The organism is Pseudomonas paraeruginosa (assembly GCF_003025345.2).
Lineage (GTDB): Bacteria > Pseudomonadota > Gammaproteobacteria > Pseudomonadales > Pseudomonadaceae > Pseudomonas > Pseudomonas paraeruginosa.
The window spans coordinates 2693810-2751480 of the sequence record NZ_CP020560.1 but is presented as its reverse complement, the minus strand read 5'-3'; the positions used below and the strand labels follow the sequence as shown (position 1 = coordinate 2751480).

39 protein-coding genes, 1 pseudogene and 2 CRISPR repeat arrays (2 of these 42 running past the window's edge) are annotated in these 57671 nt (G+C 67.8%); of the genes and pseudogenes, 21 read left to right on the top strand and 19 right to left on the bottom strand.

Annotated features, from left to right (window positions below):
* From B7D75_RS13150 to B7D75_RS13140, 3 genes are all read right to left on the bottom strand, one after another.
* Nucleotides 1–1395, bottom strand: the 5' portion of a protein-coding gene (locus B7D75_RS13150) for an aspartate aminotransferase family protein (protein WP_012075653.1). 15 nt of this gene lie to the left of the window's left edge; 1395 of the gene's 1410 nt are visible here — the first part of the coding sequence; it begins with the start codon at nucleotides 1393–1395; its stop codon lies off the left edge, out of view.
* Nucleotides 1396–1579: 184 nt separating this feature from the next.
* Nucleotides 1580–2899 (bottom strand): PQQ-dependent sugar dehydrogenase, encoded by a 1320-nt coding sequence (locus B7D75_RS13145; RefSeq protein ID WP_107114092.1) that lies wholly within the window; start codon nucleotides 2897–2899, stop codon nucleotides 1580–1582.
* Complete coding sequence (locus B7D75_RS13140) at nucleotides 2892–3317, bottom strand: DUF2231 domain-containing protein (RefSeq protein ID WP_107114091.1); 426 nt, start codon at nucleotides 3315–3317, stop codon at nucleotides 2892–2894. The genes B7D75_RS13145 and B7D75_RS13140 overlap by 8 nt, the downstream gene beginning before the upstream one ends.
* A 351-nt stretch (nucleotides 3318–3668) precedes the next feature.
* Between B7D75_RS13140 and treA the strand changes: the two genes are divergently transcribed.
* Nucleotides 3669–5354, top strand: a complete 1686-nt coding sequence (treA, locus tag B7D75_RS13135) for an alpha,alpha-trehalase TreA (protein ID WP_107114090.1) — start codon at nucleotides 3669–3671, stop codon at nucleotides 5352–5354.
* A gap of 3 nt (nucleotides 5355–5357) precedes the next feature.
* Here treA and B7D75_RS13130 read toward each other — a convergent pair whose 3' ends face one another.
* Nucleotides 5358–6326, bottom strand: coding sequence for a LysR substrate-binding domain-containing protein (locus tag B7D75_RS13130; RefSeq protein WP_034080636.1), 969 nt, complete (start codon nucleotides 6324–6326; stop codon nucleotides 5358–5360).
* Between the two features lie 100 nt (nucleotides 6327–6426).
* On the opposite strand from B7D75_RS13130, the gene B7D75_RS13125 reads away from it, so the two are divergent.
* The 4 genes from B7D75_RS13125 to B7D75_RS13110 all read left to right on the top strand — a co-directional run bounded on the left by B7D75_RS13125 (nucleotide 6427) and on the right by B7D75_RS13110 (nucleotide 10509).
* Nucleotides 6427–7287: a pirin family protein gene (locus B7D75_RS13125; RefSeq protein WP_034080635.1), complete on the top strand. Its 861-nt coding sequence runs from the start codon at nucleotides 6427–6429 to the stop codon at nucleotides 7285–7287.
* 88 nt (nucleotides 7288–7375) lie between these two features.
* Nucleotides 7376–8056, top strand: coding sequence for a hydrolase (locus B7D75_RS13120; protein WP_003089647.1), 681 nt, complete (start codon nucleotides 7376–7378; stop codon nucleotides 8054–8056).
* A 79-nt stretch (nucleotides 8057–8135) separates the two neighbouring features.
* Nucleotides 8136–9554, top strand: coding sequence for an OprD family porin (locus tag B7D75_RS13115; RefSeq protein ID WP_107114089.1), 1419 nt, complete (start codon nucleotides 8136–8138; stop codon nucleotides 9552–9554).
* A gap of 34 nt (nucleotides 9555–9588) precedes the next feature.
* A complete protein-coding gene (locus B7D75_RS13110; RefSeq protein ID WP_012075647.1) occupies nucleotides 9589–10509 on the top strand; it encodes a SphA family protein in 921 nt (306 codons plus the stop codon).
* A gap of 71 nt (nucleotides 10510–10580) precedes the next feature.
* On the opposite strand, the gene B7D75_RS29570 is transcribed toward B7D75_RS13110, so the two are convergent.
* Nucleotides 10581–10748 carry a hypothetical protein gene (locus B7D75_RS29570; protein ID WP_003155273.1) on the bottom strand — a complete coding sequence of 56 codons (168 nt, stop codon included), beginning with the start codon at nucleotides 10746–10748 and terminating at the stop codon, nucleotides 10581–10583.
* Between the two features lie 928 nt (nucleotides 10749–11676).
* Between B7D75_RS29570 and B7D75_RS29930 the strand changes: the two genes are divergently transcribed.
* The 9 genes from B7D75_RS29930 to B7D75_RS29560 all read left to right on the top strand — a co-directional run bounded on the left by B7D75_RS29930 (nucleotide 11677) and on the right by B7D75_RS29560 (nucleotide 23077).
* On the top strand, nucleotides 11677–11805 hold the full coding sequence (locus B7D75_RS29930; RefSeq protein WP_258169378.1) for a hypothetical protein: 129 nt from the start codon (nucleotides 11677–11679) through the stop codon (nucleotides 11803–11805).
* Between the two features lie 269 nt (nucleotides 11806–12074).
* A CRISPR array of direct repeats spans nucleotides 12075–12822; the repeat unit is 28 nt; unit sequence GTGCACTGCCGTATAGGCAGCTAAGAAA.
* 280 nt (nucleotides 12823–13102) lie between these two features.
* On the top strand, nucleotides 13103–14077 hold the full coding sequence (gene cas1f / locus B7D75_RS13105) for a type I-F CRISPR-associated endonuclease Cas1f (RefSeq protein ID WP_034080633.1): 975 nt from the start codon (nucleotides 13103–13105) through the stop codon (nucleotides 14075–14077).
* Nucleotides 14074–17310: a type I-F CRISPR-associated helicase Cas3f gene (gene cas3f, locus B7D75_RS13100; RefSeq protein ID WP_107114088.1), complete on the top strand. Its 3237-nt coding sequence runs from the start codon at nucleotides 14074–14076 to the stop codon at nucleotides 17308–17310. The genes cas1f and cas3f overlap by 4 nt, the downstream gene beginning before the upstream one ends.
* 57 nt (nucleotides 17311–17367) lie before the next feature.
* Nucleotides 17368–18672 carry a type I-F CRISPR-associated protein Csy1 gene (csy1, locus tag B7D75_RS13095; protein ID WP_107114087.1) on the top strand — a complete coding sequence of 435 codons (1305 nt, stop codon included), beginning with the start codon at nucleotides 17368–17370 and terminating at the stop codon, nucleotides 18670–18672.
* Nucleotides 18659–19642: a type I-F CRISPR-associated protein Csy2 gene (csy2, locus tag B7D75_RS13090; RefSeq protein ID WP_107114086.1), complete on the top strand. Its 984-nt coding sequence runs from the start codon at nucleotides 18659–18661 to the stop codon at nucleotides 19640–19642. The genes csy1 and csy2 overlap by 14 nt, the downstream gene beginning before the upstream one ends.
* A 10-nt stretch (nucleotides 19643–19652) precedes the next feature.
* Nucleotides 19653–20681 carry a type I-F CRISPR-associated protein Csy3 gene (gene csy3, locus B7D75_RS13085; RefSeq protein ID WP_034080629.1) on the top strand — a complete coding sequence of 343 codons (1029 nt, stop codon included), beginning with the start codon at nucleotides 19653–19655 and terminating at the stop codon, nucleotides 20679–20681.
* 3 nt (nucleotides 20682–20684) lie between these two features.
* On the top strand, nucleotides 20685–21248 hold the full coding sequence (cas6f, locus tag B7D75_RS13080) for a type I-F CRISPR-associated endoribonuclease Cas6/Csy4 (protein ID WP_107114085.1): 564 nt from the start codon (nucleotides 20685–20687) through the stop codon (nucleotides 21246–21248).
* Nucleotides 21249–21421: 173 nt separating this feature from the next.
* Nucleotides 21422–22169: a CRISPR direct-repeat array (repeat unit 28 nt; unit sequence TTTCTTAGCTGCCTATACGGCAGTGAAC).
* A 396-nt stretch (nucleotides 22170–22565) separates the two neighbouring features.
* On the top strand, nucleotides 22566–22784 hold the full coding sequence (locus B7D75_RS29565) for a hypothetical protein (RefSeq protein WP_204101228.1): 219 nt from the start codon (nucleotides 22566–22568) through the stop codon (nucleotides 22782–22784).
* A 95-nt stretch (nucleotides 22785–22879) separates the two neighbouring features.
* Nucleotides 22880–23077, top strand: a complete 198-nt coding sequence (locus B7D75_RS29560; RefSeq protein WP_204101227.1) for a hypothetical protein — start codon at nucleotides 22880–22882, stop codon at nucleotides 23075–23077.
* 91 nt (nucleotides 23078–23168) lie between these two features.
* Here B7D75_RS29560 and B7D75_RS13070 read toward each other — a convergent pair whose 3' ends face one another.
* Nucleotides 23169–23897: a class I SAM-dependent methyltransferase gene (locus B7D75_RS13070; RefSeq protein WP_043103228.1), complete on the bottom strand. Its 729-nt coding sequence runs from the start codon at nucleotides 23895–23897 to the stop codon at nucleotides 23169–23171.
* Between the two features lie 463 nt (nucleotides 23898–24360).
* Here B7D75_RS13070 and B7D75_RS13065 point away from each other — a divergent pair, with 463 nt between their 5' ends.
* Entirely contained in the window at nucleotides 24361–24942 is a 582-nt protein-coding gene (locus B7D75_RS13065; RefSeq protein ID WP_185269339.1) for a hypothetical protein, read from the top strand.
* A 131-nt stretch (nucleotides 24943–25073) separates the two neighbouring features.
* On the opposite strand, the gene pvdL is transcribed toward B7D75_RS13065, so the two are convergent.
* Nucleotides 25074–38102 (bottom strand): pyoverdine non-ribosomal peptide synthetase/polyketide synthase PvdL, encoded by a 13029-nt coding sequence (gene pvdL, locus B7D75_RS13060; protein ID WP_107114084.1) that lies wholly within the window; start codon nucleotides 38100–38102, stop codon nucleotides 25074–25076.
* Between the two features lie 91 nt (nucleotides 38103–38193).
* Nucleotides 38194–38958: a thioesterase II family protein gene (locus B7D75_RS13055; protein WP_107114083.1), complete on the bottom strand. Its 765-nt coding sequence runs from the start codon at nucleotides 38956–38958 to the stop codon at nucleotides 38194–38196.
* 633 nt (nucleotides 38959–39591) lie between these two features.
* Here B7D75_RS13055 and pvdS point away from each other — a divergent pair.
* Entirely contained in the window at nucleotides 39592–40155 is a 564-nt protein-coding gene (gene pvdS / locus B7D75_RS13050; protein WP_003156700.1) for a pyoverdine signaling pathway sigma factor PvdS, read from the top strand.
* 77 nt (nucleotides 40156–40232) lie between these two features.
* On the opposite strand, the gene B7D75_RS13045 is transcribed toward pvdS, so the two are convergent.
* Nucleotides 40233–41246, bottom strand: a complete 1014-nt coding sequence (locus tag B7D75_RS13045) for a GNAT family N-acetyltransferase (RefSeq protein WP_034080621.1) — start codon at nucleotides 41244–41246, stop codon at nucleotides 40233–40235.
* Between the two features lie 154 nt (nucleotides 41247–41400).
* Nucleotides 41401–42314 (bottom strand): annotated as a pseudogene (ppk2, locus tag B7D75_RS13040) (polyphosphate kinase 2).
* A gap of 260 nt (nucleotides 42315–42574) precedes the next feature.
* Here ppk2 and B7D75_RS13035 point away from each other — a divergent pair.
* Nucleotides 42575–42820, top strand: a complete 246-nt coding sequence (locus B7D75_RS13035) for a hypothetical protein (RefSeq protein WP_034080619.1) — start codon at nucleotides 42575–42577, stop codon at nucleotides 42818–42820.
* A 43-nt stretch (nucleotides 42821–42863) separates the two neighbouring features.
* Here B7D75_RS13035 and B7D75_RS13030 read toward each other — a convergent pair whose 3' ends face one another.
* From B7D75_RS13030 to B7D75_RS13020, 3 genes are read right to left on the bottom strand one after another with little or no spacing between them, the layout of a single operon-like run.
* Entirely contained in the window at nucleotides 42864–43868 is a 1005-nt protein-coding gene (locus B7D75_RS13030) for an HlyD family efflux transporter periplasmic adaptor subunit (RefSeq protein WP_034080618.1), read from the bottom strand.
* Complete coding sequence (locus B7D75_RS13025) at nucleotides 43865–44074, bottom strand: DUF1656 domain-containing protein (protein ID WP_034080617.1); 210 nt, start codon at nucleotides 44072–44074, stop codon at nucleotides 43865–43867. Before B7D75_RS13025 ends, B7D75_RS13030 begins: the two co-directional genes overlap by 4 nt.
* Nucleotides 44064–46238, bottom strand: coding sequence for an FUSC family protein (locus B7D75_RS13020; protein WP_107114082.1), 2175 nt, complete (start codon nucleotides 46236–46238; stop codon nucleotides 44064–44066). Before B7D75_RS13020 ends, B7D75_RS13025 begins: the two co-directional genes overlap by 11 nt.
* Nucleotides 46239–46638: 400 nt before the next feature.
* Between B7D75_RS13020 and B7D75_RS13010 the strand changes: the two genes are divergently transcribed.
* Both B7D75_RS13010 and B7D75_RS13005 read left to right on the top strand, forming a co-directional pair.
* Complete coding sequence (locus tag B7D75_RS13010; protein ID WP_003156892.1) at nucleotides 46639–47553, top strand: LysR family transcriptional regulator; 915 nt, start codon at nucleotides 46639–46641, stop codon at nucleotides 47551–47553.
* A gap of 116 nt (nucleotides 47554–47669) precedes the next feature.
* Nucleotides 47670–47939, top strand: a complete 270-nt coding sequence (locus B7D75_RS13005) for a hypothetical protein (protein ID WP_003156891.1) — start codon at nucleotides 47670–47672, stop codon at nucleotides 47937–47939.
* A gap of 152 nt (nucleotides 47940–48091) precedes the next feature.
* Here B7D75_RS13005 and B7D75_RS13000 read toward each other — a convergent pair whose 3' ends face one another.
* From B7D75_RS13000 to hflK (B7D75_RS12975), 6 genes are all read right to left on the bottom strand, one after another.
* Nucleotides 48092–48637 carry a DUF4946 domain-containing protein gene (locus B7D75_RS13000; RefSeq protein WP_034080614.1) on the bottom strand — a complete coding sequence of 182 codons (546 nt, stop codon included), beginning with the start codon at nucleotides 48635–48637 and terminating at the stop codon, nucleotides 48092–48094.
* Nucleotides 48634–50616 (bottom strand): heavy metal translocating P-type ATPase, encoded by a 1983-nt coding sequence (locus tag B7D75_RS12995; RefSeq protein WP_033999440.1) that lies wholly within the window; start codon nucleotides 50614–50616, stop codon nucleotides 48634–48636. The genes B7D75_RS13000 and B7D75_RS12995 overlap by 4 nt, the downstream gene beginning before the upstream one ends.
* A 28-nt stretch (nucleotides 50617–50644) precedes the next feature.
* Nucleotides 50645–51079: a hypothetical protein gene (locus B7D75_RS12990; RefSeq protein WP_012075630.1), complete on the bottom strand. Its 435-nt coding sequence runs from the start codon at nucleotides 51077–51079 to the stop codon at nucleotides 50645–50647.
* Between the two features lie 147 nt (nucleotides 51080–51226).
* The gene (hflK, locus tag B7D75_RS12985; RefSeq protein WP_043103213.1) at nucleotides 51227–52267 is read right to left on the bottom strand and encodes a protease modulator HflK; all 1041 of its coding nucleotides are present in this window, start codon (nucleotides 52265–52267) and stop codon (nucleotides 51227–51229) included.
* Nucleotides 52264–53289 (bottom strand): protease modulator HflC, encoded by a 1026-nt coding sequence (gene hflC, locus B7D75_RS12980; protein WP_107114081.1) that lies wholly within the window; start codon nucleotides 53287–53289, stop codon nucleotides 52264–52266. Before hflC ends, hflK (B7D75_RS12985) begins: the two co-directional genes overlap by 4 nt.
* Before the next feature lie 11 nt (nucleotides 53290–53300).
* Entirely contained in the window at nucleotides 53301–55298 is a 1998-nt protein-coding gene (gene hflK, locus B7D75_RS12975) for a protease modulator HflK (protein ID WP_107114080.1), read from the bottom strand.
* Nucleotides 55299–55982: 684 nt separating this feature from the next.
* Here hflK (B7D75_RS12975) and B7D75_RS12970 point away from each other — a divergent pair.
* Both B7D75_RS12970 and B7D75_RS12965 read left to right on the top strand, forming a co-directional pair.
* The gene (locus B7D75_RS12970; protein WP_034083054.1) at nucleotides 55983–56957 is read left to right on the top strand and encodes a polysaccharide deacetylase family protein; all 975 of its coding nucleotides are present in this window, start codon (nucleotides 55983–55985) and stop codon (nucleotides 56955–56957) included.
* Nucleotides 56954–57671 carry the 5' portion of a hypothetical protein gene (locus B7D75_RS12965; RefSeq protein WP_034083052.1) on the top strand. 155 nt of this gene lie beyond the right edge of the window, so only the first 718 of its 873 coding nucleotides appear in the window; it begins with the start codon at nucleotides 56954–56956; its stop codon lies off the right edge, out of view. The genes B7D75_RS12970 and B7D75_RS12965 overlap by 4 nt, the downstream gene beginning before the upstream one ends.

The following is a 57671-nucleotide window of genomic DNA, read 5'->3' as shown; positions in this document are numbered from 1 at the left end:
CGCGCCGAGGGCACGGGCGAAGCGCCGGGCCACCTCGTCGATCTGCTCGGCGCTGATGACCAGCGGCGGCAGGAAGCGCACCACGCTGCCGTGGCGGCCGCCCAGCTCGAGAATCAGGCCGCGCCTCAGGCATTCGCGCTGGACCCGCGAGGCCAGCGCGCCGTCACTCGGCGGGTGGCCGAGGGCATCCGCGACACCCTGCGGATCGACGATCTCGGCGCCGAGCATCAGGCCACGACCACGGATGTCGCCCAGTTGCGGATAGTCGCGCTGGAGGATGCGCAGGTGCTCGGCCAGGCGCTCGCCCATGGCCGCCGCGTGGGCCGCCAGGTCGTGCTCCCGGAGATAGCGCATCACCGCCGAGCCGGCGGCCATGGCCATCTGGTTGCCACGGAAGGTGCCGGCGTGGGCGCCGGGCTGCCACTTGTCCAGCCATTCGCGGTAGACCACCACCGCCAGCGGCAGGCTGCCGCCGATGGCCTTGGACAGCACCACCACGTCCGGGACGATGCCGGCGTGCTCGAAGGCGAACATCCTGCCGGTACGGGCGAAGCCGCTCTGGATCTCGTCGACGATCAGCGCCACCCCGGCTTTCTCGGTGATCCGCCGCAGGCCGCGCAGCCAGTCGAGGTCGGCCGGGACCACGCCGCCCTCGCCCTGGACCACCTCGACGATCACCGCCGCCGGCAGTTGCACGCCGCCCTCCGGATCGTTCAGCAGGTTCTCCAAGTAATGCAGGTTGGCCTTGACCCCGGCCTCGCCGCCTAGGCCGAACGGGCAGCGGTAGTCGTAGGGATACGGCAGGAACTGCACGCCCGTGCTGAGCAGCGCGCCCAGGGGTTTCTTCGGCCCGAGGTTGCCCATCAGCCCCAGCGCGCCCTGGCTCATGCCGTGGTAGCCGCCCTGGAACGACAGGATGGTGCTGCGTCCGGTGGCGGTGCGTACCAGCTTCAGCGCGGCTTCCACCGCGTCGGTGCCGGTCGGGCCGCAGAACTGGATCTTCGCCTCGGTGGCCAGCGCCGGCGGCAGCAGACCGAACAGGTCCTGGACGAACTGGTCCTTCACCGGGGTGGTCAGGTCGAGGGTGTGCAGCGGCAACTCGTCGGCCAGGACCTGGCGGATCGCCTCGATCACCACCGGATGGTTGTGCCCCAGCGCCAGGGTCCCGGCGCCCGCCAGGCAATCGATGAAGGTGCGCCCCTCGACGTCCTCCACCAGCAGACCCCTGGCCTTCTTCAGCGCCAGCGGAATCCGTCGCGGATAGCTGCGCGCGTTGGACTCCTGGCGGCTCTGCCGTTGCAGCAGGGGCGACTCGGAAAATTCATAGAGCGTTTCGCCCTCCGCCGGGGTGGCGCGGAGCGGCTGGTCTTCGATGACGCTGGTGGCGACGTGCATGTCTTCAACCCTCGAGGCGTGGTGGTGTTCCACTGGCAACCGGCGATCCGCACGCCTGTGGCGACATTCACGGATCGGATGCAGAGGAGACGCAGGAGGGCCGCACGGATTTACTGCGCCGGGTCGAGGGGGCGGAGACCAGGCCGGAGTGTCGCCACCGGCCCGGTTATGGTCGGCCCGGCCGCTAGTCGGCGCCCGCGGCGCTCACTCGCCAGATGGCGTTGCCGACGTCATCGGCGATCAGCAGCGCCCCATCGTCCGCTTGCGCCAAGCCCACCGGCGCGCCGAACAGCTGCTTCTCGTCGGCGGAGACGAACCCGGTCACCACCGGCTGCGGCGCTCCGGCGGGCTTGCCATCGACGAACGGCACGTGAACCACTTGGAAGCCGCTGACCGGCGAGCGGTTCCAGCTACCGTGCTCGCTGACGAAGGCGCCGTTGCGATAGCGCTCCGGCAACTGGTCGCCGGTATAGAAGAACAGGCCCAGCGCGGCCACGTGGGAACCCAGTGCGTAGTCGGGAACGATGGCCTTCGCCACCAGATCGGGACGCTGCGGCCTCACCCGCGGATCCAGGTGCTGGCCGAAGTAGCTGTAGGGCCAGCCGTAGAAGCCGCCCTCCCGTACCGAGGTCAGGTAGTCCGGGACCAGGTCGTTGCCGATCTCGTCGCGCTCGTTGACGATGGTCCACAGCTTGCCGGAGACCGGTTCCCACTGCAGACCGGTCGGGTTGCGCAGGCCGGAGGCGTAGATGCGGCTGCCGCGACTGGCGACGTCCACCTCGAGAATCGCCGCGCGACGGTATTCGATCGCCGCGCCGTTTTCGGTGATATTGCTGTTCGAACCGACGCCGACGTAGAGCTTGCGTCCGTCCGGGCTGGCGAGCAGGGCCTTGGTCCAGTGGTGGTTGATGGTGTCCGGCAGGTCGGTGAACTCCATCCCGGGGCCGGCGATGCGGGTTTCGCCGGGAACGTAGCGGTAGCGCATGATGTTTCCGGTATTGGCGACATACAGGTAGTTCCCCACCTGTTGCACGCCGAACGGCGAGTCCAGCCCTTCAAGGAACACGTACTTCTGCCAGTGGCCTCCGCCGTCGGCGCGGCGCAGCAGGGTGATGCGGTTGCCGCCCTTGCCGGCCTTGCCGGACTGACCCTTGACCATCCCCGCGATGAGCTGTTTCGGCGTGGTCACCGGCGCGGTGCCGGGCGAGTTGGCCTCCACCACCAGTACATCGCCGTTGGACAGGACCAGCAGTTGGCGAGGGTGCTGCAGGCCATCGGCGATCTTCTCGATCTTCAGGCCCTGCGCCACCGTCGGCCTGGCCTCTCCCGACCAGCCCACGCCTTCCGGCACCTTCATCGGCGGCAGGAGGAAGTGTTTCGGCTCCGGGAGCGACGGGTTGGCGCCGGTCTGCCGCTGCGGATCGTTCGGCGACCCCTGGTTGCAGCCGGTCAGGACCAGGCCGACGGCAAGCGCGACGGGGCGCAGCGAGTGGAGGCTAGCCATGCGCCACCTCCTCTTCGGATACCGCCAGGAGCGCCTCTCCCAGCGCCAGCAGCAACACCGTCGCGATCGACAGCCACAGTCCGACCGGCATCACCCCATAGGCGTCGCGGCTATGCACGAAGGCATTGAAGATGGCCAGGACGATGCCGGCGAACTTCAGCAGCGAGGCAACCCTGGCCGCCGCGACGACCGCCGCGCGCCGCAGCAGCCATACGCGCAACAGATCGACAACGCAGGGCAGGATGGCGAAGAGCAGGCCGAGGGTGATCAACCAGGCTGCGCTCTTGCCCCACATCACCTCCGCCGTGGCGAAGTAGGCGACGTCGAAGACCAGGGCGGCGACGAAGAAACCGAAGGGAACCGGGTTGAGGACGTTGTAGAAGGCGTCCAGGGGTCTGAAGCGTAGTGCGGTGGCCATTGCGAAACACTCCTCTCGGGAAACGCAGGCTTCCCGACGTGAAGGGACGGGCAGGAGATTCGAACCGCCGAGGCCCTGCGCAAGGCGCGGGCAGCGGGGAACGGCACGGCGAAACGGCGACTGGGGGCTCGCGCCCCTTCTGCGACGGACCTGCGCGAAGCGCTGGAGTTCATCCGCAAGGTCCTGTCGAAAGCGATAGGTAGCCTGGCGATCCTTTCGATGGAACTTCGTGCGGCGCGGCTCACCGAAACAGGATAGCGACATCCCCGGCCCTCCCGTCGGGTTGTCGCGCCACCCTGGCCCCCGCCGGCGACCGATCCGCGCCCGGCGTTGCCGAAGAGGAGACAGCCGATGCCCGCTCGAACCACTCTGCCCCGCGCCATGCTCGCGGCCTGGGCCCTGCTTCTGCTGGCGGCCTGCAGCCAGGGCCCGGCGCCAGCGCCACCCGCGTCCTGGGGTTGGCAGGACGCCAGCGGCGAACGCGCGATCGCCCCCGACCAGGCCTATCCCGAGCTGTTCCAGGCCGTGCAGGAAAGCCGGCTGTTCAGCGACCAGAAGCACTTCGTCGATGCGCTCCCCCTGCGCGAGCCCGCGCGGATCCGCGCCGACTACCTGAGCGAGAAGGAACGCCCCGGCTTCGATCTGCGCGCCTTCGTCGCGCGCAACTTCGAAGAGTCCGGCAGCGTCGAGACCGCCCCGCCCGAGGCGGGCGCCGACCTCGCCAGCCACATCAGCGACCTGTGGCCGGCGTTGACCCGCCACTATGAGCAGGTCCCGGCCCACAGCAGCCTGCTGCCCTTGCCGAAACCCTATGTCGTCCCCGGCGGACGTTTCCGCGAGGTCTACTACTGGGACTCCTACTTCACCATGCTCGGCCTTGCGGAAAGCGGGCAACACCAGCGCGTGCGCGACATGGTCGACAACTTCGCCTACCTGATCGACACCTACGGGCACATACCCAACGGCAACCGCAGCTACTACCTGAGCCGTTCGCAGCCGCCTTTCTTCGCCTACATGGTGGACCTGCAGGCACGGCGCGAAGGCGACGCCGCGTATCGCCGCTACCTGCCGCAGCTACAGAAGGAATATGCCTACTGGATGCAAGGCTCCGCCGGACTGCGCCCCAACGAGGCGCGCCTGCGCGTGGTGAGGCTGGGCGATGGCAGCCTGCTCAACCGCTACTGGGACAACCGCGACACACCGCGCCAGGAGTCCTACCTGGAGGACCGGGCGACCGCCGCGCGCGCCCCGCAGCGTCCCGCCAGCGAGGTCTATCGCGACCTGCGGGCCGGCGCGGAAAGCGGCTGGGACTTCTCCTCCCGCTGGCTGGAGGATGGCCGGGAACTGGCCAGCATCCGCACCACCGCCATCGTCCCGGTGGACCTCAACGCCCTGCTCTACCATCTCGAGCGCACCATCGCCAAGGCCTGCGCCAGCAGCGCGCTGGAGGCCTGCGAGCGAGGCTACGGCACCCGAGCGGAGAAGCGTCGCCAGGTCATCGAGGAGCACCTCTGGCACCCGGACGGCTTCTACGCGGATTACGATTGGCAACGCCGGCGTCCCATCGAGCGGATCAATGCCGCCACCCTCTTCCCCCTGTTCACCGGCCTGGCCAGCGCCGAACGCGCCGCACGTACCGCCGACAGCGTCGCCGCCAACCTGCTGCGCCCGGGCGGCTTGGCCACCACCACCCGCGCCAGCGGCCAGCAATGGGACGAGCCGAATGGCTGGGCGCCGTTGCAGTGGGTCGCCGTGCAGGGCCTGCGCGCGTATGGCCGGGACGGGTTGGCGGCGGACATCGGCCGGCGTTTCCTCGCCCAGGTGCGGCAAGTCTACGAACGCGAGGGCAAGCTGGTGGAGAAGTACGACATCAGCGGCGGCCAGGGTGGAGGCGGTGGCGGCGAGTATCCATTGCAGGACGGCTTCGGCTGGTCCAACGGCGTTACCCTTGAACTGCTGAAGCTCTACGGCGCCACGACTCCGGCCGCCGCCCCGACGGTTGGCGGCACAACCGCCGGGGCGGCTCGAGCATGGTGAGCGTCAGCCATGGACCGCCGGCTCCGGCGTCGCCCCCGCGGTGATTTCGACCTGCCGGCGGTGCGCCTCGCCAAACGCCTCACCGAGAAAGTCGATCAGCGCGCGCACCGACGGCAACAGTCCGCGCCGCGAGGGAAACATCGCCACCACCATGCCCTCCACCGGCGTCCAGTGCGGCAGCACCCGCACCAGGCGTCGCTCGGCCAGGTCGCGGCCGACCACGCAGGACGGCAGGCCGCCGATGCCGACGCCTTCGAGCACCGCCTGGCGCAGGCTGCCGAGGTCGTCGCTGAGCAATTGCGGGCGCAGGTTGAGACTGGCGCTGCTACCGTCCGGACCGACCAGGCGCAGGCTGCCGTCCAGGCGCGAACGCTCCCAGCCCACGTAAGGCATCGCCGAGAGATCGGCCGGCAGCTCCGGCGGACGGTAGCGCGCCAGCAGTTCCGGGCTCGCCACCAGCACCTGCGGGCTGCGCGCCAGCACCTTCATCACCAGGTCGCTGTCCTCCAGCGGCGGGAAACGCAGCGACAGGGACAGGTCGTAGCCTTCGGCGATCACGTCGACGCGGCGGTTGAAGGTCTTCACGTACAGCTCGACGCTGGGGTACTGCGCCATGAAGCGCGCCAGCATGGATGCCAGTCCGAAGTGCAGCAACGGCGTCGAGCAGGTCAGCCGCACCATGCCGCAGGGCTCCGAACGGTTCTGCTCGATCACGTCCTCGGCGGCCTCGGCTTCCACCGTCATCGCCACGCAATGCCGGTAGTAGGCCTGGCCGATCTCGGTGACCTGGAACTGCCGGGTCGAGCGTTGCAACAGGCGCACGCCCAGGCGCGCCTCGAGCTGGGCGACCTTGCGGCTGAGCGTCGATTTGGGAATCCCCAGCACCCGTCCGGCAGGCGCGAAACCGCCGTGCTCGACCACCTTGGCGTAGATGAAGAGTTCGTTCAGATCGAACACCGGCTCACCACTCATCGTTCCACCTGCGAGACTCTGAGACTTGATTTACGGACTACCGGTTCCCCATCCCGGGAACTAGCGTATCGCTCCATCGACTCAATCGAGGAGCACCGACGTGAAAAAGGTCCTGGGAATCTACGGTAACGCCAACCGCCACTGGGTGGGCGACGGATTCCCCGTTCGTTCACTTTTTTCCTACAACACGCTGGGCCAGCATATCAGTCCCTTCCTCCTGCTGGACTATGCCGGGCCTGCTGATTTTCCACCCGCGCAGCATCGTCGTGGCGTAGGCCAGCACCCCCATCGCGGCTTCGAGACCGTGACCATCGTCTACCAGGGCGAGGTGGAGCACCACGACTCCACCGGCGCCGGCGGGCATATCGGCCCGGGTGACGTGCAATGGATGACGGCGGCCTCGGGGATCCTCCACGAGGAGTACCACTCGGAACGATTCCGTACCACGGGTGGAACGCTGGAGATGGTCCAGCTCTGGGTCAACCTGCCCTCGCGGGACAAGATGAACCCGCCGCGCTACCAGACCCTGCTCGACGCCGACATCCCGCGCGTCGGCCTGCCCGACAGGGCCGGCGAGCTGCGGGTGATCGCCGGCCGCCACGGGCGCCACCAGGGTCCGGCGCTGACCCACTCACCGCTGGCGGTCTGGGACATCCAGCTGAATGCCGGCAAGCACCTCGGCCTGGACCTGCCCAGGGGCCATACCTGCGCCGTGGTGGTCCTGCGCGGCACCCTGGCGGTCGGCGACGAGATCGTCCGCGAGGCCCAGGTCGCCCTGCTCGACCGCGAGGGCGAGCGGCTGGAACTGGAAGCCAACAACGACGTGCGGTTGCTGGTGCTCAGCGGCGAGCCGCTGGACGAGCCGATCATCGGCTACGGTCCGTTCGTCATGAGCAGCCAGGCGGAAATCGACCAGGCGATCGAGGACTTCGAGAACGGCCGTTTCATCCGCGCCCACTGAGATCGACCGCGACACGCCTGGCGCAGGAGGCGCCGGGCACTACCCCCGTAAGCCAAGGACGCTTCAACCCTGCAAAGAGGAAATGGATATGAGCGCACCCGCCAACTTCAACGGCCAGACCCCGAAGATCGACCCGGCCAACGCGGCCATGCTGCTGATCGACCACCAGAGCGGCCTGTTCCAGACGGTCAAGGACATGCCGATGACCGAACTGCGCGCCAACGCCACCACCCTGGCCAAGGTCGCCACCCTGGCGAAGATCCCGGTGATCACCACCGCCTCGGTGCCGCAGGGCCCCAACGGCCCGCTGATCCCGGAAATCCACGAAGCCGCGCCGCACGCCCAGTACGTGGCGCGCAAGGGTGAGATCAACGCCTGGGACAACCCCGAGTTCGTCGCCGCGGTCAAGGCCACCGGCAAGAAGCAACTGATCATCGCCGGCACCATCACCAGCGTATGCATGGCCTTCCCCAGCATCGCCGCGGTGCATGACGGCTACCAGGTGTTCGCGGTGATCGACGCCTCCGGCACCTACTCCAAGATGGCCCAGGAAATCACCCTGGCGCGCGTGGTCCAGGCCGGCGTGGTGCCGATGGACACCGCCGCGGTCTGCTCGGAGATCCAGCGCACCTGGAACCGCGACGACGCCGTGCAGTTCGCCGAGGCCTACAGCGCGGTGTTCCCGCACTACCAGTTGCTGATCGAAAGCTACGCCAAGGCCCAGGCCGTGGTCACCAACCACGAGCAACTGGACTCGCAGCGCAAGTGACCATGAGAAAGAAGGGGCTGCATGCCCCTTCTTTCCCGAGCGGACGCTTGGCAGACAGCAACGAAGACGGACTGGATCCATGCCTGAATCCTCCATGAAGTGTGGAGTTTCGCTCTGCCTCGCTCTTTCCACCGCTCCGGGCGCCGCTCTGGCCGACGACTCCCTGGGCCATCGCGACAACATCAGCACCGGCCTGAACCAGCGACAGAAAGCCGAGATGAAAGTGCCGCCGGGCTTCGTCGAAGGTTCGACGCTGAACGGCTTCATCCGCAACTACTACTTCGCCCGCGACAACCACGACACGCCCGCCCGCCGCGACCAGCGCGAATGGGCCCAGGGGTTCATGCTGTCGTTCCGCTCCGGCTATACCGACACCCCGGTCGGCGTGGGCCTGGACGTACACGGCTTCTACGGCCTGCGCCTGGATGGCGGCGGTGGAAGCGGCGGTTCCGGCTTGTTGCCGCTGGACGCCCGGGGGCGCCCCGAGGACCGCTTCTCCGCCGCCGGGGCGGCCCTCAAGCTGCGTGGCTTCGACAGTCTGGTGAAGATCGGCGACCAGTTGCTGGAAAACCCGGTGATCGCCAGCGGGGTCAGCCGCATGGTGCCACAGAGCTATCGCGGCGTGACCCTGAAGAACTACCACTTGCAATCGCTCGACTTCGACGCCGGCTTCGTCGAGGCCACCCGCCTGCGCAACCAGAGCGGACACAGCCCTCTCACCACCGGCTACGGCAACGGCACCAAGGGCGGGATCGCCGCCGACCGCGAGAGTCCACACATCGCCTGGCTCGGCGCCAACTACAGCGCGCCCGGCGGCGCCGTCGCGAACCTCTACAGCGGGCGCCTGGCGGATATCTGGAACCAGCACTACCTGGGCCTCAGCCAGCCATTTCGACTCTCCGGCCAGATGACCCTGACGCCCTGGCTGCACTACTACAAGACCCGCGACCAGGGCCGCAGCCAGCTCGGCCGCATCGACAACGACCTCTACAACGCCGGCCTGACCCTGGCCGGCGGCGGCCAGTCGCTGAGCTTCAGCCTGCAAAAAGTGGATGGCGACACGCCATTCGACTTCATCGCGCAGAACGACCGGACCTTCCTCTACGAAAGCAATGCCATGCAGTACGCCGACTTCAACGGCCCCGGCGAGCGCTCGTGGAAGATCCAGTACCAGGCCAGCCTGGCCTTTCTCGCCGCCCCGGACTGGCAGTTCGGCGCCGCCTACGGTCGCGGCGAGGCCGACCTGACCCGGGTCGATCCGCACAGCGCGGGCTATGGCTACCTCTACAACCCCGACGGCAGGAACGCCCGGCACTGGGAACGCGACCTGTCGCTGCGCTACGCCTTCCCCGCCGGCCCGGCCAAGGGCCTCAGCGTGACCCTGCGCTGGGCCACCCATCGCCCCGGCGAAGGCTACACCGCCCCCGGCAACACCCGCGGTAACTCCAGCTCCGACGAGTACCGGGTGGTGGTCGACTACCCGGTCAGGTTGCTTTGACCCCACGGAACCAGGAAAAAAGAGAAATCCCCTCATGCGTGCAGCCCTGCTACCCACCCTCGTCGCCCTCTCCACCGTGCTCTGCCTGGAGGCCCGCGCCGACGCCGTCGCGCTGCCGCCGCTGGCGCTCGGCAACACCAGCTTCATGGACGGCGTCAGCCGTCCCGGCATGCTCTTCGAACTGCCCCTGCAATACGTTCGGGCGAACAACGCCAGCGATGCCGGCGGCCATTCGGTTCCCGGCCGGCAACGGGTTCGTAGCACCACGCTGTTGCCGCACTTCGCCTACCTCAGCCAGAACACCCTGCTCGGCGCCCACTACGGCGCCGAAGTGCTGCTGCCGCTGGTGCGCCTGGACCTCGATATCGACGGTGGCCCGGACGGCCGGCGCACCCGCCAGGGCGACCTGATCGTCAGTCCGCTGATGCTGCAATGGGGCCCCGCTACGCTCTTCGGCCGCCCCTACTGGCAGCGCCTGAACTTCGTCTTCTCCCTGCCCACCGGCGACTACGACAAGGACGCCGCGATCAACACCGGCAGCAACACCTGGATCTTCAACCCGCACTACGCCTTCACCTGGGAACTGGGCGAGCGCCTGGAACTCAGCGGCCGCCTGCACTACGCCTGGATCAGCCGCAACGACGATCCCTCGCCGCGCCTGGCCGCCGACGACATCCAGCCCGGCCAGGCGCTGCACGCCAACTTCTCGGTTTCCTACGCGCTCGATGAACACTGGCGGGTCGGCCTGGCCGGTTACCAGCTGAAGCAGATCAGCGCCGACCGCATCGACGGGCACAGGCAGGCCGACTCGCGCGAGCGGGTATTCGGCATCGGTCCCGGGGTGATGTACAGCCACGGCAAGCAAACGTTGTTCGCCAACCTCTACGCCGAAAGCGGCGCGCGCAACCGCAGCGAAGGCAGCCAGTTGACCCTGCGCTACCTGCTGGCGTTCTGAGTCGAAAGGAAAGGCACTCGGCGGGAAAGACCCGAAGCCACGGAACCGCCTGCGGCTCCGTGGCCCGACCGTCACTTCTCCTGGAAGTGATGGTTGTTCAGCGACGGCGGGAAGGTCTCGCCCTTGTCCACCTGGCGGTCATGCTTCGCGCCGGCGTAGCTGTCGTCCTTGTCGTCATGCTGGCCATAGGTCGCGGTCTTGGGGCAGGCCTGCCCGGACCAGTGCTTGGTTTTCGACATCCTTTGGCTCTCCTTTGGATGGGCGCAACGAAGGTGTTGCCCACTGGGTATGGCCGGCGCACCGCGGGTGGACAAGGAAGCCGATGGTGTCTCGGAAAATTCCCACGCTGCGAACTATCTCTTCCTCCAGGGGAGGACAGCAATGGGGACATACCCAAGTCCACTACAGCGACATCGTTCGCGCCTTCCTGGCCGCCTACGCGGCAGGGTGTAGGTGCCGCTTAAAGCCTGAGAGGGCTTCAGGCTTGGTGGACCGGCTGCTTTCTGTGCCTGCCTCTACTTCTTGCTTCGCCCTCGCGGTCGAGTTCCTTTTGCAAGCGCTGTACGACCGGACACGAGCGTCCAGAAGGAACCGAAAGACTCGCCCAGGCATCCTGTTGCTCGTCCCCCTGCGCAACAACTCCGCTCGGCCTCCTGACGGGGCGGGTTCGCCGCCTCACCACTTGGCGAGTGAGCAACTTCGTGCATGCCCGGCCTCCACCTCCGATGCCGGGTTCGTAGGGCGAATAACCGCTTGCGGTTATCCGCCGCTTAACCGGGGTATCGGTGAATAACGCCCATGGCGTTATTCCCCTACATGCCCTGGAAACGCCGGACAACTCCCCCGGACATTTTCCCAGCCTCTCTCGGACGCCCAGGAATTGGAGAAAAACCCAGTAGGAGGATGATGGAGGGGTCGCAAGACGATCTTCCAAGATGCGTTCCAGCGCCAGAAACGACGCGGGCCGCAGGTGCTTGCAACACCCACGACCCGCTAACCACAACCCAGCTCAATAGGAGCTGCCCCATGGCTAAGCCGAACGATACGTCCATCCCTTCCGTCACAGAACGTCCCCCCGCTTCATCCCGCTGCTGCCCGCCTCGCAGGCCAACCGCTTTCCGCGCAACGCCACGCTGTACCTCGACACCCAGGCGCCGCCCGGCCTAGTTGTTCGAGAGCGCGAAAGCGTGCCTGAAGTCGGCGATCAACGTCCTTGCCCTGACCTGCCTGCTCGACGAGAACGAAGAGCCCGGCGACGCCCTCTCCGAGATCGAAGCGGCACACCCACGCCAGTAGCGCCGTCCCAGACGCGACGCCCCCGGCCAAGCCGGGGGCTTTGATATGTGATCCATACGAGGTCCATTCGCGCGCGAACGGCGAGGTTCATCGCCCGTATCGGCCGTCGCGAAATGGCCTCCAATGCCCGAAGCTTCCGACCCTTTTTTCGGACGGTTTCTGACGCCCTTTAAAATCAACAACTTACAAACCATCGAAAAAAGAGGGTCTCAGACAGAGAAAAGCCTGTATTTCTTTTTCCTTCAATTGGTTATAGGTTTTCGGGGCTAGTGCACTGCCGTATAGGCAGCTAAGAAAAGGGTGCAACCCTGGCCGCCGGAGGCATGCTTGTGCACTGCCGTATAGGCAGCTAAGAAATCCAGCCACTTGGCCGTGCCCAGGTTGTCTGCGTGCACTGCCGTATAGGCAGCTAAGAAAACCGGCGTGACCATGATGACGATGGCCTGGAAGTGCACTGCCGTATAGGCAGCTAAGAAAAATGCGATCAGCGACGACCCGACCCTGAATCGGTGCACTGCCGTATAGGCAGCTAAGAAATGAAAAATAGCCATTAAACGACCATGGACGTTGTGCACTGCCGTATAGGCAGCTAAGAAACGATCGATGACCGCCTCGGCGGCCGCGCACTGGTGCACTGCCGTATAGGCAGCTAAGAAAAACTCCAACGCCGCCTTGGTCTGGGCCTTGAAGTGCACTGCCGTATAGGCAGCTAAGAAAATCCTCCCAAGCTCGCAACCAGCGAACAGCAGGTGCACTGCCGTATAGGCAGCTAAGAAAGGAATGCAGTTGCCCGAGCGGCGGCGCCTCCCGTGCACTGCCGTATAGGCAGCTAAGAAATGGAAATCCTCCGCCTCCGGCGCCACCACAATGTGCACTGCCGTATAGGCAGCTAAGAAAAAGGCGCAGGCGGTCGTCGTTGCGGTGGGGGTGTGCACTGCCGTATAGGCAGCTAAGAAAATAGACTTGCCGATCTCGGCGGCTGCGCGGACGTGCACTGCCGTATAGGCAGCTAAGAAACGTTGATCTAATGCGGATGCGGGTGGAAACAGGTGCACTGCCGCGCAGGCAGCCAAAAGCTTTCCCGCCCTACCCAATACCCAGCCAATATCAGGAAAGTCCTACCTCCTCCACCCTGCCCGCCCTGCTACCCTCACCCGGATGCAGCAATGCGCCACCACCTTGAAGCCCATACCTCTCGTACAGACGAAAGCGGGGGTAGCGGCAATCGGCCATATCCGCTAAACAGGTGCCCTGGTGCAGTATTCGACAGAACCGATAGGGACGGGCCACGGTCAGCATGGACGACATCTCCCCCAGCGCACTGAAGACGATCCTTCATTCCAAGCGTGCCAACCTGTACTACCTGCAACACTGCCGGGTACTGGTCAACGGCGGGCGCGTCGAGTACGTCACCGACGAAGGCCGGCACTCGCACTACTGGAACATCCCCATCGCCAATACCACCAGCCTTCTGCTGGGCACCGGCACCTCCATCACCCAGGCGGCCATGCGCGAACTGGCCAGGGCTGGGGTACTGGTGGGTTTCTGCGGTGGCGGCGGAACGCCGCTGTTCAGTGCCAACGAGGTGGACGTCGAGGTCTCCTGGCTGACGCCGCAGAGCGAATACCGTCCCACCGAATACCTGCAGGGCTGGGTCGGCTTCTGGTTCGACGAGGAAAAACGCCTGGAGGCCGCACGGCATTTCCAGCGGGCCAGGCTGGAGCGGATTCGCCACAGCTGGCTGGAGGACCGCGCCTTGCGCGAGGCCGGCTTCGCCGTCGACGCCGCCACGCTGACGGCAGCCCTGGCAGCCTCCGCCCAGGCGCTGGAGCAGGCGCCCAACCACGAACATCTGCTGACCGAGGAAGCGCGCCTGAGCAAGCGCCTGTTCAGGCTCGCCGCCCAGGCGACCCGCTACGGCGAGTTCGTCCGCGCCAAGCGTGGCAGCGGCGGCGATCCGGCCAACCGCTTCCTCGACCATGGCAACTACCTGGCCTACGGCCTGGCGGCGACCGCCACCTGGGTGCTGGGCATTCCCCATGGCCTGGCGGTGCTGCACGGCAAGACCCGCCGTGGTGGCCTGGTATTCGACGTAGCGGATCTGGTCAAGGACTCGCTGATCCTGCCGCAGGCGTTTCTTTCCGCGATGCGCGGCGACGAGGAACAGGACTTCCGCCAGGCCTGCCTGGACAACCTGAGCCGCGCGCAGGCCCTGGACTTCATGATCGATACCGTGAAGGACGTGGCGCAACAGGGCACGGCGTCCTCATGAATATCCTGCTGGTATCGCAATGCGACAAGCGCGCCCTGGGCGAAACCCGCCGCATCCTCGACCAGTTCGCCGAACGCCGCGGCGAGCGCACCTGGCAAACTCCCATTACCCAGGCCGGATTGGATACCCTGCGACGCCTGCTGAAGAAAAGCGCGCGACGCAACACCGCCGTGGCCTGCCACTGGATCCGCGGCCGCGACCGCAGCGAGCTGCTGTGGATCGTCGGCGATGCCAGCCGTTTCAACGCCCAGGGCGCGGTGCCGACCAACAGGACCCGCCGCGACATCCTGCGCAAGGACGACGAGAACGACTGGCACAGCGCCGAGGATATCCGTCTGCTGGCGGTGATGGCGGCGCTGTTCCACGATATCGGCAAGGCCAGCCAGGCCTTCCAGGCCAAGCTGAAAAGCCATGGCAAGCCCATGGCCGATGCCTACCGTCACGAATGGGTCTCGCTGCGCATATTCGAGGCCTTCGTTGGGCCGGGTAGCAACGACGAAGACTGGTTGCGGCGCCTGGCGGACATCCAGGAGACGGGCGACGCATGGCTTTCGCAGTTGGCCAGGGACGACCGGCACCCCGTCCCGCCCGGCCCCTTCCAGAAGGGCCGCCTGCCACCGCTGGCCCAGGCGGTCGGCTGGTTGATCGTCAGTCATCACCGCCTGCCCAATGCCGCCGCCTATCGCGGCGGCGCGACCCTGGCCCGCCTGCCGCAGCCCATCCACAGCCACTGGTGCGGTGCACGCGAGGAGGCCAGCGAGAACGAGAAAGCCGCCTGCTGGCAGTTTCCCCACGGCCTGCCCTTCGTCAGCGCCGCCTGGCGTGCCAGGGCAGCGCTCTGCGCCCGCAGCATGCTTGAGCGCCCCGGCCTGCTGGCGCGGGGGCCGGCACTGTTGCACGACCCGCATGTGATGCACCTGTCCCGGCTGATTCTGATGCTCGCCGATCACCACTACTCCAGTCTCCCCAGCGACTCCCGGCTGGGCGATCCTGGCTTTCCCCTGTACGCCAACACCGACCGGGACAGCGGACAGCCCAAGCAGCGCCTGGACGAACACCTGCTCGGCGTCGCCCTGCACAGCCGCAAGCTCGCCGGCAGCCTGCCGCGCCTGGAGCGACAAGTGCCGCGCCTCGCCCGGCACAAGGGCTTCACCCGCCGGACCGAAGAACCGCGCTTCCGCTGGCAGGACAGAGCCTACGACTGCGCGATGGCCTGTCGCGAGCAGGCGGCCGAGCACGGCTTCTTCGGTATCGACATGGCCTCGACCGGTTGCGGCAAGACCCTCGCCAACGGCCGCATCCTGTATGCGCTGGCCGATCCCCAGCGCGGCGCGCGCTTCAGTATCGCCCTGGGCCTGCGTAGCCTGACCCTGCAGACCGGCCAGGCCTACCGCGAGCGCCTCGGTCTGGGCGACGACGACCTCGCCATCCTGGTCGGCGGCGCAGCCGCCCGCGAGCTGTTCGAGAAGCAGCAGGAGCGCCTGGAACGCAGCGGTAGCGAGTCGACCCAGGAGCTGTTGGCGGAAAACAGCCATGTACACTTCGAAGGCACGCTCGAGGATGGTCCGCTACGCGAATGGCTAGGCAGGAACAGCGCGGGCAACCGCCTGCTCCAGGCGCCTGTCCTGGCCTGCACCATCGACCATCTGGTGCCCGCCAGCGAAAGCCTGCGCGGCGGCCATCAGATAGCGCCCCTGCTGCGCCTGATGACGTCCGACCTGGTGCTCGACGAAGTCGACGACTTCGATATCGACGACCTCCCCGCCCTGTCGCGGCTGGTGCATTGGGCCGGCCTGTTCGGCAGCCGGGTGCTGCTCTCCTCGGCGACGCTGCCGCCGGCTCTGGTGCAGGGGCTGTTCGAGGCCTATCGCAGCGGCCGGGAAATCTTCCAGCGCCACCGTGGCGCCCCCGGACGCGCCACGGAAATCCGCTGCGCCTGGTTCGACGAGTTCGCCAGCCAATCCAGCGCCCACGGCGCTGCACAGTCCTTCAGTGAGGCGCACGCGGGCTTCGTCGCCCAGCGCCTGGCGAAGCTCGGTCAACTGCCACCGCGCCGCCAGGCGCGACTATGCACGGTGCAGGCCAGCAGCGGGGAACGCCCTGCCCTGTGCCGCGAGCTGGCCGGGCAGATGAGCGCCTGGATGCTTGACCTGCATCGCCGTCACCACACCGAATACCAGGGACGTCGTGTCAGTTTCGGCCTGTTAAGGATGGCCAACATAGAACCGTTGATCGAGCTGGCCCAGGCCATCTTCGCCCAGGGGGCGCCCGAAGGGCTGCGTATCCACCTGTGCGTCTACCATTCGCGGCATCCGCTGCTGGTCCGTTCGGCCATCGAGCGGCAACTCGATGAACTGCTACAACGCTCGGATGGCGACGCTGCCGCGCTGTTCGCCCGGCCAACGGTAGCCAGGGCGTTCCAGGCCTGTCCGGAGCGGGACCACCTGTTCGTCGTGCTCGCCTCGCCGGTAGCGGAGGTCGGCCGCGACCACGATTACGACTGGGCGATCGTCGAGCCCTCTTCCATGCGCTCGCTCATCCAGTTGGCCGGACGCATTCGCCGCCATCGCACCGGCTTCAACGGCGAAGCCAACCTGTACCTGCTGGCGCGCAATATCCGCTCGCTGGAGGGCCTGAGTCCGGCGTTCCAGCGCCCGGGCTTCGAGAGCGCCGACTTCCCGCTGGACAGCCACGACCTGCACGCGTTGCTCGAGCCCGCCCAGCTCGCCCGCATCGACGCCAGCCCGCGGATCGTCGAACCAGCCCCGCTGCTCCCGCGCAGCCGGCTGGTCGACCTGGAACACCGACGCCTGCGCGCGCTGATGCTCGCCGACGATCCACCGGCATCCCTGCTCGGCGTACCGCTCTGGTGGCAAACCCCTGCCTCGCTCAGCGGCGCCCTGCAAACCAGCCAGCCATTTCGCGCAGGCGCCGAGGAACGACGCTACGCCCTGCTGCCGGACGAGGACGATGAGGAGCGTCTGCATTTCAGCCGGAACGACGAGGGACTCTGGACCCACCAGCACAACCTGTTGCGCAACCTCGACCTCGCCCATGGCCCCCGCATCGGCTCATGGGGCACGGTCGACTACCGGGAAGAACTGGTCGCACTGGCCAGCCGCGAAGACCTCGACCTTCGTCGATGCGCCATGCGCTATGGCGAGGTGCGATTGCGGGAAAACACCCAGGGGTGGAGCTATCACCCGCAGTTGGGGTTCAAGAAACACAACTGAGGAGCACAGCTTTCGAATGCGAGTACTCACCAATGGAAAACGACCAGGGAGGCATGGATGACCCCTCACCTTCCAAGCCCTGCGGAGCAGGAACTACGTCAGCTCATCGAATCCTTCATCCAAGAGCGCCTCCAGGGCAAGCTGGACAAGCTCAAGCCCGATGAGGACGACAAGCGCCAGGCGCTGCTGGCCGGCCATCGGCGGGAAGCCTGGCTGGCCGATGCCGCCCGGCGGGTCGGCCAGTTGCAACTGGTGACCCACACGCTCAAGCCGATCCATCCCGACGCCCGCGGCAGCAACCTGCACAGCCTGCCGCAAGCACCCGGGCAACCGGGCCTCGCCGGTTCCCATGAACTCGGTGACAAGCTGGTCAGCGATGTGGTGGGCAATGCCGCGGCGCTGGACGTATTCAAGTTTCTCAGTCTCGAGTATCAGGGCAAAAATCTTCTGAACTGGCTGACAGAGAGCAGTGCCGAGACACTACAGGCGTTGTCCGATAACGCCGAACAGGCTCGCGAATGGCGGCAAGCGTTCATCGGCATCACGGCCGTCAAAGGCGCTCCCGCGTCCCACAGCCTGGCCAAGCAGTTGTACTTTCCCCTGCCCGGCTCCGGCTACCACCTGCTGGCGCCGCTGTTTCCCACCAGTCTGGTGCATCACGTCCACGGTCTGCTCCGCGAAGCGCGCTTCGGCGAGGCGGCCAAGGCCGCGCGTGAAGCGTCCAAGCACAAGCAGCCCTGGCCCCACGGTTTCAGCGAGTACCCCAACCTTGCGATCCAGAAGTTCGGCGGCACCAAGCCGCAGAACATCAGCCAGTTGAATAGCGAACGCTATGGCGAGAACTGGCTGCTGGCCTCGCTTCCTCCGCACTGGGAGCGTCAAGAGGTACGCGCACCGTTGCAGCAGGTTTCGGTCTTCGAACATGACTTCGGACGGAGCCCCGAGGTTGCCAGGCTGACCCGCACCTTGCGACGTTTTCTCGCCACTACCACCCATAACAATCTCGCCATCCGCCAACATCGCGCTCAACTGGTCGGCCAGATCTGTGACGAAGCCCTGCACTACGCCGACCGCCTGCGCGAACTGGAACCAGGCTGGAGCGCCTCGCCCGACTGCCGGCTACATGAAGCCGAACAGATCTGGCTCGACCCGCTGCGCGTGCACACCGACGAAGCCTTCATGCGCCGGCGGCTCTGGGCCGACTGGCCAATGGAGGTGAGCGAGCGCTTCGCCAACTGGCTGAACCGGACGATCACGAGCAAGGGCCTGGTGATGGGCGAGGCCGAAGCCGGCCACTGGCGACAGGACCTGGGCAAGGAACTGAAGATGTTCAAGGAGATACTCGAAGATGAGCGTGACTGACCCCGAGGCGCTGCTCCTGCTGCCGCGCCTGTCCATCCAGAACGCCAATGCCATTTCCAGCCCGTTGACCTGGGGCTTCCCCTCGCCCGGCGCCTTCACCGGCTTCGCCCACGCGTTGCAGCGCCGGATCGGTACGACCCTGGATATCGAACTGGATGGCGTCGGCATCGTCTGCCACCGTTTCGAAGCGCAGGTCTCGCAACCAGCCGGCAAGCGCACCCAGGTCTTCAACCTGACCCGCAATCCACTGAATCGCGACGGCTCCAGCGCCGCCATCGTCGAAGAAGGCCGCGCTCACCTGGAGGTCAGCCTGCTGCTGGGCGTCCGCGGCGATGGCCTGGACGACCACCCCGCGCAGGAAATCGCCCGGCAGGTCGAGGAGCAGGCCAACGCCATGCGCCTCGCCGGTGGCAGCATCCTGCCCCGGTGCGGCGGGTGCTTCCCTGCGCCTAGCGCCGAACTGCTGATGCTAGGAGGCAGCGACGAGCAGCGCCGCAAGGACCAGCGCCGGTTGACCCGCCGCCTGCTGCCCGGCTTCGCCCTGGTGAGTCGCGAGGCGGTGCTGCAGCGACATCTGGAAGATTTGCGCAGCACGACCCCCGAAGCCACCACACTCGACGCCTTGCTCGACCTTTCCCGCCTCAACTTCGAGCCGCCTGCCACTGCGCCTGAAGAGGCGGCGTCGCCGCTCGATGCACTCTGGCAAGTGCGGGACAAGCCTGGCTGGCTGGTGCCGATTCCGGCCGGCTACAACGCGCTCTCTCCGCTATACGCTGCCGGCGAGGTGCGCAACGCCCGCGACCGGGAAACACCGCTGCGCTTCGTCGAGAACCTCTTCAGCCTGGGCCAGTGGATCAGCCCCCATCGCGTCACCGCGCTGCAAGACCTGCTCTGGTACCACCAGGTCGAGCCCGACGAAGGGCTCTACCGCTGGAGCACGCCGCACTTCGCCAAACACGCCATCGCATAAGGAAATCAGCATGTCCAAGCAAACCCTGAATACCGCTTCCGTTCTCGCCTTCGAGCGCAAGCTCGACCCTTCCGACGCCCTGCTCAGCGCCGGCGACTGGGCACAGCGCGACGCCTCGCAACAGTGGCCAGCCGTGACACTGCGTGAAAAGTCCGTACGCGGCACCATCTCCAACCGCCTCAAGAGCAAGGACCGCGACCCGGCCAAGCTGGATGCCTCGATCCAGTCTCCCAACCTGCAGACGGTGGACGTGGCCAACCTGCCCAGCGACGCCGACACCCTCAAGGTCCGCTTCACCCTCCGCGTGCTCGGCGGCGCTGGAACGCCGTCTGCCTGCAACGACGCGGCCTACCGTGACAAGCTGCTGCAAACGGTCGCCGCCTACGTGAACGACCAGGGCTTCGCCGAGCTGGCTCGTCGTTATGCGCACAACCTGGCCAACGCCCGCTTCCTGTGGCGCAACCGGGTGGGTGCGGAAGCGGTGGAAGTCCGTATCAACCATATCCGCCAGGGCGAGGTGGCTCGCGCCTGGCGCTTCGACGCCCTGGCCATCGGCCTGCGCGACTTCAAGGCCGACGCCGAACTGGACGCGCTCGCCGAGCTGATCGCCAGTGGCCTGTCAGGCAGTGGGCATGTCCTGCTCGAAGTGGTCGCCTTCGCCCGTATCGGCGATGGCCAGGAAGTCTTCCCCTCCCAGGAACTGATCCTCGACAAAGGCGACAAGAAGGGCCAGAAGAGCAAGACCCTGTACAGCGTGCGCGATGCTGCGGCCATCCACTCGCAAAAGATCGGCAATGCCCTGCGCACCATCGATACCTGGTATCCCGACGAAGATGGCCTCGGCCCCATCGCCGTGGAGCCCTACGGTTCCGTCACGTCCCAGGGCAAGGCTTATCGCCAGCCCAAGCAGAAGCTGGACTTCTATACGCTGCTCGACAACTGGGTACTGCGCGACGAGGCGCCCGCCGTGGAGCAACAGCACTATGTGATCGCCAACCTGATCCGCGGCGGCGTGTTCGGTGAAGCCGAAGAGAAGTAAGCCATGGACCACTACCTCGACATTCGCTTGCGACCAGACCCGGAGTTTCCCCCGGCGCACCTCATGAGCGTGCTCTTCGGCAAGCTCCACCAGGCCCTGGTGGCACAGGGCGGGGACAGGATCGGCGTGAGCTTCCCCGACCTCGACGAACGCCGCTCCCGGCTGGGCGAGCGCCTGCGCATTCATGCCTCGGCGGAAGACCTTCGTGCCCTGCTCGCCCGGCCCTGGCTGGAAGGGTTGCGCGACCATCTGCAATTCGGAGAACCGGCAGTCGTGCCGCACCCCACACCGTACCGTCAGGTCAATCGGGTTCAGGCGAAAAGCAATCCGGAACGTCTGCGGCGGCGGCTCATGCGCCGGCACGACCTGAGTGAGGAGGAGGCTCGGAAACGCATCCCCGATACGGTCGCGAGAGCCTTGGACCTGCCCTTCGTCACGCTACGCAGCCAGAGCACCGGACAGCACTTCCGTCTCTTCATCCGCCACGGGCCGTTGCAGGCGACGGCAGAGGAAGGAGGATTCACCTGTTACGGGTTGAGCAAAGGAGGTTTCGTTCCCTGGTTCTGAAGAACCCCGTCAGCGCCTCATCGGCATGTCCGCAACGAAGTCCCAGGGAACGGGACTTCGTTTCGACTGGTGACCCCGGCCGACAGCGAACCGCATCAATCAATACTTCAGGGCTGCTTTACGACCTACGTGGCAGTGAAATCGCCCTAAGCCCGCTTATGAACTTCGGGACATTTTTTAGCTGCCTATACGGCAGTGAACCTAAAAGGCCTTTTAAAGCCTTTTAAAGGTAATTTCTTAGCTGCCTATACGGCAGTGAACTTGGGTTGAGCCAGCTTGCGCAGTTCGGCCTTTTTCTTAGCTGCCTATACGGCAGTGAACGACGGACAGTGGCGCAAGATCATCACGATCCATTTCTTAGCTGCCTATACGGCAGTGAACGATCTGCTCGGCGGCGGCCAGGCACTCGTCCATTTCTTAGCTGCCTATACGGCAGTGAACAATGGCGCTTGTCGGGATGACATACGCCGGATTTTCTTAGCTGCCTATACGGCAGTGAACGTCGCAGCTATCGCCTGGAGCGTCGCCTCCTTTTTCTTAGCTGCCTATACGGCAGTGAACGACCAGAAGTAGGGGCTTCTTCATCAGGTCCGTTTCTTAGCTGCCTATACGGCAGTGAACCGGGGGATGGTGGCGGTGATGGTGGAACCGGTTTTCTTAGCTGCCTATACGGCAGTGAACGGGTGTCGCTGTAGTTCAGTGGTGTCCAGAATTTTCTTAGCTGCCTATACGGCAGTGAACGGAGGGTCCGAAGGGCATTGCTGTTGTTCAATTTTCTTAGCTGCCTATACGGCAGTGAACATCCAGAAGACGCGCGGTTCTGCTTCTTGCCATTTCTTAGCTGCCTATACGGCAGTGAACAAGATGCACCGCCTCTATGGTGGCAAGAGCTTTTTCTTAGCTGCCTATACGGCAGTGAACTAGACCAAAACCCCATCAACCTTCCAAGCTCCAAGGGCTCCAGCGCCAAAGCCCGGAAAAACCCTCTTTTTGTAGCGTCCTCTAACCCTTTGATCTAAAAGGGCTTTAAAAACCCACCAAAAAAAGGGTTCCCAAGCATAGCGTCCATCCCCTGTTTTCTCCATGCCGGCGTAATGTTCAGAACCGGCCTAGCTGTTCAGCGGGCTTGTGCCATCAGACTCTTCGTACAAGTCTTAGCCATTGCCGTCCTACAGGCGCTGTCAGTAGGCTTTTTCCCGCCGGCGACTCGCTCGCCGGCAGGCCACAGCCTGCTGGCCTCATACCCACGAGCGGCCTGTCTCCCTGCCGCCGCCGGCAGAAGCCAGGCAGCGGACAGCTCAGAGAAGGATTTCTCCCATGCACGGCCATACCCAGCTAGCCCCGCACTATTTCTTCCGACAGCAGCGGTTGTTGCGCGCCCTGCTGATCGACGACCAGGCCTGGTTCGTCCTCGACGACTTCTCGCGCCTGCTCGACCTGCCCTGCCCGAACAGCTGCTTACCCGCCTGGATGACGATCAGGCACGCCAGGAAGCGCTGCATACCGAGCGTGGCGAGGACGAGGCACAGTGGCTGATCAGCGAGTCCGGCGCCTACGCGGCGCTGATCTACTACCAGCAAGGCGATGGCGGAGACCTGCGCCGCTGGCTCAGCGGCGAGGTGGTTCCGGAATTGCGCAGCGCCGCCGACGACAGCGACATGCCGCGCCACGTCAAGTTACGCTGGGAGCGCCAGGTGGTACACATGCTCGACTGGCAGGGCAAGCTCTGGGTGAATTTCAGCGAGATGCCCGACCTGCTCCAGCGCCGGGACGGACCGACGACGCCGCTCGACTGGCGACGCTGGCTGCGCAAGTTGCGCCCGCTCTAGAATCTGTCGCGAGCGCAGGCGCGGCAGGGTACACCACGGCGGGCGAGCCCGTGGCGCAGGACGGCTCCGATGCCGCGGCCGGGGCGGCGGCTCAACGCAGCGCGGACACCAGCAACAGCATCGGCCGCTCGCGCTCCTCCGCCAGTTCGGGGCGCGCGGCCAGTTGCGCGTCGCTAGGGCTCCACTCCTCCACCCGGGTGAGCCGGAAACCGAGTTCGAGCAGCAGGTTGAGCAGCGTTCCCAGGGTGCGGTGATGCTTGATCACCCCCCTGGCCAGCCAGTCGGTGCTGCGCGGTCCTTCGATCGAGTAGCCATCCAGCGGCCAGGTCCGCCGGCCTTCACCATCCTGTCGCCAGCCCGGCTGGCTGGGCGCCATGTAGATCGGGTGCTCGATGGAAAACACCAGCCCGCCGCCCGGTCGCAGCGCGGCATGCAGGGTGCCCAGCAGACGGCGCAGGTCCTCGATGTAGTGCAGCGCCAGCGAGCTGTAGGCGAAATCGAACGCCGCCGCCGGAAGCTCCAGGGTCTCCAGGTCCTGGCGAAGGTAATGGATCGCCGGATCGTCGGTCATGGCCCGCGCCTTGCCGAGCATGTTCTGCGAAACGTCGATGCCGAGCACCTCGGCGGCGCCCTGCTCGCGGGCCCAGCGACAGAACCAGCCGAAGCCACAGCCCAGGTCCACCACCCGCTTTCCCGTCAACTCCGGCAGCATGGCCCGCAGCGCCGGCCATTCGGGCGCACCGGCAAGGCCTTCGCGCGAGCGCGGCAACTGACTGTAGCCAGCGAAGAAATCATCGCAATCATAGATATTCTGGGACATGTGCTGAATCCGATGAGAAAGAGTCGCCCGGCGATTGGCAGCCAGGCCCACCGACCGCGCTCCGCCGAAGCAAGTTCAGAATACAAGTTTATACCCTGCCAGATCTGGCAGCTTAAGGCATGTCGCGGCGCCAGTTAACAATACGGAAATACACCCACCCTAGCCTCACCGTCATTCACAACAACAAGAAGCCATCGGCATGAAAAAAATTCGAAAATTAATATTGGATGATTCCTTCGGAGAAGATTATGACTGCCAGGATCTACCGGGAAGTCGTCAACCCGGGAAAACTCGACGAAACACAGAGGGGAAACCTCGCAAGCGAACTCTACGCGATTCACGCCAGGATCTTTCATGGCGTCCAGTATGAGTCCTTCGCTCGCGAGGTCATCCACTCCACGGCCCGCCTCACCCGCATCGCCATCTACCGCAACCGCCAGCAGAAATCGTCGGCTACTGCGCCGTGCATTTCCACGACTCGGAAGTCTTCCAGTACAGCAAGGCCTGCGTGATCCGCGCCGAGTCCGGGATCCTCCCGGAGTACCGCGGGAGCAACCAGAGCATTCCCTTCCTCACCCGCCAGGTGCTGCGCTACAAGCTGCTCAACCCCGGCAAGCGCCTGCTGTTCCTCGACACCCTGATCCATCCTTCCAGCTACGCGCTGGTCACCAAGTACGTGGATGACGTCTGGCCCTGCCACTGCGACCTGGAAAGCCACCACGTGAAGTTCCTCGAACACCTGATCGCCCAGTTCAGCTTCAAGCGCAGCAGCAACGATCCGCTGGTGGTCGACACCGGCTGGACCACCACCGAGGCCGATCACGAACGGGCACGCTGGGCTACGCACAGCAATCCGAATGTGCGTTTCTTCCTCGATCGGAACCCGGAATATCACAAGGGCAACGGATTGATCACGGTATTCCCGATCACCTTGAAGAACATCTTTACGGCGACCCGGCGTTTCAAGCGCAGTTCTTCGGTCAAGCGTAAACAGCACCAGCGTTACAACGCGGCTTCGGCGAAAGTCGGGAATATCGCGTTGTAATGAATCAAGCCGACCCGTATATCGGCGTTTATATATACGCACATATATGAAGAATGGCCGGAAGGGAGTATGGATCATTCCCTTCCGGCCATTTTCATCGCCCCCGCGAAGGGCTCGGCGGCCGGGTCCGATCAGAGCATTTCCAGCTTCGACATCAGGTCGTTCAGGCGCTCGGCCTTCTGCTCGCTGATCTCGCTCGGGGCCAGGGACTCGATGTAGCTGGCCAGCTCTTCCACCGTGCTGCATTCGAACATCGCCCGTAGCGGCACGTTGCGTTGCAGGGCCTTCTGCACCCGCGAGGCGATCTGGGTGGCCAGCAGCGAATGCCCGCCGAGTTCGAAGAAGTTGTCGAACACCCCGACCCGCTCGACCTTCAGCACCTCGGCCCAGATCCGCGCCAGGGTTTCCTCCAATTCGTTGCGCGGGGCCTGGTAGGCCTGGTTCTGCATCTGGCCGATGTCCAGCGCCGGTAGCGCCTTGCGGTCGAGCTTGCCGTTGGCGTTGAGCGGCATCCGCTCCAGCACCAGCCAGTGCAGCGGCACCATGTAGTCCGGCAGGTCGGCGCGCAGTTGCTGCTTGATCCGCTCGAACCAGGCGCCCTGCTCCACCATCAGTCCGGCCGGCGAGTCGGCGCTGGAACGCGGTGTCTCGCCGGGAACCAGGTAGCCCACCAGGTACTTGCCGTTCGCCCCTTCCTGGACCGCCACCGCCGCCTCGCGGACGTCGGCGCGTTCGTGCAGGCGCGCCTCGATCTCGCCCAGCTCGATGCGGAAGCCGCGGATCTTCACCTGGTGGTCGATCCGCCCGACATATTCCAGCACCCCGTCGGCGCGCCGCCGCGCCAGGTCGCCGGTACGGTACAGGCGCTCGCCCGGCGCGCCGAACGGATGCGGGACGAAGGCCTGGGCGGTGCGCAGCGGATCGCCGACGTAGCCACGGCCGACGCCGCTGCCGGCCACGCACAGCTCGCCCACCGCGCCCAGCGGCACCAGTTCGAAGGCGTCGTCGGCGCCGGCGCCGAGCAGGTACAGGCGGTTGTTGTCGGTGGGACTGCCGATCGGCAGGTAGGTGCTCTCGGTGGAGGCCAGGTCGACGCGGAAGAACGCCACGTCGTCGGAGCACTCCGCCGGCCCGTAGGCATTCACCAGGCCGATCCGCGGGTAGCGCTTGAGCCACTGGCGTGCCAGTTCCGGCGGCATCGCCTCGCCGGTGGGCAACATCCAGCGCAGGCCGTCGAGGGCCTGGCGCTCCTCGGCGAGCATGCCCTGGATCAGCGACGGCACGCTTTCCAGCACCGTGATGCCCTGTTCGCCGACGTGCGCCAGCAGGCCTTGCGGATCGTGGGCGATGGCGTTCGGCACGATCGCCACGCGGGCGCCGAACAACGGCGCGGCGAGGAACTGCCAGACCGAGATGTCGAAGCTCTGCGAGGCGGTCTGGGCGATCACGTCGTTCTCGTCCAGTTCCAGGTACGGGACCTTGCTCAACTGGTTGTTGAGCATGCCCGCCTGCTCCACCATCACACCCTTCGGCAAGCCGGTGGAGCCGGAGGTGTAGATCACGTAGGCGAGGTTCCGCGGCCCGCTGTAGACCTGCGGATCGTGCTCGGCGCCCGCGCCCTGCTGGATCTCCTCCCATACCAGCAGGCGCGGCCGGTCGGCACAGCCGAGTTCGTCGAACAGCGCCAGCGCCTGCTCACGGCAGGCCTGGGTGCAGACCAGTACCGGCGTGCGGCTCAGCTCGACGATCCGGGTCAGGCGCTGGGTCGGATGGCCGGGGTCGAGCGGCAGGTAGCCGGCACCGGACTTGAAGCTGCCGACGATCATGCCGAGCAGGTCGAGGCCGCGCTCGGCCAGCAGTGCCACCGGCTGGTCGATGCCGACGCCGGCGGCACGCAGCGCGTGGCCGAGGCGATTGGCCCGGCGGTTCAGCTCGGCATAGCTCCAGCGCTGCTCCAGGCAACTGGCGGCGATGCGCTGCGGATGGGCCGCCACCTGCGCCTCGAACAGCCGCACGTAGCCTTGCTCCAGCGGGTAGTCGCGGGCGCTGCGGTTGCAGCCGTCGAGGAGGAAGACGCGCTCGTCCTCGCCGAGCAGCGGCAAGGCCTCCAGTTCGCCGTGGAAACCGTCGACCAGGGCCAGCAGCAGGCGCTTGAACTCGTCGAGCAGACGCTCGATGGTCGGCGCCTCGAAGTAGCGCTGGTCGTAGGACAGGTGCAGGCCGAGGTCATCGCCCGGATAGCAGACCACGGTCAACGGGAAGTTGGTGTGGGTACGCCCGGAGTCGGAACTGGCGTTCAGGCTTTGCGCGCGGTCCAGCACCGAGACCTCCACCGGAGCGTTCTCGAACACGAACAGGCTGTCGAACAGCGGCTGGCCCTTGGGCAGCTCGCTGCTTTCCTGGATGGCCACCAGGGGCAGGTGCTCGTGCTCGCGCAACTCCAGGTTGCGCTCGAACAGCCGGTTCAGCCATTCGCGCACCGTGCAGCGCTGGCCGGCGGCCGGCATCCGCACGCGCAATGGGATGCTGTTGATGAACAGGCCGACGGTGCGCTGCATTTCCGGCATGCCCACCGGACGCCCGGCCACGGTGACGCCGAAGAGCACGTCGCGCTCGCCGCTGAAGCGGCGCAGGGTCAGTGCCCAGGCGGCCTGGGCGAAGGTGTTGACGGTGAGCTGGTAGCGCTGCGCCAGTTCGCGCAGGCGCGCGCCGTCGGCGGCGTCCAGGCGCGTGTAGCGGTCGCCGACGATCATCCCGCCGCTCTCACCGGCGTGCTCGCGGAGGAACGGTCGGTCGCTGGGCACCAGGGTCGGCCGCTCGAAGCCGCGCAGGCTCTCGCTCCACCAGCGGCGCGACTGCTCCAGGTCCTGGCGTTGCAGCCAGGCGATGTAGTCGCGGTAGCGCGGCGGCGTCGGCAGGTTCGCCGGGCGGCCTTCGCCGAGGGCGCCGTAGATCTCGAAGAAGTCGTTCATCAGCAGGCCACGGCACCAGGCATCGATGAGGATGTGGTGGTTGCTCATCATGAACCAGTAGCGCGCCTCGCCCAGGCGGATCAGGCGCAGGTGGAACGGCGGCTGTTCGAGCAGATCGAAACCGGCCTCGCGCTCGCGCTTGTGCAGCGCTTGCAGGCGTTCCTCGTGACCGTCCTCCGGCAGCTCGCTCCAGTCGAGGAACTCGATGCGGGTGCGGCCGGGCTTGTGGATCACCTGCAGCATGGTTTCGCCGGCATTCCAGACGAACGACGCGCGCAGCGCCTCGTGGCGGGCCACCACCGCCTGCCAGGCGGCGGCGAAGCGCTCGGGATCGAGCGGGCTGTCGATCCGGTAGCGGTCCTGCATGTAGTAGATGCCGGTGCCCGGTTCCAGCAGGGTGTGCAACAGCAGCCCTTCCTGCATCGGGGTCAGCGGATAGACGTCCTCGATCTCGCCGGCTGGCACCGCCAGGGCGTCCAGTTGCGCCTGGCTCAGTTGCGCCAGCGGGAAGTCGGACGGGGTCAGGCCGCCGGCGCCGTCTTCCAGGCAGTGCTCGATCAGCGCCTGCAGTTCGGCGAGATAGGCCTGCGCCAGCTCGTTCACCGTCCGCGCGGCGTAGCGCTCGCGGCTGTAGGTCCAGCGCAGCACCAGCTCGCCGCCGTAGACCTGGCCATCGACGCTCAGCTCGTTGGGCAACGGCGCCTGCTCGTCGTGGATCGGCCCGGTGGGCTGGTCCAGCGGCTGGAACAGGGCGTCGGCGAAGCTCTGGTCGAACTGTCCGAGGTAGTTGAAGGTGATCGGCGCCGTCGGCAGCGCGGCCATCGCCTGGCGCACCGCCGGATCGGCGAGGTAGCGCAGCACGCCGTAGCCGAGGCCCTTGTGCGGCACCGCGCGGAGCTGCTCCTTGATCGCCTTGATCGACTCGCCCGGGCTCTGCGCCGGGGTCAGGCGCAACGGGTAGGCGCTGGTGAACCAGCCGACGCTACGGGTCAGGTCGATATCGTCGAACAGCGCCTCGCGGCCATGCCCTTCCAACTGCACCAGCGTCGACGGCTGCCCGCTCCAGCGGCAGAGCACGCGAGCGAGGGCGGTCAGCAGCAGGTCGTTGACCTGGGTACGGTAGGCCGCCGGCGCCTGTTGCAGCAATTGCCGGGTACGTTGCGGGTCGAGCCGCAGGCTGAGGCTTTCCGCCAGCGCCTCGCGGTTGTCGCCCTGCGGACGGTCGCACGGCCACTCGGCCGGCTGCCCGCCCAGCCGGGCTTGCCACCAGCCCAGCTCCTCGCGCAGCGATTCGCTGCCGGCGTAGGCCTGAAGGCGTCCGGCCCAGTCGCGGAAGGCGCTGGTCTTGGCCGGCAGCGCCGGTTCGGCGCCCTCGGCGAACTGACGGTAGACCTGTTGCAGGTCCTCCAGCAGCACCCGCCAGGACACTCCGTCCACCGCCAGGTGGTGGATCGCCAGCAGCAGGCGTTGCTCGCCGGCCGGGCCGTCCACCAGCACCGCGCGCAGCAGCGGCCCCTGTTCGAGGTCGAGGCTGCGCTGGGCCTTGGCGAACAGCTCGGCGCATTCGTCGAAGGATTGCACCGGGACGTGCCAGAGCAGTTCCTGTTCGCGCAGCGGACGATGCTGCGCCCGCCACTCGCCGTCGACCTGGCGGAACGCCAGGCGCAGGGCGTCATGCTGTTCGACCAGGCGTTGCAGCGACTTGCGCAGCAGACCGAGGTCAATGGCCTGCCGCGGCTGCAACAGCAGCGACTGGTTCCAGTGCTCGCGGCGCGCCAGCGGCAGGTCGAAGAACCAGTGCTGGATCGGCGTCAGCGCGCTGTCGCCCTGCACCGGCCCCTGCTCGGCCTGGCTGGCCTGGCTGTGCCGGGCCACCGCGGCGAGGCTCTGCACGGTCTGGTGCTGGAACAGGTCGCGGGGGCTGAAGTGGATGCCGAGCTGGCGGGCGCGGCTGACCACCTGGATCGACAGGATCGAGTCGCCGCCCAGTTCGAAGAAGTTGTCGCCGAGGCCCACCCGCTCGACGTTCAGCACCTCGCGCCAGACCCCGGCCAGTTGCTGTTCCAGCACGCTGCGCGGGGCCTCGTAGGCCTGCCGGTTGAGCGCCGGATCGGGCGCCGGCAGCGCGCGGCGGTCGAGCTTGCCGTTGGCGGTCAGCGGCAGGCTGGCGAGCAGCAGCAGGTGGGCCGGCACCATGTAGTCCGGCAATTGCTGCTTGAGGTGCGTTTTCAGCGCCTCGCGCAGCGCCGCCTGGGCGTCCTCGTCCTGCCCGGCCACCGCGCTGGCGACATAACCGGCCAGTTGCTTGCCGCTCGGGCTGTCGAGCGCCAGCACCAGCGCTTCGCGAACCTGCGGATGCTCCAGCAGGCGTGCCTCGATCTCGCCCAGTTCGATGCGGAAGCCACGGATCTTCACCTGGTGGTCGATGCGTCCGACATATTCCACCAGGCCGTTGTCGCACAGGCGCACCAGGTCGCCGGTGCGGTACAGCCGGCCGCCCTCGGCAGCGAAGGGATCGGGCACGAAGCGCTCGGCGCTGAGCGCTGGACGCTCATGGTAGCCGCGCGCCAGGCCGGCGCCGCCGACGTAGAGCTCGCCGGTCGCGCCCTGCGGCACCAGGGCCAGGTCGGCATCCAGGATGTAGGCGACCCGCGCGCCGACCACGCTGCCGATCGGCACGCTGGCGGCGCCCTCTTCCAGACATTCGGGAGCCAGGCAGGCCAGCGGCATGACCACCGTCTCGGTCGGTCCGTAGGCATTGAAGAACGACGCCGGGGCGAAGGCCTGGCGAATCCGTTGCAGGTGCTCGGCGGTCAGCGCTTCGCCGCCGGTGATGCACATGCGCACCGGCAACTGCCGGCCCTGGCCCTCCAGCCACTGAGCGAGCTGGCTGCCGTAGCTCGGAGTGAAGCCGAGGATGCTCACGCCCTCCGCGCGGATCAGCTCGCAGATTTCCTCCGCGCCCCACTGGCCCTGCGCCCGCAGCACCACACGGGCGCCGCACAGCAACGGGGCCAGCAGACGCTCGCTGGCGGCGTCGAAGTTGATCGAATAGAAGTGCAGTTCGCAATCCTCGGCACGCATGCCGAAGCGCTCGATCACCGCCGCGCAGTGCATGGCGATCTCGCCGTGGGAGACCGCCACGCCCTTCGGCTTGCCGGTGGAGCCGGAGGTATAGATCAGGTAGGCCTGGTGCTGCGGACCGCTCAGCTCTGCCAGCGGCGCGGGGTCCTCGGCCTCCAGCGCCGGGCCGTCCTCCTCGAGGCACCAGCGCGCCACGCCCGCCGGCAGCTCGCCGAGGGCCTCGAACAGCGCCGCGTGGCTGAGCAGCAGGCGCACGCCGCTGTCCTCGATCATGTATTGCAAGCGCTCCAGCGGATACTCCGGGTCCAGCGGCACGTAGGCGCCGCCGGCCTTGAGGATCGCCAGCAGGCCGACGACCATCTCCAGCGAACGCTCCAGGGCCAGGCCGACCCGCACTTCCGGGCCGACGCCATGACGGCGCAGGACCCGCGCCAGGCGGTTGGAGCGGGCATCGAGTTCGGCATAGCTCAGGGTCTGTCCGGCGAAGGTCAGCGCCGGGGCCTGGGGGCTGGCCGCCACGCGGGCGGCGAACAGACCATGGAGGGTGTCCTGGAGCCCTGCCTCGCCAGTCGTGCCGGCGAGCCGCAGTTGCTTCCGCTCCTCGGCGTCGAACAGCGGCAATTCGGCAATGCGCCGCTGCGGGTCGCCCAGCAGCGCCTCCAGCAGGTTCTGCCAGTGCCCGGCCATCCGTGCGATGCGCGGTTCGTCGAACAGGTCGCGGCTGTAGGTCAGGCAGCAGCCGAGGCGCTGGTCGAGGTCGGTGACCTCCAGGTTGAGGTCGAACTTGGTCGCCCGCGCATCGTTGGCGATGTACTCGACGGTCATCCCGGCCAGTTGCCGGGTCTGCTGGAACTCCCAGCGCTGGACGTTGCACATCACCTGGAACAACGGGTTGTAGGCGGCGCTGCGCGGCGGTTGCAGGGCTTCCACCAGGTGGTCGAACGGCAGGTCCTGGTGCGACTGGCCATCGATCACGGTCTGCCGCACCTGCTCCAGCAGCTCGCCTACGCTCATCTGCCCGCCGAGCCGGCAGCGCAGCACCTGGGTATTGAGGAAGGCGCCGATCAGCCCTTCGCTCTCCGGGCGGATGCGGTTCGCCACCGGCGCGCCGATGCGCAGGTCCTGCTGGCCGCTGTAGCGGTAGAGCAAGGCCGCAAGGGTGGCGGTCATGGTCATGAACATGGTCAGCCCGCGGGCGGCGTTGAAGCGCCGCACGCGCTCGGCCAGCTCGGGGCTCAGGTCGAAGCGGTAGAGGTCGCCCCGGTGGCTCTGCACCGGCGGGCGTGGCCGGTCGCCCGGCAGTTCGAGCAGCGGATGCTCGTTGCCCAGTTGGGCCTTCCAGTAGTCGAGCTGGCGCTGGCGCTCGCCGCTCTCCAGCCACTCGCGCTGCCACACGCTGTAGTCCAGGTACTGGACCGGCAACGGCTCCAGCGGCGATTCGCGGTCGTCGAGGAAGGCCTCGTAGAGCGCGCCCAGCTCGCGGGCGAAGATGTCCATCGCCCAGCCTTCGGTGACGATGTGGTGAAGAGTCACCACCAGGTAGTGCTCGCGCTCGGCCATCTTCACCAGGCAGACCCGCAGCAACGGTCCGCTCTCGAGGTCGAAGGGCCGGTGCGCCTCGCTGTCGGCGAGGGTCTGCAAGTGCTGCTGGCGGCTGTCGCGGTCGAGCGCGGAGAAGTCCTGCCAGTCCATGTGCAGGCCGCCATCGCCGTGCACGCGCTGTACCGGCACGCCGTCGACGCTGGGGAACGTGGTGCGCAGGGTCTCGTGGCGCTGCACCAGGGCCTGTAGCGCGGCCTCGAAGCGCGCCACGTCCAGCGGCCCGCTCAGGCGCGCCAGGCCGCCGACGTTGTAGGCCGGGCTGTCCGGCTCCAGTTGCCAGAGGAACCACATGCGCTGCTGCGAGTAGGACAGCGGCACCGGCTGCTCGCGGTCGATGCGGCGGATCGCGCCGTGGCTATCGGTGCGTCCGGCGGCCTGGGCTGCGCGGACCTGTTCGCAGAAGACCTCCAGTTCGCTGGCCTCGAACAGCGCGCGCAACGACAGGTCGACGTCGCAGGCCTGGCGGGTGCGCGAGACGATGCGGGTGGCCAGCAGGGAATGCCCGCCGAGCTCGAAGAAATCGTCGCGCAGGCCGACCCGCGGCAGGCCGAGCACTTCGCTCCAGATCGCGGCGATGCGCCGTTGCAGCTCGGTCTGCGGCTCGACGTGCTCGCGCTGCTGCCAGACCGGCTCCGGCAGCGCCCGGGTATCCAGCTTGCCGCTCGGACCGAGGGGCATCTGCGCCAGGCGCATCAACTGCGCCGGGACCATGTATTCCGGCAGTTCGGCCTGTAGCGCGGCGCGCAGGCGCTGGTTCTGCTCGGCTTCCGCCTCGGCGCCGGCAGCGCCGGTGTAGTAGCCGACCAACTGGCTGCCGGCCACGCCTTCGCGGATCACCACCACCGCCTGGGCCACGCCCGGCTGCGCCAGCAGGCGTGCCTGGATCTCCTCCGGCTCGATACGGAAGCCACGCAGCTTGACCTGCTGGTCGAGGCGGCCGAGGTATTCCAGCACGCCGTCGGCGTTCCAGCGCGCGCGGTCGCCGGTGCGGTACAGGCGCTCGCCGGCGGCCGAGAACGGGTCGGCGACGAAGCGTTCGGCGCTCAGCGCCGGACGCTCCAGGTAGCCACGAGCCAGGCCCTGGCCGCCGATGCACAGCTCGCCGGCGACGCCGGCCGGCAGCAGATTAAACTCGGCGTCCAGTACGCGGCAGACCACGTTGCCCAGCGGCCGGCCGATCGGCGAACGCTCGCCGTCCTCCGCGCGGCACTGCCAGTGGGTGACGTTGATGGCGGTCTCGGTCGGCCCGTAGCGGTTATGCAGGGCCACCGCCGGCAGGCGTTGCAACACGCGGTTGCGCAGCTCCGCCGGCAGCGCCTCGCCACCGGAGAACAGGCGGCGCAGGCTGCCACAGGCGGCGACGCCGGGTTCGTCGATGAACAGTTGCAGCAGCGGCGGCACGAAGTGCAGCGTGGTCACCCCGAACTGCCGCACCAGTTCCACCAGGCGCGCCGGATCGCGGTGCTCGCCGGGGGCGGCGAGGACCAGCCGGCAACCGGTGAGCAGCGGCCAGAAGCACTCCCACACCGACACGTCGAAGCTCACCGGCGCCTTCTGCATCAGTACGTCGTCGCCGTCGAGGGCGTAGGTCGCCTGCATCCATTGCAGACGCTCGGCCAGCGCCGCGTGGGTATTGCCCACGCCCTTCGGCTGGCCGGTGGAACCGGAGGTGTAGATCACGTAGGCGAGATTGTCGCCGTGCAGGTGCAGGCCCGGCGCCTGGCTCGGCCAGCTGTCGAGCTTGAGGCTGTCCAGGCAGATCGGCGTGACGCCCTCCGCGCCAGGCAGGCGCTCGAACAGATGGGCCTGGGTCAGGAGCAGCTCGACGCCGCTGTCGGCGAGCATGTAGGCCAGGCGTTCGCTGGGGTAGTCCGGGTCCAGCGGCACGTAGGCGCCGCCCGCCTTGACGATCGCCAGCAGACCGACCAGCAGCTGCGGCGAACGCTCGACGCAGATCGCCACCCGCACGTCCGGGCCGACGCCCTTGTCGCGCAGGTAGTGGGCCAGGCGGTTGGCCCGGTCGTGCAGCTCGGCGTAGCCGAGGCTGCCGCCGTCCCATTCCAGGGCGACGCGCTCGGCGGACTGCGCCAGTTGCCGCTCCAGCAGTTCCGGTAGCCAGGCGCGCGCTGGCGCGCAGGGCGCGCTGCCCCATTCGGCGAGGCGCGCCGCCTGCTCGGCGTCGACCAGGGCGATATCGCCAAGGCAGCGCTGCGGGTGTTCCGCGACCTGGCGCAGCAGTTCCAGGTACTGTGCGGCGAAACGCCGGATGCTGGCCTCGTCGAAGAGGTCCGCGGCGTAGTCGAAATTCAGGGTCAGGCGACCGCGAGCGTCCTCCTCGCTCTGCAGTTGCAGGTCGAACTTGGCTTCGCGGCTGTGCCAGGGCAACTCGTCGGCGAGCAGGCCGGGCAGCCGGCGCAGCGCCGCCAGGTCGCGCTGCTGGTGGTTGAACAGCACCTGGAACAGCTGGCCACCCTGGCCGCAGGCCTCGAGCACCTGGTCGAACGGCAGGTCCTGGTTGGCCTGGGCGCCGAGGGTCGCCTCGCGAACCTCGCCGAGCAATGCGGCGAACGGTTGGCGCGCCCGGGGCCTGCCGCGCAGGACCAGGGTGTTGATGAAGAAGCCGACCAGCCCCTGGGTCTCCAGGCGCTGGCGGTTGGCGCTGGGCACGCCGATGCGGATGTCGCCCTGCCCGCTGTGGCGATGCAGCAGCGCCTGGAACGCCGCCAGCAGCCACATGAAGACACTCGCCTCATGGTCCAGCGCGACCTCGCGGATGGCCCGCGCCAGGGCTTCGTCGACCCGCAGGCTGTAGCGCGCGGCCGGCGACGCCTGGCGCGCCGTGCGCGGGTGGTCGGTGGCCAGTTCCAGCGCCGGCGCCGCGTCGCCCAGGCGCTCCCGCCAGTAGGCCAGCTGGCGGGCGCCCTCGCCCGCTTCCAGCCACTGCCGTTGCCAGGCGGCGAATTCGGCGTAGTGCAGTTCCAGCGGCGCCAGTCCGGCCGGCTGGCCGCCGCAGGCTTCGGCGTAGAGCCGCGAGAATTCGTCGAGCAGCAGGTTCAGCGACCAGCCGTCGGCGACGATGTGATGCAGGGTGACCCAGAGCTGGTGCTCCTGTTCGTCCAGGCGCACCAGGCTGACCCGCAGCAGCGGCCCGTTCTCCAGGTCGAACGGCAGCCGCGCCTCGGCCTCGCGGCGCTGCGCGGCGGTCGCGGCGCGTTCGTGTTCGGCCAGCGTAGCGAGGTCGATGAACTGCCAGGCGAACTCGCCCCGCTCATCGATACGCTGCAAGGCCACGCCGTCGCGCTCGAGGAAACGCGTGCGCAACGCTTCGTGGCGTTCGACCAGGCGCTGGAAGCTGGCGCGCAGCGCCGCTTCGTCCAGCTCGCCGCGCAGGCGCAGGCCACCGGGGATGTTGTAGGCGGCGCTCCACGGATCGATCTGCCAGGTCAGCCAGAGACGCTGCTGCGCCGCCGACTGCGGCAGGTCGATGCCACGCGGCAGGTGCGCGATCGGCGCCTCCTCTGCCGCGCCCTCGGCCAGTTGGCGTGCCACCACGGCGCTGAAACCCTGCAGGGTCGGCGCTTCGAACAACTGGCGCAGGTTGAGGGCGACGCCGAGGCTGTCACGCACCTGGGCGACTACCTGGGCGGCGCCGATGGAGTTGCCGCCGAGCAGAAAGAAATGGTCGCGCGGCGCTACCTGCGCCACGCCCAGCTGGGCCTTCCAGATTTCCCCGATACGCGCCAGCAACTCATCGTCGTCCGGCGTCGCGCAGTGCTCCTCGTGTGCCTCGAGGCCGGGAAACTGCGCGTAGCTGTCCAGGCTGCCGTCCTCCAGGCGCAGGCGGCAGGCGGAACGTTGCAGCTTGCCGCTGGAGGTTTTCGGCAAGGCGCCGGGATTGAGCAGCGCCACCACCTTCGGCGCTTCCTGGCAGGCCTCGGCCACCGCCTGGCGGATCGAGTCGATCAGTTCGCGGGCCGGCACCGACTTCTGGATGCCACGGCCGATCTCGACGGCGATGCCGATGCCTTCCTCGCCGTCGACCTTGACCGCGAACGCCGCGACCCGCCCCTTGCGCGCCGACGGCACCTCGCTCTCGACGGTGCGCTCGATGTCCTGCGGGTAGAGGTTGTGGCCCCGGACGATGAGCATGTCCTTCAGGCGTCCGGTGACGAACAGTTCGCCGTCACGGAGGAAGCCCAGGTCGCCGGTGCGCAGCCAGGTGCGCCCGTCGCGCTCGACGAAGGTCTTCGCCGAGGCTTCCGGGTTGCGCCAGTAGCCGTGGGCGATGCTCGGCCCGGCGGCCCAGATCTCGCCGACGCTGTCGTCGCCGAGGACCTCGCCGCTCGCCGCGTCGACGATCCGCACGGCGTGTTCCGGCTGGCTACGGCCGCAGCACATCAGCACGCTGCCTTCGCCTTCGGCGATGCGGTTGCGCGCCAGCGCCTCGCCATCCACCGCCAGGGCGGGAATGCCCTGGCCGCGCTGGCCGCCGGTGACGAACAGGGTCGCCTCGGCCAGGCCGTAGCAGGCGAAGAAGCTGGATGGCTCGAAACCGCTGGCGGCGAACTTCTCGGCGAAGCGCTCAAGGCTGTCCTGGCGGATCGGCTCGGAGCCGGAGAACGCCACCCGCCAGCCGCTCAGGTCCAGACGCTGCAGGGCCGACTCGGCGACCCGCTCGCTGCACAGCCGGTAGGCGAAATCGGGACCGCCGCTGACGGTGCCGCCGTACTGGCTGATGGCTTCCAGCCAGCGCACCGGACGTTCGAGGAAGTAGCGCGGCGACATCAGCACGCAGGGTACGCCGCTGAAGATCGGTTGCAGCAGCCCGCCGATCAGGCCCATGTCGTGGTACAGCGGCAGCCAGCTGACGATCACGTCGTCGGCACCGATGCCGAAGCCGCGGCGGATCAGCACCTCGTTGGCGACCAGGTTGCCATGGCTGACCTGGACGCCCTTGGGCAGCGCGGTGGAACCTGAGGTGTACTGCAGGAAGGCGATGTGCTCCGGGCGCAGCGCCGGCTCCTGCCAGGCCTCGGCGCCAGCTGGGTCCAGCTGGTCCACGCAGAGCAGCTGCGGCGCATTGGCGGCGGACAGTTGCGCGTTCATCTGCAGCAGCGGCTCGCGCAGGTCGGCGCTGGTGAGGACCAGGCGCGGCTCGGCGTCGGCGATGATCGACAACAAGCGCTCCTGGTGATGGCGGCGCGCCGATTCCGGCGGATAGGCCGGCACCGCGATGATGCCGGCATACAGGCAGCCGAAGAACGCCGCGACGTAGTCGGGGCCGCTGGGAAACAGCAGCACCGCGCGCTCGCCCAGCTGCGCATGGGCCTGCAGGGCCGCGGCGATGCTCCGCGCGCGCAGGTCGAGATCGCGGTAGCTGAGGACCACGCCTTCGCCATCGTCCTCGGCGAGGAAGCGCAGCGCCAGGCGCTCGGGCTCCTGGACGGCGCGGCGACGCAGGGCCTGGACCAGGGTGGTGGGGAGTTCGAAGGCGTCCATCATGTGTTTTCCTGCCTGAATTCGGCTTGCAATCATGTTCTGGGAAGCCGGCAAGGAAGCGCCGCCATGACGGCGCTCCTGCGACGGGTCCGTTTCAACTGGCGGCGCGCAGGCTTTCGCGCACCCGCTCCTGGCGCCAGCGCAGCAGGTGCTGCCCGGCGTAGCGACGCAGGTGGCGCAGCAACTGCGCTTCCTGCTCGCGGATGAAAAAGTGCTGGCCGTCGAGCAGGTCGAGGCTGAACTCGCCACCCGCTTCGCGCAGCCAGCCGAGCAGCTCGGCACTGCGCAGGTGGTCCTCGCGTCCGCCGAACACGTGCAGCGCCGACGCCAGTGGCGCGCGGGGCTGGTAGCGGTAGCTGCCGGTGACGAGGAAGTCGGCGCGCACCACCGGCAGCAGCATCTGCATCAGCGACGGATCGTTGAAGACCGCCTCCGGGGTGCCCCGGTAGTCACGCAGCGCGGCGACCAGCTCGGCGTCTTCCCTGGCTCGCCGGTAGCCGCTGAGATCGTTCTCGGCGGGCGCGCTGACGCCGGAAAGGAACAGCGCCAGCGGTTCTTCCAGGCCTCGCCGGCGCATGGCATGGGCCAGCTCGAAGGCCAGCAGGCCGCCCAGGCTGTGGCCGAAGAAAGCGTAGGGAGTGGCGTTTTCGAACAGCCCCGGCAGCTCGCCAGCCAATTGCGCGACCAGGCTGGCGGCGTCGTTGTGCAAGGCTTCGGCGAAGCGCAGGCCGCGCCCCGGCAGCTCCAGCGGCTGCAGGCGGATCCAGGCCGGCAGCCGGCTCTGCCAACGGTTGTAGAGAACGGCGCTGGCACCCGAATAAGGCAGGCAGAAGAGTTGCAGGGAAGCGCTCGGACTCACCTCAGCCCTCCCGTGCGGCGCTGCCGCCAAGGCTTGCGCCGGGGCCCGAGGTTTCCCGCTGATCGTTCGGCATTTCCGTCTCCTGCTGCGCACGCTGGCGCGCCGGGCACCTGCCCGCGCTGTCTCAGAGGGGAACGGATAACGACGGCAAATAATTAGCGCATGTGACCGCAATCCACGGGCAATCCACGGAGAGAGGCGCCACCCTATTCATTCTGAGGGGTTGTGCCGCTCGCCAGGCACTCATCGGCGCACAGCCCGAGCCGCTCCGACCCGTCACGAAAGCAGCCGGGCGGGCCTTGGCGGCCGGCGCGAAGGAGTCGCCGTGAACGATCCGCCCCGCGCCAAGGCCATTTTCCAACTGGCTGATTCCTAAAGATTATTAAAAAAAATTCGTCTTCAACGCACGACTGCAACATTGGCGCGGCCATCCTGCTGGCGCACCGAATAATTGCTTCTCCCCGTCATTCACCGCGGCCATTTGCCAGCCCAGGGAATATTCACGAATTAAGGTGAGATTGGTTATTTCTTCGTAATTGACAATCATTATCATTCAACATAATTTGTTGCGCCATGTGTGGGTTCGCCCCACCGCCAGTGCTCTGCAGCCCCCTCCGCAGCAAGGTGATTTCCATGTCGGAACAACTGTCTACCCGCAGATGCGATACCCCGCTCCTCCAGGCCTTCGTCGACAACCGCACGATCCTGGTGAAGATCGCCGCCCGCATTACCGGTTGCCGCTCACGAGCCGAGGATGTGGTCCAGGATGCGTTCTTCAGGCTCCAGTCGGCGCCGCAGATCACTTCGTCGTTCAAGGCACAGCTCAGCTACCTGTTCCAGATCGTCCGCAACCTGGCCATCGACCACTACCGCAAGCAGGCGCTCGAGCAGAAGTATTCAGGACCGGAAGAGGAAGGTCTGAACGTGGTGATCCAGGGCGCCTCTCCGGAAGCCTCGCACATCAACTACGCGACGCTCGAACACATCGCCGACGCCCTCACCGAGCTGCCCGGGCGCACCCGCTACGCCTTCGAGATGTACCGCTTGCACGGCGTGCCGCAGAAGGACATCGCCAAGGAACTGGGAGTCTCGCCGACCCTGGTCAACTTCATGATCCGCGACGCCCTGGTGCATTGCCGCAAGGTCACCGCCGAGCGCCAGGGCGACAACCTGGCGAGCCTGAGCGCCCGGCGCTGAGACACGGGGCAGGCATTGCGCCTGCCCGTTTCCATTGGCGTCCGCCAGACGCCCCGCCCTTCCTCCTGCCGCCCCGTTCAGGCCAGGCGACAGCGCTCGAAGAACCGTTCGCGACCGATGATCATCAGCGCCGCTCGCTTGTGCGGAAAATCGAATTCCTTCTCGCAGTGAAAGCACAGGTTGTGCATGTGGCCGATCATCCGCGCGTTGTCCGCGCGCGGCTCCGCCACCACCCGCTGCGAGCGCGGGTCGTCGAGAAACAGGTAGTGGACCAGCGCCGACAGCCAGCAGGCGACCTTGTGCGGCCCCCGGTGGGCTTCCTCGCCGACCAGCATGTGGATCCCGCGGTCGTAGTCGTCGGCCGCGTAGAACGGCGCGATGCGATCCTCCTTCGCCCAGTAGGCCTCGAAATAGGCGAAGGGCTCATCATCGAAGCAGCCGATGAGCCCCAGCGCGTGAGGATCGGCTTCGAGCTGGCGCAAACGCTCGCGATGCTGTTCCAGGCTTCCATCTTCCTGCCAGAACTCCGCCACCCTGGGCGAGTTCTGCCAGCGATGGAAACGTTCCAGGTCCCTCTCGATGTCCACGGTACGCAAGGATACCCAGCACTCCAATCGCGCATCGAAGCGCCGGTAGACCTCTCCCCTGGGCTTCGGCCGGCGCAGCGGATGACGCTTTCCATCGGTAAGCGCCATCGACTGGGGATAGCACGACTGGGCAAGCGGCAGCCAGGGCCACGGCAACTGCCAGAACCGACCCCTCTCGCAGACATAGGTGCCAGCTTCGGCGGCGCCGGCCAGCATACCGTTCGCCAGGGACTTTTCCGGCGCCCAGGGCAGCGACCAGACGAGCCGCTGGCATTCCGGGTCGCGCGCGAACAACCAGTAGCTGGCGGCCCACAACGCATGTTCGGCATCGCCGCCGGGAAGTTCCTCCAACGCCAGCCGTATTTCCGTGTCCGTGCGCTCCAGGCGCAGGCGCAACAGCAACGCACCATCCAGGCCGAGGCTGAGCCGGCTATCGGTTTCGTCACCACTCAAACGCTGCCCGCCAGGCAACGGCAATACAGTCAGGGAATTCAACAGGGGCATGATCGGACTCGAGACACGGAGTTGTTCTCAGAGGAACGTCATGTGGCGGCGGAAATTTAAGCGCTCGCGCGGTCTAGGCGGCAGTGCCCATCCCAGGCGCGGGCCGGAGGAACAAGGGACGACCCGGTGGGCGAAGCACGCGGTGCCGCGAGGCTCAGTAGACTTCCGGGATGATGATCTCGCCGGGCGTCGGATGCCTGACGTAATCGGCATGGCGCAGGCGCTCCGGCAGGTGCACCGGCGGCTGCGGAACTTCCCGGTAGGGCATCTGCTGCAACAGGTGGTGGATGCAGTTCAGCCGCGCACGCTTCTTGTCGTCGGCCTGCACCACCCACCATGGCGCCTCGGGGATGTGGGTACGCTCGAGCATGGTTTCCTTGGCCTTGGTGTAGGCCTCCCAGCGCCGCCGCGACTCGAGGTCCATCGGGCTGAGCTTCCATTGCTTGAGCGGATCGTGGATGCGGCTGAGGAAGCGCAGGTGCTGCTCGGCGTCGGAGATCGAGAACCAGTACTTGAGCAGCTGGATGCCCGAGCGCGCCAGCATCTTCTCGAACTCCGGCACGCTGCGGAAGAACTCCTCGTACTGCTCGTCGTTGCAGAAACCCATGACCCGCTCGACCCCGGCGCGGTTGTACCAGCTGCGGTCGAACAGGACGATCTCGCCGCCAGCCGGCAGGTGCGAGACGTAGCGCTGGAAGTACCACTGGGTCCGCTCGCGGTCGTTCGGCGCGGGCAGCGCGGCGACCCGGCAGACACGCGGGTTGAGGCGCTGGGTGATGCGCTTGATCACCCCGCCCTTGCCTGCCGCGTCGCGGCCCTCGAAGAGAATCACCACCTTGTGGCCGGTATGCACCACCCAGTTCTGCAGCTTCACCAGCTCCCGCTGCAGGCGGAACAGCTCGCGAAAGTAGCGGCGCCGGCCGAGTTCGCCGGGCGCGTCCTCCTGCTCGGGCCGAACAGCTCGTCCAGGTTCAGCTCGTCGTCGAGCAGCTCCTGCTCCAGTTCCTCGTCGTGCCGATCGAGCCAGTCACGGCCGAGTCGGCCCGAGGTATCGCCATAGGAGTCCATGCGGTGCTCTCCACGTCCTGCCGAAAATACCGCGAATGCTAGGCGCGCCCTCATGGCAGTTTCATGACGATTCGATGAATGGCGGGAGCGCACCGGCTGGCGACGGGCGCCGACCGGCGACCGCGAGTCAGAAAATTCCTTAATCATTTGAGGTACTTAGCGGAAGCTGGCCAGCCTCTTCGCACTTTCAACATGCTCCGAGCCCCGGCGTCCGCCGGGAAGAAACGCGCCTTGCTGCGCCCAATCAACGGAGATCATCCATGCAAGCATTTACCAGACAACAGCTCATCGATGCGCTGAACGCCCAGAGCAGCGACCTCGCCACCCTGCAGAGCCTGATCGTCGGCCTCTACCTGTGGATCCGCGACAGCCATGGCCAGGCCAGCGTCGACGCGGCCTTCCAGCGCGCCCGGGAGGAGGCCAGGCAATTCCGCCGGCAGGCCGGCAACCAGGCGGACGAACGACTGATCCTGCAACTGGCGGAGATCATCCGCGAACAGCCCTAGCCCCTGTCGCATAGCCAGGGACGACTGACCCGCCGGGCCTGACTCAGGGCCGCGCGACGGTCTCCGGCGCCCCGGCGTCCTCTCCGGCGGCGCCTTGCGCGGGAAACACGCGGATGCTCGCGGTCACCCCGGCGCGCAGCGTGTTGCGCTGCAAGTAGGCGGGGTCGATGGCGATGCGTACGGGAATCCGCTGGGCCAGCTTGACCCAGGTGTAGCTCGGGTTGATGTTCGCCAGCAGGCGCGATCCCTCGGCGTTCTCCCGGTCGGTGATGGCGTGGGCGATGCTCTGCACATGGCCCTCGAAGCGCTCGCCGCTCATCAGTTCGACCCGCGCCCGGCTGCCTATGCGGATCCCCGGCAGCTTGGTCTCCTCGAAGTAGCCGCTGACATAGAACGAATCGCGATCCACCAGCGCCAGCAGGGGCACCCCGGCGTGGGCATAGTCGCCTTCGCGGGTCTGCAGATTGGTCACGTAGCCACTGACCGGCGCGCGCACCCGGGTGCGCTCGAGGTCGAGGCGCGCCTGCTGCAGCGCCGCATCGGCAAGCTCCACGTTGGCCTCGGCGAGACCGAGGCTGGCCTGGTTCCTCAGCAGCTCGGCCTGGGCCAGGCTGACGTCGGTCTGAGCCTTTTCGTTCTCCTCCACCGACAGCACCGAGCGTTTCTGCAGGGCCGAGCGCCGCTGCGCCTCGCTGCGGCGCTGGCGCAACCGGGCCTGGCTGGCCTCGATCGCCGCCCGCGACTCGCCCAGCGCCGCCCGCGCCACGCTCACCGCGCGCTCGGCGCGCAGCACCGCCAGTTCATAGCGCGCCGGGTCGATGCTGAGCAGCAGGTCGCCCTTCTCCACCGACTGGTTGTCGCTCAGCGGCAAGCGGGTGATCAGCCCGGAAACGTCCGCCGACAGTGTCACCACATCGGCGCGGACCCGCGCGTCACGGGTCCATGGCGTGCGGGTGTAGCGCTCCCAGGCGAGAAACACCAGCGCCGCCGCCACCAGCACCGCCAGCAGGGTGGCCAGGCGCGGCCATTTGCCTTGCAACAGATTCATCGGGACATGCCCCCCATCCACAGGATCAGACCAGCGCAGATCGCGCAGTACAACGCGCCCTGGAACAACGCTTCGTGCCACACCCGCTGCAGCACGCCGAGGCGCCGCAACAGCGGGTTGAGCAGCAGGAAGATCAGCCAGGCCAGCAACAGCGCCTGGGCGATCGGCGGCAGGTAGGCGCCGCCGACCTCGATATCAACGGGCATGTCCGCCCTCCTCTTCCCGTCCTTCGATGACCGCCGGCTCCACGCGGTCTTCCTCCAGCAAAGTCCGATAGCGCTGCAGCGACTGCTGCAGGATCAGCAGCGCGACGATCATGATGAAGCGCTGGCGGGTCGCCGCGGCGTCCCGGCCAGGCAAGTCCTGCAACGCCTCCAGGCGCTCGCCGAAGCGCCGCAGGCCGGCTTGCACGCGCCCCTGGCCGGGCGCCCCGGCGGCACCCGCCACGTAGGCGGCGATCTCCCCCAGCAGCTCGCGCAGCAATGGTTGCAGTCCGACCGGTACCACGCGGGCGTCGCGCAACGGCTCGCGCAGGCGGTTCAGCGCCACGCCCATCACCACGCAGCCCAGGGCGCACTGGAAGCGCTCCGCCGAACGGGCATCCTGGCTCGCCGGCAACAGGCCGACCATCACCGCCAGGCGATCGATCATCCGTGTCTCGAAGGCGAAGCGCTGCGCCTCGCTGGCCTCGCAGCGCGACATTTCCGCGACGTCCTGGCGCGACAGGTACAGCAGGCGGCGCAGGCGCGGGTCGGCGCGGAACGGATAGACCAGGGCGAACACCGCCAGCGCGAGGACCGCCGCGGCCAGGAAACCACCGACGAACTCGAACCACTGCGAGGCGTCGCTGTAGTACACCGCGATGTTCTGCGGCGCCACCATCAGCAAGGTCTCCAGGCCGATGCCCATGGCGATGCCGGCGGTCAGAGGGCTGCTCAGGCCGATCGCGACCACGTACAGCAGTAGCGCCATCCACAGCGCCAGCCATTCGAAGTCGGCGCAAGCCGGCAACAGCACGAACAGCAGCGCCGCCGAAATCAGGATCGCCAGCAACAACCCGCGCAGGAAATTCTGCGCCGCCAGCAGCGGACGCGGGAAGGTCGCCATCAGCGAGCACATCACGCCGACCAGCAACAGGCTGCTGAGGGCGCCGTTCCAGGCGCTGGTGATCCACAGCCAGGCGGCGCAGGACAGCGCGACGAAGGCGCGCAACGCATTCATCGAGGCCAGCGCCCAGTCCAGGTGCAGCGCCTGGGCCCTGCCGCGGCGATAGAAGCTGCTTGCCTGGCGGCCGGACTGGATCGCGTCGTTGAGTTCCAGCACCTCGCCCAGGCGCTGGAACAGCCGCGCATACTCCCAGCGCAGGATCGCCACCTGCGGACGCAACGCCGGGCTCAGCGCCTCGTCGTAGGATTCCGCGCGTGCCGCCGCGGCGTCGAAGGCCTGGCGTACCGCCTGAAATTCCTCCAGTACCTCGGCGGGCACCGCCCGCCCCTGTTCGGCCAGGGCATCCAGCACCTTCAGCGCGCGCTCGAGCAGCGCCTGGATGTCCGCCGGCAGCGGGCCGACCCAATGCGCCCGTACCAGCAGGCGATGCTGGCGCAGCAGCAACAGGCGCGAGGCGAGCAGCACCAGCAGGTTGCCCAGCAGCTGCACCAGGCCGTCGGCGCGGCGCAGGCCGGGCGCGTCGAAATACAGATGGCGGCGCAGTCCGTCCAGGGCGGTGATGCTGCCCACCAGTTGCATCTGCCGCTGGTTGAACGACTCATCGCCCTCGTCGCCACGGATCACCGCCGCGGCGTGCCGGGCGGTGCCGCGGAGCAACCCGTCGACCTGTGCGAAGTAGCCCCTGGCGACCGCCTGCGGACGGGCACTGAGCAGGCTGACCAGGGCCACGCAGGCCACCCCCAGCAGGGTCTCGGTGACCCGCACCACGGCAAGCATGAAGGTATTGTCGGGATCGGGGATCGACAGCACCGCGACGATCACCGCGGTGAAGCCGCTGAGCACGAAGGCGTGCGAATCGGTGTAGCGCAGCAGCGTGCCGCCGGCGGTACAGAGCGCCAGCCAGAGGCTCAGGGCGATGAAGAACGGCAACGGCTGCTGGGCGAACAGCGCCATGATCAGCACCGCCACCACGGCCCCGGCGAAGGTCCCGAGGACCTGGGCGAAGCTGCGCTTCAAGGCCATCCCGGCCAGCGGCTGGCTGACGATGACCACGGTCATCAGCGCCCACTTCGGCTGCTCCAGGTCGAACAGGAAGGCCAGGTACAGGGTCAGCAGGCCGGCGACGACGGTGCGCAGGGCGAACAGCAGGGTTTCCCGCGGCGGCCGCCAGAGCATCCGCGCGTAGAGCTTCAGCCCCTCCATGCCGGGCCCCGCACCTCCGCTGGGTGACAGGCCGGGGGCGACGCGACGAACAGGCGAATCGACATGCTGGTTTCTCGCTCGGGCTAAGACGGTGTCCGCCTCAAGTCTAGAAGGCGAAAGAAAATCCGTGGCCGCCTACGGGGGCGGGCAGGCTTGGCCGGCCACGGAGCGACGCGGTCGCCGCTACAGGGTAAAAGCCCTGGCGGCCGTATCGATAGCGCTTCCAGGCGAAAACCGTTTTCGCTCAGAACGAACGCTGCACGCCCTTTCGATTGGTTAAGCTTGCTCCGGGCTGGATCGATTTAGCTTGCGAAATCAAGCGGATAGAGCGGCCAAAGGAAACCGACGAGGAGGAGCCGAGAATGCGTCGAGCGAATGCCACTGTGTTGCGAGCCTGCCCATGAGCCTGCGCTTCGACGACATCGAAGCCTTCCTCAACGTCGCCGAGCTCAACAGCGTGACGTCGGCGGCCGAGCGCATGAGCCTGTCCAAGTCGGTGATCAGCAAGCGCGTCAGCGATCTGGAAAAACGCCTCGGCGTGCGCCTGCTCTACCGCACCACCCGCAATGTCGAGCCGACCGAGGCCGGGCACTTCTTCTACAAGGCCGCCAAGGCCTCGCTGCAGGAACTCAACAACGCCGCGGAGATCGTCGCCCTGCGCGAGAACGACCTGTGTGGCGAACTGCGCATCGTCACCCCGATGAGCTTCGGTACCCTGTGGCTGTCGCCGATCATCGCCGACTTCATGAGCCAGCACCCGCGCCTGGAGATCGTCCTGCAGATGGACGACCGCCTCACCGACTTCGAAAAGGAAGGCTACGACCTGAGCATCCGCGTCACTCGCCTGGATGACAGCTCGCTGATCGCCCGGCCGCTGGCCAACAGCCAGCGGGTGGTCTGTTGCAGCCCGGACTACGCGCAACGCCACGGCAGCGTGGAAACCCTCGAGCAACTCATGCAGCACGAGTGCCTGGGCTACAACAACGCCTCGCCGAGCCAGGTCTGGACCTTCGAGCCCGCCTATCCCGGCGACAAGCCGCGCGCCATCTCGCCGCGCGGGCGCTTCAACAGCAACAATGGCCAGGCCATGCGCGACGCCGCCCTGCGCGGCCAGGGGCTGGCGCTGCTGCCGCTGTTCATCGTCGCCGAGGATCTGGGCAGCGGTCGCCTGGTCGACGCCGCGCCCGGCCTGCGGCCGCTCGACGATGTCATCTATGCGATGTATTCGCGGGCGGCGGCGATGTCGCCGAAGGTCAAGGCGTTCATCCAGCACCTGCAACAGGCGCTGTCCACGCCACCCTGGGGCAATGGCTGAACGACCGAACCATTGCGGCGACGCCCCGGTCAGATGAAAGGCATGCGGAGAAGACTCTGCGGAGCCCGTCGTCTCTCCCCGTCCGGCCATATCCGGCCCCACCCAGGAGAACAGCCATGATCACGCGTACCCTGCTCATCGCCGCCGCCCTGCTCGGCGGCACCGCTCACGCCGCCGAAAGCACCGACCTGTGCGGCGCCAACCTGCAGAAGCTCGACGATATCCTCGCCGTGCGCGACAAGACCTCGGTCACCGGCGCGCGGGTCACCGAGGTCAAGGAACTGCAAGCCAAGGCGAAGCAGGACCAGGCCAGCGGCGATACCAAGGGCTGCATCACCGCCACCACCCAGGCCTTGCAGATCCTGCAGAACACCGGGAAGAAGTGACCCGCGGCAGACGCGAGGCGGAGGCCGGCATTGGCGGATAACCGCAAGCGGTCATCCGCCCTGCGCCGACGCAACCCTCCTGAGGGCGAACAACGCCGCAGGCGTTATCCGCCGACACTCCCGTCCCCCGCCCCGGCCGCGTCCGATTGCGCTCACTCGAAGCGCAGGCTTTCCCGTACCGCGCGGATTTCCGCCTGGCTTGCATCGTAGGCGTCGGCCAGGCCGGCATAGGACAGCGAGTAGGCCGAGTTCCTGCCGGCCGCGGCGAGCAGGGTCTGCTTCATCACCACGGCGCCGCGCTGGCGAACGGTGCAGGTGGTTTCCAGCGCCGCCAGCCCACCGGTGGAGGAAGACTCGGGCGAGCTGCAGGCGGTCTGCAGGCCGTTGCGCAGGAATTCGATCTGAACCAGCTTGCGCATATGCCCGAGGACCTTCTCCAGGTTCACCTCCTGGCCGCTCTGCAGCGGCATCCGCGTCACCTCCATCACCAACGCCTGGGAGCCGTCGGCCTGCAGCTTGACCGCGCGCTGGCGCTGGCCGGCGCCGGCCTGGCCGGGTTGCGCGGCGGGCAGGTCGCTCACCTGCCAGCCCGCCGGCCAGCGAGCCATCGACGCCTCGGCCAGGCTCAGCGCGGAAAGCGCGCCAACCGCCAGGGCCAGCCAGCGCCAGCCAGTGCGTCGCGTTTTCTCCCGTCTCACGCGGTACCCTCCTCTTCACCTACTACCATCGCCGCCCGGGGCTGCCCGAGCGGCTCCTCGAAACGCAGCAGGCGTCCGGCGTTGCCCAGCACCAGCAAGGTGCTGAGGTTGTGCAGCAGCGCCGCGACCATCGCCCCGGCCGCGCCGAGCAGGCCGAAGGCTGCCGCGGCGACGATCGCCAGGGTCCAGCCGAGGCCGATCGCCACGTTGACCTGCAGGGTCCGCCGACACTGCCGGCTGAGCCGCACGCAGGTGCCGAGCCGGCGCAGGTCGCTGCCGATCAGCACGATATCCGCCGAGGCCAGGGCGATGTCGGCGCCGCCGGCGCCCATCGCCACACCGACCACGCCGGCCTTCAACGCCAGCGAATCGTTGATGCCGTCGCCCACCACCATCGGCCGGAAGCCGCTGCCGATCTCCGCGCCGACCTGGCGCAACTTGTCCTCCGGCAACGCCTGCGCCACCACCTGGCTGACCCGCACCTGCCGCGCCACGGCCTCGGCTACCGCTTGGCGATCGCCAGTCAGCAACAGTTGCCGGCCCAGCCCCAGCTCACGCAGCTCGGCCAGGGCCTCGGCGGCCTCCGCGCGCACGCTGTCGGCCAGCAACAGCCAGCCGAGGAAGCGCCCGGCCAGGGCGATGCCGGCAATCGGTCCCTCGTGCGCCGGCACCTCGCCGGTATCGATGCCCAGTTGCCGGAACAGCTCGGGGCGACCAAGGGCGGCTTCGCCCGCCTCTGTTCGTGCGACCACGCCGAATCCCTGGCGTTCGCGGATATCGCTCAGCGGGTGGTAGGCATCATGCGCCGCCAGGGCCGCCAGCGCACGGCTCACCGGGTGGCTGCTGGCGGCGCCGAGGCTGGCGGCCAGGCGCAGCACCTCGTCGCGGCTGGCGCCGACCAGGCGCAGGTCCTGCAGGCGCAGGCTGCCGTGGGTCAGGGTGCCGGTCTTGTCGACCACCAGCGAGGTCAGGTCCGCCAGTTCTTCGAGGAACGCCGAACTGCGGATCAGGATCCCATGTCGCGCAGCCACGGCGATGCCGGCGATGGCGGTGGCCGGCGCCGACAGCACCAGGGCGCAGGGGCAGGCGGCGACCAGCACCGCGAGCATGGCCTGGGCGTCGCTGGTGACGAACCAGGTGACCGCCGCGATCATCAGCACCAGCAGCAGGTATTGCCCGGCATGGCGCTCCAGCAGGCGAGTGATCGGCGGCTTGGCGCGTTCGGCCTGCTGCATCAGGCCGATCACCTTGCCCAGCGTCGAGGCATCGCCGGTACGGGTCACCTCGATGCGCAGCAGGCCGTCGAGATTGATCGCGCCGCCGTAGACCTCCATCCCCGGCGCCACTTCCAGTGGCACCGACTCGCCGGTGAGCGGCGCGGTGTCGAGGCTGGCCTCGCCGTGCAGGACCCGACCGTCGGCCGGAACCCGGTCGCCGGCGCGCACCTCCACCTGGTCGCCCGGACGCAGGCTGGCGTTGTCCACCTCGCTCAGGCTGCCGTCGGCCTCGATCCGCCGGGCATGGCTGCGGGTCAGTTCGCCGAGGGCGGCGATGGCCTCCCGGGAGCCGATCACGCTGCGCTCCTCCAGCACGTGGCCGAAGATCATGATGATCGGCAGCAGCGCGGCGGTCAGCAGGTCGCCACTGGCCCAGGCGCCGAGCATGGCCAGGGCGATCAGCTGGTCGGTGACGCCGTGCAGGCTCGGATGGCGCAGGCTGTCCCAGGCCGAGCGCGCAACCGGCAGCGCCACCAGCAGGGAGGCCACGCCGAGCAGGATCTGGCTGACCCCGGCCTGGTCCGCCGCCAGCCAGCGCCAGGCCAGGCCGAGCAGCAACAGGCCGAGGGCGAGCATCGCCAGGCTCAGCTGGCGGGCGGCGCGGCGCTGCTCGGCGCGGCTGAGCAGGCCGCCGCCGAACGGCAAGTGATGATGGTGATGCGCGCAGCCGCCATGGCTGCCGTGGGCGGTCGGCTCGCTCATGCGCACCTCCCGGGGCGAGCCGCGGCGGCTATTGGGGGAAGCGCGCGTCCGGCCGCCGCACGTAGTCGCGGGCTTCCTTTTCGGTCAGTTCCCAGATCTGCTTGACCTGGCCGTTGGCGTCGCTCTTCAGGCCGACGAAGCTGCCCCTGAGCTGGGGCATCCGACCATAGACGATGAACAGGTTCTGCGCCGTGCGGATACGTACCGAAGGCGCCACCCGATAGCTGACGGTCTTCTTTCCCAGGCCCAGGGTGAGCACGCTGCGCAGCAGGCTCTGCCTGGGCTTCTTCAGGGTGATGACCGGGTATTGCGCGCTGGCCACGAAGCCCACCAGCAGATCGCTTGGCAACTGCCGCGCCAGCGTCTGGGAGCTGCCCAGCAGCAACACCAGCCCGCACAATAGCGCCTTGCCCCGGGACAACCGCGCGCCGTCGCCCGTGAATGGAATACCGCCTGCCGTCATTGCCCGTCCCGTTCGCCTGGTTGTTCGACTCGGCGCGGCGCTTCGCTGGCGCATGCCGAGAGTTGATGCCGACGCAGGGTAGCCGTTTCACGTTCGCTTGTCCGTCCATTGTTTCACAGCCCGCGAAGGGCGCCTCCGGTCCGCGGCTCATGGTTGCCCGCCTTGCAGGATCAGGCGGCCGTCGTCGCGCGGATCGACGCTGTCGACCGAGCCGGCCTTGCCGAGGATCGTCGGCACCCGTTCGCGGTACAGGCGCCAGAGCAGGCCGGGATCGGTGGCGCCCAGCGCCGGGCTCAGGCCGACGATGCTGGCGCTGTCGCGGCGCGCCCTGGCCAGCCGCTCGCCGGCCTCGGCGCGGGCGACCTGCAGGGTACGGTCGGCGCCCTCGGTGGCGGCCTGGGTCAGCCGCGCCGCCTCGGTGCGCGCCTTGGCGATATTCTGCTCGGCCAGCTGGCTGGCGGTCAGCACCGCGTTGAAGGCGCTCACCGCATTGCGCGGCAGGCTCGACTGCACGTCGACCCGCACCACCTGGATGCCCAGTCCGCCACCGGCCTCGGCCAGCGCCGCCAGGCTGCGGTTGATGCCCCGCACCAGGTCGCCGCGCAGGCGTTCGCGGCGCTCGGCCACCGCCGCATCGTTGCCGAGCAGCTCCGGGCGCGCCACCAGGATGCTGTCCAGGTCGCGCGCGGCGCAGACCTGCACGGCATTGCGCGCCACCAGCCGGTCCAGCGCCGGCAGCACGTGCGCGCCCTGCAGGACGTAGGCGTAGGGATCGTCGACCTTGTAGAACACCCGCACGTCCAGCTGCACCACCCCGGCATCGCCGGTCAGCAGGTAGCCGGAACCGGCCAGCGCGTCGCTGGACAGGCTGACGTCGAGGTCGGCGCGACGCGCCTGCTCGGAGCGCAACAGGCCCTCGACGCGGCGTTCCATCACCTGCTCCGTCGACGGCAGCAGCACCACCTGTTCCAGCGGCCGCGGCCAGGCCAGCAGCAGGCCGGGACCGGCCAGGCGTTCCAGCGCGCCCAGGCGCAGCACCACGGCGCGGTTCTCCGGGCCGACCTGGCGGACATTGGAAAACGCCCAGGCCAGCGCCGCCAGCAGAGTCACCGCGAACAGCCCCAGGAACGCCAGCCGTCCGGCCTGCAGCCAGGGACCGCGCAGCCCTTCGCGCGAATCGCCGCTCATGGCCGGCGCCCGTTGGCCGCTGCTTCGGCGGGAAGCGTCGGCGGCCCGTCGACCAGCACGCGGAACGGCGCGGCGTCGGTACGCAGCACCAGGCGGGTGTCGCCGTTGACGATGGTGCCGAGGGTGTCGAGCGAGCGCAGCAGGTTGTACAGCTGTGGCGAGCCGGCATAGGCCTTGCCGTAGATGCGCGCTGCCTCGACCCGTGCCTGGGCCTCGATCTCCGCGGCTTTCACCGAAGCCTCGGCCTGGATCACCCGCGCGTCGCGCTCCGCCGCCGAACGGATCTCCGCGGCCTGGCGCCGGCCCTCGGCGGTACGCTCGGTGGCGATGGTCTCGCGCTCGGCGCGCATGCGGTCGACAGTGGCGCCGAGGGTCACGCTGGGCAAGGTCAGGCGCTCGATACCGACCTGCACCACCCTGACCCCATAGGTCGCCAGCAACTGGCTGTCGATCTGCTCGCGCAGGCGCGCCTCGAAATCGCCGATGCGCACCCGCGACGCCTCGGTGTTCACCAGGTCGGCCAGGTCGTAGGCGCTGGCGGTGGTCTCCAGCGCCGAGCCGACGAAGGTGCGCAATTGCCGCGCGGCTTCGTCCGGCTGGTTGCGCACCGCGCGCATGAAGCGCTGGACATTCCCGGCATCGCCCTGCACCTGCCAGGCCACGTAGGCCTGGACGATGATCCGCAGGCCGTCGCGGGTGCCGACATCCTGCAGGCCGCTGGAGGTGGTGCGCAGGCGCAGGTCGACCGGGATCGCGTTCTCGAACGGCAGCGGCAGGCGCCAGGCCAGTCCGGGTTCGAGCAGGACCCGCGCCGGATTGCCGAAACGGGTGATGACCATCGCCTCGCCCGAACGTACCTGCACCAGGCAGGCGGCAGTGATCACGAACAGCACCAGCAGGGCGGCGACCAGCAGGCGCCGCCATGGCGGCGCGGAGGCGTGATCGTGATCGTGATCGTGATCGTGATCGTGATCGTGATGATGGTCGGGATGGCCGTGCGAGTGGGAATGTCCGGGGCTCAAGAAGGCGCTCCTCATGGTGCGGGTTGCCCGGCCGCGCGCGCCGGGACGGCGGGCGGACGGGACGAAGACGGGGAATCCAGGCGACCGAGGCCGAAACCGCGCAAGTCGATGGTCGGCGCGCCCGTACCGGCGATGCGGTGATCGACCAGCAGCAGCCGGGCCTTGCCCAGACCGAGGCCGAGTTGCTGGTAATAGGCTTCCAGCAGGAAGGCCTGGCCGGCCTCGGCATAGCCCTGGCGCTCGGCGGCGAAGCGGCGCTCGGCCACCTGCGCGACGGCGAGGGTTTCGCGCGCCTGCGCGCTGGCCTGGTCGTGTGCCACGCTGGCCCGCAACTGCGCCTCGTTGCGCTGTGCGGCGGCCTGTCCGCGCTCGCGGGCGATCAGCGCCCGGGCGGTAATCTGCGCGGCCTGCACCGCATGATAGGCATTCGCCGCGCCGGCCGGCGGGTGGATCGCCTCGATCGCGGCGCCGAGCACTTCGACCCCGCTGCCAAGACGATCCAGCTCGGCCTGCACGGCCTGGCCGATTTCCCCGGCGAGCCCGGCGCGCTGTTCGCCCAGCACTTCGTCGAGGGTCCGCGAGGCGAAGGCGTGCACCAGCACGCGGCTGGCGGTGCTGCGCACCAGCGCCGGGAGATCGCCGCTGCGGTAGGTCGCCGCCAGTGCCGCCGCATCATCGAGGCCGATGCGGTAGACGATGCGAACGTCCATGTTGACGATCTGGAAGCTCTGCCGGTGGTCGGCCAGGCTGGCGATGACCTGGGACTTTTCGCTGACATGGGAGGCGTCCCACAGGCGGTTGGCACTGTCCGGCGCCGGGCCCTCGGCGGGCGCCAATGGCTCGGCTTCGCCGTTGCCGGTGGCGACGCTGGTGGCCAGCTCATGGACTACGCCGTTCTCCACCGCCAGCACCCGCCCCAGCGGCCAGGGCAACCCCAGGTGGAGGCCGGGGCCGAGTACCGCGACCGGCTTGCCGAAGCGCTCGTAGACGCCACGCGCGTCCATGCCGATCTCGCGCACGCCGCTGAGCAGCCAGCCGCTCAGCGACACCACCGCCAGCACCGGCAGGAAGGCCCGGCGCATGAAGCCGAACGCCCAGACCTGGCGCAGGTCGATGCCGAAACGCTGGTGCAATTCGTTCTGCAGACGCTGCAACGGACGCGGCGGCCAGCGCAACAGGTCGGCCAGCAGGCTGGTCGCGACCAGGCGCGGCTCGAGACCGGCGCGCGGCGGCGCGAACATCGCCAGGATCGCCCTGCCCAGCAGTTCCAGCGCCACCGCGCCCGGCAGCAGGCCGAGCAGCACCGCCAGGCGCGGCGCCCACGGCTGTCCCTGGCGGGCCAGGAACAGACCGAAGGCGGCGAGCAGCAGCGTACCGATCAGCACCCGCGCCAGTTGCCCGAGCGACGACGCCTCCGGCCACTGCATCTCGCCCTGGGCGGCGAAGCGGCGTTCCAGCACCAGCACCGCGAAGGCCAGCAGCAGGCAGAAACCGATGCCGAGGTCGGCCGCCTGCCCGGAATTCGTCGGCGGCAGGTCCAGGCGCCAGCCGGCCACCACCAGGCCCAACGCCAGCGCTGCGCTCGCCGCCAGCCAGAGGGCGGCCTGGCCAAGCTGGGCCAGGCCCCCGGCGACGGCCTGGCCAAGGCGCTCCAGCAAGCGTTCGTAGGCCGTATCGGGAACGGGCTCGAGATCCGCCCGCGGCCAGCACAGCCAGGCTGGCCGCGCACTGGCCTCGGCGCCCAGGGCGACGCAGCGCCAGGCCGCGACGCGGTAGGCCGCGTGCAGCCCGGCGAACAGCACCAGCCAGGCCGCGCCGAGGTTGTACAGCAGCGGAGGCCAGAGCGAGTCCGCGGCGAACAGGCCGACGAAGAAGCCCAGCAAGGCGCAGGCGCCCCCCAGCCCCACGCTGGCCAGCCCCCACCACCACAACTGTCGCAACTGCCGCGGCGCCTGCTGGAAACGTGGCAGCGCCTCGGCGGCGACTTCGGCATCCAGGTCGACTCTCATCTTCACTCCCGCAGAAACCGGATCCTGCCGGACGGTTACCGGCGGAAAGGGCGAAACTTTATAACAATGCGCGTTAAAAAGTTGTCATGTTTTGCAAAACAGTCTGCAAGCTTCGCCCTTGACGGAGAAAGAAACGCTCTATGGCGCTCCTCTCCTCTCTCTGGAGGCAAGCGAAAGGTTTCACGCCGCCAGGCAAACCCAGCAATTCCTCCGGAGAAGCGACCATTCGTCGGCAAATTCCATGCAAATCGGATTTCTTATAACCAATCCGAATACCGCTCTTCACGCCGCTACCGTCCCCGCAAAGGCTTGTCACTCCAGGCCTGCGCCTCTTCTCGGGCAGCCGTTTGGCATAGCCTGACGGTTTTACAACAGAGGCCGAGCGTCAATAAAACGTCTATCGACTGTGTTAGCGTCAAAAAAGAATCATATCGATCCTTTGTAGCGTTTCCGGTGCCATGCAGTCCCCATCGATCAACCGCCGGGTTCGCCGGCAAAGCCCTGGTTCAAGGCCACGCGTCGTCGTGCTCGCAGCAACCCTTCCGAGGAGGCCCGCTCATGACTGAATCGACCACCCGGGTCCGCATGCCCACCCCGCAGGCGCCGGCCAGGAGGTTGCCGGCAAGCCTGCCGGCGCCGCCGACGGGCCGCCGGTGATGCGGCGCGAATGAGCAGGGGCTCGCCATGCAGCGCCTGATCGGCATGACCTACCTGAACTCCGCCGCGGGCCAGCGCCGCCTGCGCCAGAACGGCATCGTCCTGCGCCTCGGGCGACTGGCCGCCGAGCCTCGCCTGGCGGCCTTGCCGCACCGCCAGGGCCGCTGCCTCGAGCGGCGAAGCCTGGAAAACCTGCTGCTCTGGCTGCAACGGCACTTCCTCTGCGTGCCTCTGGAGCATCTGCTGGAGCGGCCTTCGGCAAACGATCTGCGCATAGCGTTGAGCCTCGACGGCAGCACGCCGGAGCTGGTCGAGCAGGTCTATCCCCTGCTGGAGCGCTACGAGATGCCCGCCAGCGTCTTCCTCGGCGGCGATCCGCGCGGCTGGCGCGAAGCCGTAGGCGACACGCTGTGGCAGGCCGACACGGTCGCCGCCGCGCCGCTGCTGGAACTGTTGCAGCGTTATTGCGGCCCGGCACTCGCGCCGGTGCTCGAGCGGACGCGCGACGATGTCCGGCGCAGCCGCCACCTCGCGGCCCTGCTGGGCAAGCTCGAACGCCTCGACCCGGCCTCCCGGCAGGCATTGCGCGCGGCCTGTCCGCCCGCCGACGCGCAGGCCGCTCCCGACTGGGGGCAACTCCGCCGCCTGGAGAACTCCGGCCTGGTCCGCTTCGGCCTCTACGGCCAGGGCCCGCAAGCGCCGGACAGCTTCTGCGCGGAACCGGAAACCCTTGGCCACGCCCATCGCCTGCTCCAGCAGCAGTGCAACGCTCCTCTGCCGGTGTACTGCCGGGCCCGCCCCATGCCCGGCGCGACCCAGGCCAGCCCACAGTTGCGTGCGAGCCTCGGGCGGCTCGGCTATCGCTTCGCCTTCGGCGCCCGCCGCGGGCTGGTCGACTCCCGCGGCGATCCGCTGGACCTGCCGCGGATCGAGGTCGACGCCGCCATCGCCGCCCGCCCCGGCCGGCTGGCCTGGCAGCTGTATCGCGGAGTCCGTGCATGAGTGCGGCATCCCGCCTCTTCCAGGCACGGGGCGACAGGCAGTCGCCACGCGCCGGAACACCACCCGAACCACGGGAAGCGAACGCGACGTCGCCGGCCACGCAGCGGCGCCGCTCTCAGGGATATGGCCGGCACGACTGGCCCGGTATCAGCAAGGATCGTCCCATGACTGCAGACACCCCTACCTCTGTCGCTACCATCAATCATCTGCTGCTCGGCGCGCCCTACACCAGTCCCCTGGTGATCCCCGGCGACTGGCTGGTCGACGAACTGGAAGGCGCCGTCGAAGTCGGCGGCTTCACCGACGGGCTGTTCCGCTGGCCGACACGCAAGCGCAGCGGTCGACCTTCGCCGATTCTCTGCGGCGACCTGTTGCGCGCGGTGCGTACCGAATGCGCCGAGTCGGTGCAGTTCTGGTGGGGCTTCAGCCCGAGCCTGGTCGGGCGCTGGCGCCGCGCCCTCGGCGTGACCCGGCGGAACAATCCCGGCGACCAGGCGGTGGCCCGCGCCCGCGCGGCCCTGGCCCGCACCCTGGACCGCAAGGCGACGCCGACGACGCCGGCCGCCTGGTCCAGTGAAGAGGTCGAGTTCATCCGCCGCCACGGCAGCAAGCGCAGCCTGGCCTGGTGCGCCTACATGCTCGGGCGCAGCTACCAGAGCGTCGCCAGCAAGGCCGAGGAGCTTTCCCCGCACAGCCAGCGCGATCGCGGCAATG

Coding starts and splice junctions, on each gene's coding strand:
- B7D75_RS13030 (WP_034080618.1), bottom strand. CDS start 43,868: ATGAATCTGTTGCAAGGCAAATGGCCGCGCCTGGCCACCCTGCTGGCG.
- pvdS (WP_003156700.1), top strand. CDS start 39,592: ATGTCGGAACAACTGTCTACCCGCAGATGCGATACCCCGCTCCTCCAG.
- B7D75_RS13035 (WP_034080619.1), top strand. CDS start 42,575: ATGCAAGCATTTACCAGACAACAGCTCATCGATGCGCTGAACGCCCAG.
- B7D75_RS13005 (WP_003156891.1), top strand. CDS start 47,670: ATGATCACGCGTACCCTGCTCATCGCCGCCGCCCTGCTCGGCGGCACC.
- B7D75_RS13070 (WP_043103228.1), bottom strand. CDS start 23,897: ATGTCCCAGAATATCTATGATTGCGATGATTTCTTCGCTGGCTACAGT.
- pvdL (WP_107114084.1), bottom strand. CDS start 38,102: ATGATGGACGCCTTCGAACTCCCCACCACCCTGGTCCAGGCCCTGCGT.
- B7D75_RS13110 (WP_012075647.1), top strand. CDS start 9,589: ATGCGTGCAGCCCTGCTACCCACCCTCGTCGCCCTCTCCACCGTGCTC.
- csy3 (WP_034080629.1), top strand. CDS start 19,653: ATGTCCAAGCAAACCCTGAATACCGCTTCCGTTCTCGCCTTCGAGCGC.
- cas6f (WP_107114085.1), top strand. CDS start 20,685: ATGGACCACTACCTCGACATTCGCTTGCGACCAGACCCGGAGTTTCCC.
- csy2 (WP_107114086.1), top strand. CDS start 18,659: ATGAGCGTGACTGACCCCGAGGCGCTGCTCCTGCTGCCGCGCCTGTCC.
- hflK (WP_107114080.1), bottom strand. CDS start 55,298: ATGAGAGTCGACCTGGATGCCGAAGTCGCCGCCGAGGCGCTGCCACGT.
- B7D75_RS13025 (WP_034080617.1), bottom strand. CDS start 44,074: ATGCCCGTTGATATCGAGGTCGGCGGCGCCTACCTGCCGCCGATCGCC.
- B7D75_RS13010 (WP_003156892.1), top strand. CDS start 46,639: ATGAGCCTGCGCTTCGACGACATCGAAGCCTTCCTCAACGTCGCCGAG.
- B7D75_RS29570 (WP_003155273.1), bottom strand. CDS start 10,748: ATGTCGAAAACCAAGCACTGGTCCGGGCAGGCCTGCCCCAAGACCGCG.
- treA (WP_107114090.1), top strand. CDS start 3,669: ATGCCCGCTCGAACCACTCTGCCCCGCGCCATGCTCGCGGCCTGGGCC.
- B7D75_RS12995 (WP_033999440.1), bottom strand. CDS start 50,616: ATGAGCGAGCCGACCGCCCACGGCAGCCATGGCGGCTGCGCGCATCAC.
- hflK (WP_043103213.1), bottom strand. CDS start 52,267: ATGAGCGGCGATTCGCGCGAAGGGCTGCGCGGTCCCTGGCTGCAGGCC.
- B7D75_RS13140 (WP_107114091.1), bottom strand. CDS start 3,317: ATGGCCACCGCACTACGCTTCAGACCCCTGGACGCCTTCTACAACGTC.
- csy1 (WP_107114087.1), top strand. CDS start 17,368: ATGACCCCTCACCTTCCAAGCCCTGCGGAGCAGGAACTACGTCAGCTC.
- B7D75_RS13130 (WP_034080636.1), bottom strand. CDS start 6,326: ATGAGTGGTGAGCCGGTGTTCGATCTGAACGAACTCTTCATCTACGCC.
- B7D75_RS13145 (WP_107114092.1), bottom strand. CDS start 2,899: ATGGCTAGCCTCCACTCGCTGCGCCCCGTCGCGCTTGCCGTCGGCCTG.
- B7D75_RS13115 (WP_107114089.1), top strand. CDS start 8,136: ATGCCTGAATCCTCCATGAAGTGTGGAGTTTCGCTCTGCCTCGCTCTT.
- B7D75_RS29565 (WP_204101228.1), top strand. CDS start 22,566: ATGCACGGCCATACCCAGCTAGCCCCGCACTATTTCTTCCGACAGCAG.
- cas1f (WP_034080633.1), top strand. CDS start 13,103: ATGGACGACATCTCCCCCAGCGCACTGAAGACGATCCTTCATTCCAAG.
- B7D75_RS12990 (WP_012075630.1), bottom strand. CDS start 51,079: ATGACGGCAGGCGGTATTCCATTCACGGGCGACGGCGCGCGGTTGTCC.
- B7D75_RS12970 (WP_034083054.1), top strand. CDS start 55,983: ATGCAGCGCCTGATCGGCATGACCTACCTGAACTCCGCCGCGGGCCAG.
- B7D75_RS13020 (WP_107114082.1), bottom strand. CDS start 46,238: ATGGAGGGGCTGAAGCTCTACGCGCGGATGCTCTGGCGGCCGCCGCGG.
- B7D75_RS13120 (WP_003089647.1), top strand. CDS start 7,376: ATGAGCGCACCCGCCAACTTCAACGGCCAGACCCCGAAGATCGACCCG.
- B7D75_RS13045 (WP_034080621.1), bottom strand. CDS start 41,246: ATGCCCCTGTTGAATTCCCTGACTGTATTGCCGTTGCCTGGCGGGCAG.
- cas3f (WP_107114088.1), top strand. CDS start 14,074: ATGAATATCCTGCTGGTATCGCAATGCGACAAGCGCGCCCTGGGCGAA.